At 62.0% G+C, this 51804-nt stretch carries 55 protein-coding genes, 3 tRNA genes and 1 pseudogene; 32 read left to right on the forward strand and 27 right to left on the reverse strand.

Going from position 1 to position 51804, the window contains the following annotated elements; genetic code table 11:
* Positions 1–151, reverse strand: a 151-nt coding sequence (locus tag NKI39_RS28015; RefSeq protein ID WP_352643320.1) for a GTP-binding protein, incomplete at its 3' end; no start/stop codon positions are given.
* A 271-nt stretch (positions 152–422) separates the two neighbouring features.
* Here NKI39_RS28015 and NKI39_RS28020 point away from each other — a divergent pair.
* The 3 genes from NKI39_RS28020 (at position 423) to NKI39_RS28030 (ending at position 2558) form a co-directional block, all read left to right on the forward strand.
* A complete protein-coding gene (locus NKI39_RS28020) occupies positions 423–1310 on the forward strand; it encodes a DMT family transporter (RefSeq protein WP_352835895.1) in 888 nt (295 codons plus the stop codon).
* Positions 1311–1343: 33 nt separating this feature from the next.
* Positions 1344–1793 (forward strand): GFA family protein, encoded by a 450-nt coding sequence (locus NKI39_RS28025; protein ID WP_352835897.1) that lies wholly within the window; start codon positions 1344–1346, stop codon positions 1791–1793.
* 105 nt (positions 1794–1898) lie between these two features.
* On the forward strand, positions 1899–2558 hold the full coding sequence (locus tag NKI39_RS28030; RefSeq protein WP_352509813.1) for a peptidoglycan recognition protein family protein: 660 nt from the start codon (positions 1899–1901) through the stop codon (positions 2556–2558).
* Between the two features lie 45 nt (positions 2559–2603).
* Here NKI39_RS28030 and NKI39_RS28035 read toward each other — a convergent pair whose 3' ends face one another.
* A complete protein-coding gene (locus tag NKI39_RS28035) occupies positions 2604–2861 on the reverse strand; it encodes a GlsB/YeaQ/YmgE family stress response membrane protein (protein ID WP_023717513.1) in 258 nt (85 codons plus the stop codon).
* Positions 2862–3020: 159 nt separating this feature from the next.
* On the opposite strand from NKI39_RS28035, the gene NKI39_RS28040 reads away from it, so the two are divergent.
* Positions 3021–3488, forward strand: a complete 468-nt coding sequence (locus NKI39_RS28040; protein WP_352746804.1) for a YidB family protein — start codon at positions 3021–3023, stop codon at positions 3486–3488.
* A 163-nt stretch (positions 3489–3651) separates the two neighbouring features.
* Here the strand turns inward: NKI39_RS28040 and NKI39_RS28045 are convergent.
* Both NKI39_RS28045 and NKI39_RS28050 read right to left on the reverse strand, forming a co-directional pair.
* Positions 3652–3725, reverse strand: a tRNA-Gly gene (locus NKI39_RS28045).
* Between the two features lie 67 nt (positions 3726–3792).
* Positions 3793–3877: transfer RNA gene (locus tag NKI39_RS28050), tRNA-Tyr, on the reverse strand.
* Between the two features lie 202 nt (positions 3878–4079).
* Here NKI39_RS28050 and NKI39_RS28055 point away from each other — a divergent pair.
* Positions 4080–4931 carry a TrmH family RNA methyltransferase gene (locus tag NKI39_RS28055; protein ID WP_352835901.1) on the forward strand — a complete coding sequence of 284 codons (852 nt, stop codon included), beginning with the start codon at positions 4080–4082 and terminating at the stop codon, positions 4929–4931.
* 151 nt (positions 4932–5082) lie between these two features.
* Here NKI39_RS28055 and NKI39_RS28060 read toward each other — a convergent pair whose 3' ends face one another.
* From NKI39_RS28060 to gcl, 3 genes are all read right to left on the reverse strand, one after another.
* Positions 5083–5970: a 2-hydroxy-3-oxopropionate reductase gene (locus NKI39_RS28060; protein WP_352835904.1), complete on the reverse strand. Its 888-nt coding sequence runs from the start codon at positions 5968–5970 to the stop codon at positions 5083–5085.
* A gap of 243 nt (positions 5971–6213) precedes the next feature.
* Positions 6214–7011, reverse strand: a complete 798-nt coding sequence (hyi, locus tag NKI39_RS28065; protein WP_352835907.1) for a hydroxypyruvate isomerase — start codon at positions 7009–7011, stop codon at positions 6214–6216.
* Between the two features lie 23 nt (positions 7012–7034).
* Positions 7035–8816 carry a glyoxylate carboligase gene (gcl, locus tag NKI39_RS28070; RefSeq protein WP_352702328.1) on the reverse strand — a complete coding sequence of 594 codons (1782 nt, stop codon included), beginning with the start codon at positions 8814–8816 and terminating at the stop codon, positions 7035–7037.
* A gap of 203 nt (positions 8817–9019) precedes the next feature.
* On the opposite strand from gcl, the gene bhcR reads away from it, so the two are divergent.
* Positions 9020–9868, forward strand: coding sequence for an HTH-type transcriptional regulator BhcR (bhcR, locus tag NKI39_RS28075; RefSeq protein WP_352702330.1), 849 nt, complete (start codon positions 9020–9022; stop codon positions 9866–9868).
* Between the two features lie 49 nt (positions 9869–9917).
* Here the strand turns inward: bhcR and NKI39_RS28080 are convergent, their stop codons facing one another.
* Together NKI39_RS28080 and NKI39_RS28085 are read right to left on the reverse strand one after the other, a co-directional pair.
* A complete protein-coding gene (locus NKI39_RS28080; protein ID WP_352451067.1) occupies positions 9918–10274 on the reverse strand; it encodes a hypothetical protein in 357 nt (118 codons plus the stop codon).
* A 422-nt stretch (positions 10275–10696) separates the two neighbouring features.
* Positions 10697–11074 (reverse strand): BA14K family protein, encoded by a 378-nt coding sequence (locus NKI39_RS28085; RefSeq protein WP_352835910.1) that lies wholly within the window; start codon positions 11072–11074, stop codon positions 10697–10699.
* Between the two features lie 232 nt (positions 11075–11306).
* Here NKI39_RS28085 and NKI39_RS28090 point away from each other — a divergent pair.
* A pseudogene (locus tag NKI39_RS28090) lies at positions 11307–11669 on the forward strand (IS66 family transposase); the annotation flags it as partial.
* A 49-nt stretch (positions 11670–11718) separates the two neighbouring features.
* Here NKI39_RS28090 and NKI39_RS28095 read toward each other — a convergent pair.
* The gene (locus NKI39_RS28095; RefSeq protein WP_352684810.1) at positions 11719–12162 is read right to left on the reverse strand and encodes a hypothetical protein; all 444 of its coding nucleotides are present in this window, start codon (positions 12160–12162) and stop codon (positions 11719–11721) included.
* A gap of 388 nt (positions 12163–12550) precedes the next feature.
* Positions 12551–12718, reverse strand: coding sequence for a hypothetical protein (locus tag NKI39_RS28100; protein ID WP_352451069.1), 168 nt, complete (start codon positions 12716–12718; stop codon positions 12551–12553).
* Between the two features lie 158 nt (positions 12719–12876).
* Between NKI39_RS28100 and NKI39_RS28105 the strand changes: the two genes are divergently transcribed.
* The 4 genes from NKI39_RS28105 to NKI39_RS28120 all read left to right on the forward strand — a co-directional run bounded on the left by NKI39_RS28105 (position 12877) and on the right by NKI39_RS28120 (position 14571).
* A tRNA-Thr gene (locus NKI39_RS28105) sits at positions 12877–12952 on the forward strand.
* Between the two features lie 141 nt (positions 12953–13093).
* Positions 13094–13333, forward strand: coding sequence for a hypothetical protein (locus NKI39_RS28110; protein WP_352541361.1), 240 nt, complete (start codon positions 13094–13096; stop codon positions 13331–13333).
* Positions 13334–13599: 266 nt separating this feature from the next.
* Entirely contained in the window at positions 13600–13797 is a 198-nt protein-coding gene (locus tag NKI39_RS28115) for a hypothetical protein (RefSeq protein ID WP_352541362.1), read from the forward strand.
* Positions 13798–13932: 135 nt separating this feature from the next.
* The gene (locus tag NKI39_RS28120; RefSeq protein WP_352835913.1) at positions 13933–14571 is read left to right on the forward strand and encodes a cupin domain-containing protein; all 639 of its coding nucleotides are present in this window, start codon (positions 13933–13935) and stop codon (positions 14569–14571) included.
* Positions 14572–14635: 64 nt separating this feature from the next.
* Here NKI39_RS28120 and NKI39_RS28125 read toward each other — a convergent pair whose 3' ends face one another.
* Positions 14636–15202 (reverse strand): DUF2569 family protein, encoded by a 567-nt coding sequence (locus NKI39_RS28125; RefSeq protein ID WP_352835916.1) that lies wholly within the window; start codon positions 15200–15202, stop codon positions 14636–14638.
* Positions 15203–15342: 140 nt separating this feature from the next.
* On the opposite strand from NKI39_RS28125, the gene NKI39_RS28130 reads away from it, so the two are divergent.
* Positions 15343–15543 carry a DUF2905 domain-containing protein gene (locus NKI39_RS28130; RefSeq protein ID WP_352835919.1) on the forward strand — a complete coding sequence of 67 codons (201 nt, stop codon included), beginning with the start codon at positions 15343–15345 and terminating at the stop codon, positions 15541–15543.
* Positions 15544–15598: 55 nt separating this feature from the next.
* Here the strand turns inward: NKI39_RS28130 and NKI39_RS28135 are convergent, their stop codons facing one another.
* Complete coding sequence (locus tag NKI39_RS28135) at positions 15599–16213, reverse strand: TetR/AcrR family transcriptional regulator (RefSeq protein WP_352472778.1); 615 nt, start codon at positions 16211–16213, stop codon at positions 15599–15601.
* Between the two features lie 91 nt (positions 16214–16304).
* Here NKI39_RS28135 and NKI39_RS28140 point away from each other — a divergent pair, with 91 nt between their 5' ends.
* Genes NKI39_RS28140 through NKI39_RS28160 form a run of 5 tightly spaced genes read left to right on the forward strand, consistent with a single transcriptional unit; the run spans position 16305 to position 20877 of the window.
* Complete coding sequence (locus NKI39_RS28140; RefSeq protein ID WP_352835922.1) at positions 16305–17411, forward strand: polyamine ABC transporter substrate-binding protein; 1107 nt, start codon at positions 16305–16307, stop codon at positions 17409–17411.
* Between the two features lie 13 nt (positions 17412–17424).
* A complete protein-coding gene (locus NKI39_RS28145; RefSeq protein ID WP_352835925.1) occupies positions 17425–18267 on the forward strand; it encodes an ABC transporter permease in 843 nt (280 codons plus the stop codon).
* A 2-nt stretch (positions 18268–18269) separates the two neighbouring features.
* Positions 18270–19052, forward strand: a complete 783-nt coding sequence (locus tag NKI39_RS28150; protein WP_352835927.1) for an ABC transporter permease — start codon at positions 18270–18272, stop codon at positions 19050–19052.
* Positions 19049–20119 (forward strand): ABC transporter ATP-binding protein, encoded by a 1071-nt coding sequence (locus NKI39_RS28155; RefSeq protein WP_352835930.1) that lies wholly within the window; start codon positions 19049–19051, stop codon positions 20117–20119. Before NKI39_RS28150 ends, NKI39_RS28155 begins: the two co-directional genes overlap by 4 nt.
* Positions 20116–20877: an MBL fold metallo-hydrolase gene (locus NKI39_RS28160; protein ID WP_352835932.1), complete on the forward strand. Its 762-nt coding sequence runs from the start codon at positions 20116–20118 to the stop codon at positions 20875–20877. Before NKI39_RS28155 ends, NKI39_RS28160 begins: the two co-directional genes overlap by 4 nt.
* A 17-nt stretch (positions 20878–20894) precedes the next feature.
* On the opposite strand, the gene NKI39_RS28165 is transcribed toward NKI39_RS28160, so the two are convergent.
* Positions 20895–21059, reverse strand: a complete 165-nt coding sequence (locus NKI39_RS28165; protein ID WP_352835934.1) for a hypothetical protein — start codon at positions 21057–21059, stop codon at positions 20895–20897.
* Positions 21060–21339: 280 nt separating this feature from the next.
* On the opposite strand from NKI39_RS28165, the gene NKI39_RS28170 reads away from it, so the two are divergent.
* Together NKI39_RS28170 and NKI39_RS28175 are read left to right on the forward strand one after the other, a co-directional pair.
* Positions 21340–22113 (forward strand): NAD kinase, encoded by a 774-nt coding sequence (locus NKI39_RS28170; protein ID WP_023679915.1) that lies wholly within the window; start codon positions 21340–21342, stop codon positions 22111–22113.
* A gap of 190 nt (positions 22114–22303) precedes the next feature.
* A complete protein-coding gene (locus NKI39_RS28175; RefSeq protein WP_352766704.1) occupies positions 22304–23899 on the forward strand; it encodes a DEAD/DEAH box helicase in 1596 nt (531 codons plus the stop codon).
* Positions 23900–24039: 140 nt separating this feature from the next.
* Here the strand turns inward: NKI39_RS28175 and NKI39_RS28180 are convergent, their stop codons facing one another.
* Complete coding sequence (locus tag NKI39_RS28180; protein ID WP_352472770.1) at positions 24040–24933, reverse strand: LysR family transcriptional regulator; 894 nt, start codon at positions 24931–24933, stop codon at positions 24040–24042.
* 127 nt (positions 24934–25060) lie between these two features.
* Between NKI39_RS28180 and NKI39_RS28185 the strand changes: the two genes are divergently transcribed.
* Positions 25061–25945 carry an NmrA/HSCARG family protein gene (locus NKI39_RS28185; protein WP_352835937.1) on the forward strand — a complete coding sequence of 295 codons (885 nt, stop codon included), beginning with the start codon at positions 25061–25063 and terminating at the stop codon, positions 25943–25945.
* A gap of 50 nt (positions 25946–25995) precedes the next feature.
* On the forward strand, positions 25996–26268 hold the full coding sequence (locus NKI39_RS28190) for a DUF2798 domain-containing protein (protein WP_352835940.1): 273 nt from the start codon (positions 25996–25998) through the stop codon (positions 26266–26268).
* Positions 26269–26358: 90 nt separating this feature from the next.
* Here the strand turns inward: NKI39_RS28190 and NKI39_RS28195 are convergent, their stop codons facing one another.
* From NKI39_RS28195 to NKI39_RS28225, 7 genes are all read right to left on the reverse strand, one after another.
* A complete protein-coding gene (locus NKI39_RS28195; protein WP_352835943.1) occupies positions 26359–27006 on the reverse strand; it encodes a YiaD family glycine zipper/OmpA-like lipoprotein in 648 nt (215 codons plus the stop codon).
* Positions 27007–27180: 174 nt separating this feature from the next.
* Positions 27181–27549, reverse strand: a complete 369-nt coding sequence (locus NKI39_RS28200) for a GFA family protein (protein WP_023679923.1) — start codon at positions 27547–27549, stop codon at positions 27181–27183.
* 177 nt (positions 27550–27726) lie between these two features.
* The gene (locus tag NKI39_RS28205) at positions 27727–28113 is read right to left on the reverse strand and encodes a hypothetical protein (protein WP_031212810.1); all 387 of its coding nucleotides are present in this window, start codon (positions 28111–28113) and stop codon (positions 27727–27729) included.
* A 473-nt stretch (positions 28114–28586) separates the two neighbouring features.
* A protein-coding gene (gene prfB / locus NKI39_RS28210) for a peptide chain release factor 2 (protein ID WP_352451084.1) occupies positions 28587–29718 on the reverse strand; the annotation gives its coding sequence in 2 pieces (ribosomal slippage) (positions 28587–29651 and positions 29653–29718; 1131 coding nt in all).
* A gap of 167 nt (positions 29719–29885) precedes the next feature.
* Entirely contained in the window at positions 29886–32342 is a 2457-nt protein-coding gene (locus tag NKI39_RS28215; RefSeq protein WP_352835946.1) for a penicillin-binding protein 1A, read from the reverse strand.
* Between the two features lie 30 nt (positions 32343–32372).
* Positions 32373–32555 carry a hypothetical protein gene (locus tag NKI39_RS28220; RefSeq protein ID WP_352457449.1) on the reverse strand — a complete coding sequence of 61 codons (183 nt, stop codon included), beginning with the start codon at positions 32553–32555 and terminating at the stop codon, positions 32373–32375.
* Position 32556: 1 nt separating this feature from the next.
* Positions 32557–33819: an N-acetylmuramoyl-L-alanine amidase gene (locus NKI39_RS28225; RefSeq protein WP_352835949.1), complete on the reverse strand. Its 1263-nt coding sequence runs from the start codon at positions 33817–33819 to the stop codon at positions 32557–32559.
* 666 nt (positions 33820–34485) lie between these two features.
* On the opposite strand from NKI39_RS28225, the gene NKI39_RS28230 reads away from it, so the two are divergent.
* A complete protein-coding gene (locus tag NKI39_RS28230; RefSeq protein ID WP_352835951.1) occupies positions 34486–37485 on the forward strand; it encodes an Rne/Rng family ribonuclease in 3000 nt (999 codons plus the stop codon).
* Positions 37486–37577: 92 nt separating this feature from the next.
* Here the strand turns inward: NKI39_RS28230 and NKI39_RS28235 are convergent, their stop codons facing one another.
* Both NKI39_RS28235 and NKI39_RS28240 read right to left on the reverse strand, forming a co-directional pair.
* Positions 37578–38525 carry a glutaminase gene (locus NKI39_RS28235; RefSeq protein WP_352835954.1) on the reverse strand — a complete coding sequence of 316 codons (948 nt, stop codon included), beginning with the start codon at positions 38523–38525 and terminating at the stop codon, positions 37578–37580.
* An 11-nt stretch (positions 38526–38536) separates the two neighbouring features.
* The gene (locus NKI39_RS28240) at positions 38537–39685 is read right to left on the reverse strand and encodes a pyridoxal phosphate-dependent aminotransferase (RefSeq protein WP_352835957.1); all 1149 of its coding nucleotides are present in this window, start codon (positions 39683–39685) and stop codon (positions 38537–38539) included.
* A 145-nt stretch (positions 39686–39830) separates the two neighbouring features.
* Here NKI39_RS28240 and NKI39_RS28245 point away from each other — a divergent pair, with 145 nt between their 5' ends.
* The 6 genes from NKI39_RS28245 (at position 39831) to aat (ending at position 45178) form a co-directional block, all read left to right on the forward strand.
* A complete protein-coding gene (locus tag NKI39_RS28245; protein ID WP_352835959.1) occupies positions 39831–41225 on the forward strand; it encodes a M48 family metalloprotease in 1395 nt (464 codons plus the stop codon).
* A 70-nt stretch (positions 41226–41295) separates the two neighbouring features.
* Positions 41296–42099: a DsbA family protein gene (locus tag NKI39_RS28250; protein WP_352835962.1), complete on the forward strand. Its 804-nt coding sequence runs from the start codon at positions 41296–41298 to the stop codon at positions 42097–42099.
* Between the two features lie 163 nt (positions 42100–42262).
* Positions 42263–42697 carry a type II 3-dehydroquinate dehydratase gene (gene aroQ, locus NKI39_RS28255; RefSeq protein ID WP_352835964.1) on the forward strand — a complete coding sequence of 145 codons (435 nt, stop codon included), beginning with the start codon at positions 42263–42265 and terminating at the stop codon, positions 42695–42697.
* Positions 42698–42723: 26 nt separating this feature from the next.
* Positions 42724–43182, forward strand: coding sequence for an acetyl-CoA carboxylase biotin carboxyl carrier protein (gene accB / locus NKI39_RS28260; protein ID WP_292662508.1), 459 nt, complete (start codon positions 42724–42726; stop codon positions 43180–43182).
* A gap of 19 nt (positions 43183–43201) precedes the next feature.
* Positions 43202–44545 carry an acetyl-CoA carboxylase biotin carboxylase subunit gene (gene accC, locus NKI39_RS28265; RefSeq protein ID WP_023674822.1) on the forward strand — a complete coding sequence of 448 codons (1344 nt, stop codon included), beginning with the start codon at positions 43202–43204 and terminating at the stop codon, positions 44543–44545.
* Positions 44546–44560: 15 nt separating this feature from the next.
* On the forward strand, positions 44561–45178 hold the full coding sequence (gene aat, locus NKI39_RS28270; RefSeq protein ID WP_352835967.1) for a leucyl/phenylalanyl-tRNA--protein transferase: 618 nt from the start codon (positions 44561–44563) through the stop codon (positions 45176–45178).
* 82 nt (positions 45179–45260) lie between these two features.
* On the opposite strand, the gene NKI39_RS28275 is transcribed toward aat, so the two are convergent.
* The 3 genes from NKI39_RS28275 to NKI39_RS28285 form a co-directional block, all read right to left on the reverse strand.
* Positions 45261–45629 carry a hypothetical protein gene (locus NKI39_RS28275; RefSeq protein WP_352472795.1) on the reverse strand — a complete coding sequence of 123 codons (369 nt, stop codon included), beginning with the start codon at positions 45627–45629 and terminating at the stop codon, positions 45261–45263.
* An 88-nt stretch (positions 45630–45717) separates the two neighbouring features.
* Entirely contained in the window at positions 45718–46200 is a 483-nt protein-coding gene (locus NKI39_RS28280) for a DUF2155 domain-containing protein (RefSeq protein ID WP_023674819.1), read from the reverse strand.
* A gap of 157 nt (positions 46201–46357) precedes the next feature.
* Positions 46358–46756, reverse strand: a complete 399-nt coding sequence (locus NKI39_RS28285) for an NADH:ubiquinone oxidoreductase subunit NDUFA12 (protein ID WP_023674818.1) — start codon at positions 46754–46756, stop codon at positions 46358–46360.
* A gap of 255 nt (positions 46757–47011) precedes the next feature.
* Here NKI39_RS28285 and NKI39_RS28290 point away from each other — a divergent pair, with 255 nt between their 5' ends.
* From NKI39_RS28290 to NKI39_RS28305, 4 genes are all read left to right on the forward strand, one after another.
* A complete protein-coding gene (locus NKI39_RS28290; RefSeq protein WP_352835970.1) occupies positions 47012–48172 on the forward strand; it encodes a helix-turn-helix transcriptional regulator in 1161 nt (386 codons plus the stop codon).
* A 208-nt stretch (positions 48173–48380) separates the two neighbouring features.
* Positions 48381–49781, forward strand: coding sequence for an ArnT family glycosyltransferase (locus tag NKI39_RS28295; protein WP_352835973.1), 1401 nt, complete (start codon positions 48381–48383; stop codon positions 49779–49781).
* Between the two features lie 94 nt (positions 49782–49875).
* Positions 49876–50175: a hypothetical protein gene (locus tag NKI39_RS28300; RefSeq protein ID WP_352472757.1), complete on the forward strand. Its 300-nt coding sequence runs from the start codon at positions 49876–49878 to the stop codon at positions 50173–50175.
* Between the two features lie 150 nt (positions 50176–50325).
* A complete protein-coding gene (locus NKI39_RS28305; RefSeq protein ID WP_352835976.1) occupies positions 50326–51534 on the forward strand; it encodes a hypothetical protein in 1209 nt (402 codons plus the stop codon).
* Positions 51535–51804: the final 270 nt, after the last annotated feature.

Below are 51804 nucleotides of genomic sequence, written 5' to 3' on the forward strand. Positions count from 1 at the left end.
CTTCCGGCGCCGCATCGATCTGGTCGTAGCGCTTGTATTCGCCAAAATACTTGGTGATCGCCGCCGTCAGCGACGTCTTGCCATGATCGACGTGACCAATCGTGCCAATGTTCACATGAGGCTTAGTGCGCTCGAATTTACCTTTTGCCATAGTCTCTTTCCTTGGACGGCCTGGGGACGGCCTGGACCTTCAGTTCAGTCGAATGCGGGGCGATTAGCGACTAAGGCCGAAAAACACAAGTGCCTTGTCGCCGAGCGCGCTCGCCCGCCCGAACGCGTGATCCGGTTTCGGAGAATGTGGCGCGGATATAGGAACGAACAAGGGCAAATGGAATGGTTGCGGCTGCGGCTGACGGCTTTGACGGATTTACAGCCGGATCTGGCCCATTGCCGCCCTGGCGCCGGTCTGATTTCGTAGGCCGATGCATTTCATCCCGACTGCCATACGAGGCCCGCTGTTCATGGTCGTTTCGACCGGGTCCTACATCGTCAACGACACGATGATGAAACTCGCAACCGCGGGACTGCCGCCCTATGAGGTGCTGTTCCTGCGCGGCGCTGCGGCAACATTGTGGGGCTTTCCGCTGCTGTTCATGCTGGGCTATGGCAAGCAGATCCCGCTGATCCTCGACGCCAAGGTTTTGCGCAGGAACATGCTCGAACTGGGTGCGATCCTTTGCTACGTGGTGGCGCTCGCCAACATGCAGATCGCCGATTCGACCGCGCTCGGACAGATCACGCCCTTGCTGATGCTGGTCGGCTCCTCGATGCTGTTTGGCGAACGGATCGGCGGGGTGCGCCTGGCGCTGATCGGGCTCGGCTTTATCGGCGCGGTGATGGTTGCACAACCGACGATGCAGGGGATTTCGGTCTACGCGCTGCTGGCGCTAGGCAACGCAGCTCTGTCCGCCGCGCGCGATCTGGCCGGACGCAAGGTCGCCGCCGACGTGCCGGGGATGATCGTCGCTATTTCCGCGGTGGTTGTGGTGCTCGCTGGCGCCGGCGTTGCGCATCTGGTTTCCGAGCAGTGGGTGGTGCCTGAAATCCGTCACCTGCTGCTGATGGGCGGCGCCGGACTGTTCCTGATCTTCGGCCACTTCTTTATCTTCATGGCCTATCGCGTCGGGCCGACCAGCGTGGTGGCGCCGTTCTACTATTGCTTTACCGTCTGGGCGGTGATTTCAGGCTTGGTGGTTTTCCGGCAGCTCCCGAATGCGCTGGCCATCGGCGGCATCCTGCTGGTGGTGGCCAGCGGGTTGACCATCGTCTCGCTCGACGAGCGCAAGCGCCGGTTGACCGTCGTCGCTTGAAACTGAAATCAGCCTGCATAATGGGAGGAGCGCGTGGCAAGCCCGGATGACAACCAGAATTCACGCAACCGCAGGCTTATCGGAAAGTGCCTGTGCGGCGCCGTTCAGTACGCGGTGGCGGACGCGTTCGTCTATGCCGCGAACTGCCACTGCTCGAACTGCCGGCGCACCACCGGCTCGGCCTTCAAGCCATTCGCCGGCATCGAGCGCGACAGGCTGAGCCTGACCAAGGGCGAGGATAATCTCATGATCTTCGGCGACGAAACCGGCCATGACGCGCACTGCCGGACTTGCGGCTCGTTGCTCTATTCGGTGGTCCGCGACGGTGCCTTCGTGCATGTCGCCATGGGAAGCCTCGTCGACGAGCCGACCATCCGCCCGACGCAGCACATTTTCGTCGGCTCGAAGGCGAAGTGGTTCACGATCACCGACGATCTGCCGCAATACAGAGAACACGCGGTCGCCGGAGATGCCGGCGAATAGCTGACCGTTAGAAAACGCTCAACCAAATTATCGTTTCGTTTTCGCGTCCGCCGCCAAGGAAACTATACTGTGCTCCGTCACTGAACTTATGTCGCGGGGATTTCTGTGGCATTGCCGCCCGACTGGTTGCCCAATGTTGCGATGAAGCGCGTCATTTGCCACTGGACGGCCGGCTCGCATTCGGCCGGCGATACCGACAGGGATGCGTATCACATACTGGTCGAGGGGAATGGCCGCCTGGTCAGGGGCCGGCCTTCGATCGCGCTCAATTCAGGCCGGGTAAAACCGGGATATGCCGCGCACACGCTCAACTGCAACGGCGGCTCGATCGGGGTTTCGCTCTGCTGCATGGCCGGGGCGGAGGAAAGGCCGTTCGATGCCGGCGGCTATCCGATGACCAGGGCGCAGTGGGACGCGATGACCGCCGTTGTCGCCGAACTCTGCAAATACTACCGCATCAAGGTCACGCCCAAAACGGTGCTGTCGCATGCCGAAGTCGAGAGCAATCTCGGCATCGAGCAGCGCGGAAAATGGGATTTCACCCGGCTGCCCTTCGATCCGACGATCAGCGGCGCAAGCGCCTGTGGCGAGCGGCTGCGCCGCGACGTGACGGCGGCAATGGGCGCGATGCCAAATCTGCCGGTGAGGATTGGGCGCGATGCCGCATGGCAGCGACTGCTCGAGGAATTATGGCCGATCATGGTGAGAGGGCTGGAAGCCGGCCTCAACACGCTGATCCGCGAAATCCTCAAAAGGATCAGATAGGCGGTCGGCATTCGGGTGAATGCCGACGCAACTGCCGGACGACTTCTAGAGTGCCCTCTTGCCGCTGAACTGATGATAGGCCCACAGGACCACCACGGCACCGACCACGGCGACGATCAGGCTATAGATGTTGAGCCCGGTAACGCCCGACGCGCCAAAGGCGCTGAAGATGAGCCCGCCGACGATGGCACCGACAATCCCGAGCACGATGTCGAGCACAAGGCCTTGCCCGCTTTTATTGACGATCTTGCTGCCTATGAAGCCGGCGATGACGCCGAGAATAATCCAGCTTAATATTGACATTTTTCCTCTCCGTTCCCCGCACCCGATTACTTCCACATTATTAAGCAAAGCTCAAGCCAACTTGAAAATCATGATTACGGAAAGCTCAAACCGGCTTGAAATTCGCCATGGATGCGTCATTGTTGGAAACGGACGGGCAATTTGACATGGAGATCCACAATGGGACTGTTTGACAATGCCGTTCCCGGCGGCAACGTCGCCAAGCCGCTGATGATCGCGCTCGGCGCACTTTTGGTGGGAAAAATGCTGAGCGGTGGAAGTTCCGCCCAGACGGAGGCAGCGCAAAGCCCTGCCCCCATCCCGCCCGATACAACCACATCCGCCGATGGCGGCCTGCTCGGCGGTCTGGGCGGCCTGCTCGACAAACTGAAGGACGCCGGCCACGGCAACGTTGCCAATTCGTGGGTCGGTACCGGTCAGAACCAGCCGATCAACCCCAGCGATCTGGGCAGTGCTCTCGGGCCACAAATCATCCAGGAGATCGCGCAAAGGACGGGCCTGAACCAGCAGGACCTGCTCAAGCAGCTATCCGCAGCCTTGCCAGGGCTTGTCGACCAGTTGACGCCGAACGGGCAAGTGCCGCAGCAGAACCAGCTCGCGTCCATATTCAGCAAATTCGCGAGCTGACGCCTGTCGCCCAACGCCGCCTGCGGTTCGGGACAACGATAACACAGATTAAGATGCGCGTCCGTCTGGACGCGCAACGAATACTTTGAATTATCGGCAAAGCGCTTCGCTTGGGGCTGCCTTCGGCATCGTGCGCGAGGTGCGCCGCGGCTGGGGGGAAATCTGGAGCGGGTAGCGGGAATCGAACCCGCATATTCAGCTTGGAAGGCTGCTGCTCTACCACTGAGCTATACCCGCGCCTTTCAGTCAAGCATCGGATCCGCTCCGACGCTCGCTCTGCGTTTCAGGGCTTCCGGGCCGGCAGTGGTGGAGAGGGTTGGATTTGAACCAACGTAGGCATAGCCAACGGATTTACAGTCCGTCCCCTTTAACCACTCGGGCACCTCTCCAGTCTGCCGCCGGAGCCATGCAACGAGGCATCGACGCGTCGCGGCTGCCTGAGCAGCCCTTCCGCGAAGCGCCTTATGGCGGCAGCGCCCAAAACTGTCAACCGCAACAGTCCGGCAAAAAGCGCTGAATTTCGCACCTCGCCCGACAAGCAGCTTCTGCGGCTGTATCCATGGCCGGACGACACGGCTATAGAAGCCGGCCATGAGCAACGATAACAAATCGAAGACCCCTAAAGACACCCACTACGCCAAGCTGCGCCGCGCGCATCGCGACGAGAAGAGCGGTGGCGCGCCTGCATTCAGGCCACGCCAGCCGGTGCCGCCCGGCGAGAACCCGGCGGATGGGCTGGTGCGGCTCTACGGGCTGCACACGGTGCGGGCCGCACTCGACAATCCGCGCCGAAAAATCAAGAAGATGCTGGTGACGCGCAACGCTGCCGAGCGGCTGGCAATCGCCGACCTTGGCGCTTTGCCCTTCAAGGCGGAGTTGGTCGAACCCAGGGACATCGACAAGGTCACCGGCTCGGATGCCGTTCACCAGGGCGTGCTGATCGAGGCCGAGCCGCTGAAACCGAAGCGGCTCGATGCGCTTGGCGACGCCAGGCTGGTGCTGGTGCTCGACCAGATCACCGATCCGCACAATGTCGGCGCGATCCTGCGCTCGGCGGCCGCCTTCGGTGCCGGCGCACTGATCACCACGGCGCGCCACAGCCCGCAGGAATCCGGCGTACTGGCGAAGTCGGCCTCCGGCGCGCTCGAACACATCGATCAGATCGAGGTGAAGAACCTCGCCGATGCGCTGGAGCAGTTGCACGAGGCCGGTTTCCAGACGATCGGCCTGGATTCGGACGGGCCGGCGGAACTTGAAACCAGCTTTGCCGGCGACAAGATCGCTCTGGTGCTCGGCGCCGAGGGAAAAGGCCTGCGCCAGAAAACGCGCGAAACGGTGACGACGCTCGCCCGCCTCGACATGCCCGGTGCCATCCGCTCGCTCAACGTGTCGAATGCCGCGGCGGTGGCGCTTTATGCGGCGCGAAAATTTTTGAAAGAGTGAATGGTGAATGGTGAATGGTGAATGGTGAATGGTGAATGGTGAATGGTGAATGGTGAGACTGTGCGTAAGTCGTGACCAATTTACTACCAACTACTCACCTATCTGCAACTGACTACCTATTCACTATTCACTATTCACTATTCACTATTCACTATTCACCCACTTCACATCCCGCCATCCGCTCCAGCGCCCGAACCAGCGCCGAATGATCTTCCTTAGCGCCGCCATTCGCCGCGCAAGAGTTGAACAATTGCTGCGTCGTTGAAGTGTTGGGCAGGGCGACGCCGAGCGCTTTCGCGCCTTCCAGCGCCAGATTGAGATCCTTCTGGTGGAGTTCGATGCGGAAGCCGGGCGCGAAAGTGCGCTTGATCATGCGCTCGCCATGCACTTCCAGGATGCGCGAGTTTGCGAGCCCGCCCATCAGCGCCTGCCGGACCTTGGCCGGGTCGGCGCCGGCTTTTGAAGCAAAAACAAGCGCTTCGGCGACGGCCTCAATGGTCAGCGCGACGACGATCTGGTTGGCGACCTTGGTGGTCTGTCCGACGCCGTTCGGTCCGACCAGAGTGATGTTCTTGCCTATCTTCTCGAAGATAGGCCTGGCGCGTTCGAAGGTTTTTTCCTCACCGCCGACCATGATGGTCAGCGAAGCCGCCTTGGCGCCGACCTCGCCGCCCGACACCGGCGCATCGAGATAGTCGCAGCCGACATCGTTGATCTTTCTTGCGAATTCCTTGGTTTCGATCGGCGAGATCGAGCTCATGTCGATGACCAGCTTGCCTTTAGTGAGGCCTGACGCGACGCCATTCTCAGCGAACAGCACGTCGGCGACCTGCGGCGTATCCGGAACCATGGTGATGACGATGTCGGCGGCACGCGCGACGGCATCATGGCCGGTGACGACCTTCAGGCCCTTGGCGACGAGGTCGGCCGGCGGTTTCGAGCGGTGGTCGCTGGCGACGACCTGATAACCGGCGTCTAGCAGATGCCCCGCCATCGGCGCGCCCATAATGCCGAGGCCGATGAAGCCGATGGTGTCCATGTTTTTCTCCGTTTCTTGTTAAGGGGGCGTTTCCTGCGCGCCCCCTCTGGCCTGCCGGCCATCTCCCCCACGAGTGGGGAGATCGGCAGTTCCCGCGCCGGCCCTTAAACGTTCCCGACCTCGAAAATTGGCGAAAGCGGCGGTGATATCCAATCTCCCTCCTTGTGGGGGAGATGCCAGGTTTTGGCAAAGAGGGCAGGCCAGAGGGGCGCGCGCAGGAACGCGACGTGCGATACGTAGCGTCTACGCCGCCGCGCTCCCCTTCCCGGCCAGGTCCCTGAACCACCCAAGCCCGGTTTCCGTTCCGCCCTTAGGCTTGTACTCCGCACCGACCCAGCCGGAATAGCCGATGCGGTCGATGTGGTTGTACAGGAAGGGAAAATTGATCTCGCCCGTCCCCGGCTCATGACGGCCGGGATTGTCCGCAAGCTGGATATGAGCGATGCGGCTGAGGTTTGCCTCAATGGTACGGGCGAGATCCCCCTCCATGATCTGCATGTGGTAGATGTCGTATTGCAGGAACAGGTTCTTCGAGCCGACGCGGTCGATCAGGGCCAGAGCCTGGTCCGAGTAATTCAGGAAGAAGCCCGGAATGTCGCGGGTGTTGATCGGCTCGATCAGCAGCCTGATGCCGGCCTGCTCCAGCTTTTCGGCCGCGAAAGCCAGATTTTCGGCGAAGACGTCTTCCAGCACGGAGCGATCGACGCCTTGCGGCGCGATGCCGGCGAGGCAGTTGACCTGCTCGCAGGCGAGCGCATGGGCATAGGTGACGACCTTGGCAATGCCCTGCCGGAACTCCGGGATGCGGTCGGGCAGGATCGCGATGCCGCGCTCGCCCTTGGCCCAGTCGCCGGCAGGCAGGTTGAACAGGACCTGCGTCAGCCCGTTCTTCTTCAACCTGGCCGCGACGACATCCGGCGCATGGTCGTAGGGGCCGATATACTCGACGCCCTTGAAGCCGGCGCGGGCGGCGGCATCGAAGCGGTCGAGGAAGTCATGCTCGCCAAAGAGCATCGAAAGATTGGCTGAGAACCGTGGCATGGCAGTAGTTCCTCATATGCGGCTTAATCGAGCATGACGATCGCCGTGGGGGCATCTTCATGGCGTTCGGCAAGCTCCTCGAATTCGGTGATCTTGTCGATTTCGGTACCCATCGAAACGTTGGTGACGCGCTCGAGGATGAATTCGAGCACCACCGGAACCTGGTGCTCGTCCATCAGGCGCTTTGCCTCTTCGAAGGCACCGGCGAATTCCTCCGGCCGGCGCACCCTGACGGCCTTGCAGCCCATCGCCTCGGCAACGGCGACGTGGTCGACGCCGTAGCCCGCCTCTGGATCGCCCTGTCGATTGACGTTCTCGAAGGCGAGGCTGACTTCGAAATCCATCGAAAAGCCGCGCTGCGCCTGGCGGATCAGGCCGAGATAGGCATTGTTCACGACGACATGGATGTAGGGCAATTTGTGCTGTGCGCCGGCCGCCAGTTCCTCGATCATGAACTGGAAATCATAGTCGCCGGACAATGCCACAATTGTGCGGTCCGGATCGGCGGCGCGAACACCGAGGGCTGCCGGCAATGTCCAGCCGAGCGGGCCGGCCTGGCCGCAATTGATCCAGTTGCGTGGCTTGTAGACGTGCAGGAATTGCGCCCCGGCGATCTGGGACAGGCCGATCGTGGTGACATAGGTGGTGTCGCGGCCGAACGCCTTGTTCATCTCCTCGTAGACGCGCTGCGGCTTCAGCGGCACCTGGTCGAAATGGGTCTTGCGCTTCATCGTCTTCTTGCGCTGCCGGCATTCGCCGGCCCAGCCCGACCAGTCGCGCAATTTTCCGGCCGTCCTCCACTCGGTGGCGACGTCGAGCAGCATCTTAAGCGCCGCACCGGCGTCCGAGACGACGCCGAGGTCCGGCGCGAAGACCCGGCCGATCTGCGTCGGCTCGATATCGACGTGGATGAATTTCTTGCCCTTGGTATAGACGTCGATCGAACCGGTGTGGCGGTTGGCCCAGCGGTTGCCGATGCCGAAAACGAAATCGGCTTCGAGCATCGTGGCATTGCCATAGCGGTGCGAGGTCTGCAGCCCGCACATGCCGGCCATCAGGCGGTGGTCGTCGGGGATCGCGCCCCAGCCCATCAGCGTCGGAATGACAGGCACGCCGGCGACCTCGGCGAACTCGATCAGCAGATCGGACGCATCGGCGTTGATGATGCCGCCGCCGGCGACGATGACAGGCTTTTCCGCCGCATTCAGCATCGTCAACGCCTTCTCGGCCTGGGCGCGCGACATTGCCGGCTTGAACGGCACCAGCGGCTCGTAGGCATCGATGTCGAACTCGATCTCGGTCAGTTGCACATCGACAGGCAAATCGATCAGCACCGGCCCCGGCCGCGACGAGCGCATCAGATGGAACGCTTTCTGCAGCGCCATCGGCACCAGATAGGGTTCCATGACGGTGACCGCCCATTTGGCGACGGGTGCAGCGATCGCCGCAATGTCGACGGCCTGAAAATCCTCCTTGTTGAGACGCGCGCGCGGCGCCTGCCCGGTGATGCAGAGGATGGGAATTGAATCGGCAGCGGCCGAATAGAGGCCGGTGATCATGTCGGTGCCGGCAGGACCCGAGGTGCCGATGCACAGACCGATATTGCCCGATCTGGCGCGGGTAAACCCTTCGGCCATATGCGAGGCCGCCTCGACGTGACGCGCAAGGATGTGGCGGATACTGCCCCTCGCCTTCAGTGCCGAATAGAGCGGGTTGATCGCAGCACCCGGCACGCCGAAGGCACAGGAGATGCCTTCCTTTTCGAGAACGAGAACCGCTGCGTCGACTGCGCGCATCCTGGCCATGTCAGCCTCCACGGAATTGTTGATAGCCGATGATGCCAGCGCACCAATGATTTTTCAATTTTTTCAGAATATTTTTCCATTTCTAGAAAACAGCTCTTGTTGGTTGAATTGATTGGCCTTTTTGTTTTCCATGAATTCGCTTCGTAAATCACTGGAAAACTTTTTCATTGCCTGTTTGGGCGAACAGGGCGAAGAATGGCCCGATGGAAACCACCGAAAAACGCCAGCGCGGCCGGCCGCGCGCCTTCAACGGGCCGTCCGAGGCCGCCTCGGTGCAGTCGCTGGACCGGGCGCTGCGGATCCTGGCAATCGTCGCCGATGGCAGTGGCCTGTCGCTGAGCGAGATCGCCGCCAGTTCCGGTCTGCCGGCATCCACCGCCTACCGCATGCTGACGACGCTGGAAAACCACGGCATGGTCGAGTTCGACGGCCCTGACCAACTGTGGTCGATCGGCGTCGAGACCTATCGCATGGGGGCGGCGTTCCTGCGCCGCCGCAAGCTGGTCGACCGCGCCCGTATCGTCATGCAGGAATTGATGGAGAAGACCGGCGAGACCGCCAATCTCGGCGTCGCCGAGGACGATTGCGTCGTCTTCGTCAGTCAGGTCGAGACGCACCAGGCGATCCGCGCCTTTTTCCGGCCGGGCACGCGCAGCTCTTTCCATGCATCGGGCATCGGCAAGGCGGTGCTGGCGTATCTCGAGCCGGAGCGCGTCGCCACCATCCTGCGCCGGGCCGGGCTGGAGCGCTTCACCGAAAACACGCTGTCCGATATCTCGGCTCTCGCCCGCGACCTGGTGACGATCAAGCTGCGCGGCTGGTCGGTTGACGACGAGGAGCGGCATCCGGGCATGCGCTGCGTTGCCGCCGCCATCTTCAATGAATTCGGCGAGCCGATCGGCGGCGTTTCGGTCTCCGGGCCGACAGTACGGGTCACGCCGGAACGGCTGGCCGAGATCGGGCCGCTGGTGCACGATGCGGCGGCGGAGGTGACGAGGATGATCGGCGGACTGCCGACCCCTCCCGGCCTTGGCAGCGAGCCGAGCGCATAGCAGCGCTGACCAGCGCGGAATGGTGCGACATCTGCCAGGATGGCCAGAGCTAGGCCCCGGGCACCGCGCTCTTGGTCGATAGGTCGTAGAAATCAAGCAGCATCGCCAGCCCAACTCCGCAGGCGGTGAAGATGAGGCCGGCAATGAAGATACGATTGGCGCGTTCATAAACGCGCCGTTGTAGAGACGTTATGTCGAGCAGCAACCGCAGCGCTCGTATCTGCAGGGCAATGCCGATCAAAATCGGCACGACGGCGGCCAGGTGATAGATTTCCCATGGTATCGGGTTGGCGGCCCAATGCGTGATGAAGCCCAGCGAGAACGCCAGCAGGATGCCGACTGTGGTGATTGTGCCGTTGCGGAAAACCGTCTCGATCGGCTCTTCGTTCGGATCGTGCTCGCCCAAGCGCCCTCTCCCTGTTTCGCTATCGGTGCAGACTAGGCTGTTGGGAAATCGCTGTATACTGCCGGGTTCCTGGTGAAATCGGAGACAAATGATAGCTAAATTGCTTGGAGACTGAAGCTGGCGCTGCCCCTCATTGCCCTGCCGGGCATTTCTCCCCGTATAGTGACGGGGAGAAAGAAGCTGACCGCGACCTTGGCGCCCTCTGCAGCGCTGGAGACTGCCGAAGTCATCGCCGAGAGCGTCCCTTCTCCCCATCACTATACGGGGAGAAGATGCCGGCAGGCAGATGAGGGGCAGCGCCGACACTGATAGTCAGTCGATTTCGACAGGAAGCCTATCGCCGAACAACAGAAAAAGGGCCAGTGGGGCGCCCTTCCGGTTGCATGAAACGGTCACGTCCTCCCAAGCTGGCATCGTGGCCCTCAAAGCCAGCAGCGATGGCGATAGCCGTCGTAGCCGACATAGGTGTCCGAGTACGGGTCGTAGCTCTGGTAGCGATTGAGGCAGCGCCGGACGTGCCACGAGCCGCCGTCTTCCTCGATATAGACGGTGCGCGGCTGGGCCAGCGCGCTGCCGAGCAGGAAGCCGCCGACACCTCGGCAATGCCGATGCCGAGGTGCTTGTGCTTGTGATGGGCGGCCGACGGCTGAACGGTGCCGACCAGCATGGCGGCGGCGACAGTGGTGGCGACGAGGCCGGAAATGATGGTGCGCTTGAACATGACGATCTCCTTGTTGTGGGAGGCGATCCAACCGCCTCTTGACCATCAGTCGTTGCGGCGGAGAAAAAGGTTCAAACATTTTTCGGGTCTCTTCGGCCGACGGCAACGATCCTGGCTCATGACGCAAAAAGGGCGGCCGAAGCCACCCTTTCGCCAAGTGGATCATCTAATCAAAGGAAGATGATCACCTTCCATGGTGATGATGATGGTGGTGCCACCACCACCAGTGATGCCAATGGTGATGATGATGATGCGTGCCGTGGGCCGACGACGACAGGCGGTGCCGGCTAGGGCGCCAGTGGCGATGGAGACGGTCGCGCGTCGCGGCCAAGTCCCCACTCGGCGAGGCTTTGGCCTACATCGCCAAATACCGGGATGGCCTGAAGCTCTTCCTGATCGCCGGCCGCGTCGAAATCGATAATAACAGCGTCGAGCGAACCATCGGACCGATAGCCCTCAATCGCAAGAACGCACTCTTCGCAGGGCACGACGCTGGGGCCGAGAACTGGGCGACCATCGCCTCGCTCATTGAAACTTGCAAACTCAATACTTTTGATCCGCTGTCCTATCTGACGAGCACACTCACCGCCATCGTCAGCGGCCATAAACAATGCCGGATCGATGAGCTGCTTCCTTGGAAATATCCCGCCTTACAAAGGAATTCCTACCCATGACAGTCGGCCCGAACCAGTCATTGCACAAATGCCTTGCCTCGGATCGGGTTTACTGGCCCATTTGATTTGACGGCCCAAAGTTGCCTCCTCTCCGGTGCTCGCGAAGCGGGTTATGAGGTCGGACGTCGATCCTGCGATCACCGTGGTAAGCCTTGCCGAGATCAGACACGATTTCAACCTCGCAAAGAGCATTCGTCGGACCCACCATGGAAAATCTGATGTAGGCATCCGCAAACCAGCTATGCGGCATCTCATTCGCATCCATAAGCCGCAACACCGCTCCTTGATAGTAGGTAGCCGAGGCGCTGAATTTGGAGCACTCAGACAACGTTGATCCCCTCTGCAGCCGTAGCCGCAACTCCCGTTGACCGGATTCCGTCAGAAAGGTTGCGTATTGCCCCAAAGCCCAGTAGCCATCCAGGTCGTTGTATCTACTGACAAAGCTTTCAAGAATATCGTGGCAAATTCCCTTAAATTGCTTTCTTCTCGGCATTGAAAATCCAACACAGGCGCTGCGCGACAATCTTATGGCTTGAAGGGAAGCATATCGAAATGTTTCGCAGTATCAACGGCCTCAAATCGTCGCCACTGACTGGTAGTGACGCAGGTTGCCATAAGGTTCAGCGGCCAATGGCATCTGACACCGAGCGGCCGAATTATCCGAGCAATGTGTGAGGAGCACATCGCTTACAGTAAAACTGCGCTTGGACATGATGATCTCCTCGATCTTTGAATGAGGCGATCATTCGCCTCTGGAGATCGGTCGCGGCGCGGCAGCGAAAGGTTCGGAGGTTCTGAGAATTCTTAGTGAGCGGTTCTTAGTGATTTCGTTTTGATTGGTGAGTAGTGAGAATTCGCGGTTTCACTACTCACTCTCTCGCTCACCCCATGCCGGTGATATGGCGAAGCCAGAAGGCGAGCGCGATGAAGCCGATGATGGTGGTGACGCCGGTCCAGTCGATATTGGCGTGCTTCAGGTCCTTGATGAGCTTCACCAGGAGAACCCAAGCCACGACGACGAGCGGGAGAATGATGACAAACCTGATCATGCGACTGCCTCGCTGATGCGATTGCACCTTCGATCAATATAGGAAGCGAATTGGCCGTTTTCAGGACGCCCTGGCGGCAGAACCGGCGCGTTCGCCGGGAACCGAAAAACGGAGTTTTGTCTTTACTGGCGCATCAAATATGGTAACCGAAGCGCCGTGCCCTTGTAGCTCAGCCGGTAGAGCAGCGGTTTTGTAAACCGAAGGTCGGCGGTTCGATCCCGTCCGGGGGCACCAGCAAGCAAGGATTGCTTGCGAGGACTTCCCAACGCGCATCGATATCTACTCATCCCCGATTTCCACAGGGTCGGGCCGTCAAGAGCGGTGGCACATCAATTCAAACGCATATAACTGCATCGGAAACCATGGGAGTTTCCGTTGGAGCAGAAACGCACGACCGCCCCCTTCATCAACGGGATGTTTGGCGGCCTTATCGTCTTCGCCTTCGCGTTCGGTTTTCGTTTGCTGACAAGTCCCGACCCCGATCCAACATCAAGAGCAACGACAAGCCTTTCGGTACTGGCCTTCGCCATTTGTTTCGGCGCAGCCTTCCTGCGCGAGCACCGGCGCCAGATTGCCGCCGCCAGAGAATATCTTAGCCGCCCAAGAACGTTTTAGGGCCACGCGTTCCGTCCCCGTCGGGGAACCACAAACGTCGCGTGAACTTGCCGGCTTAATCTGAGGCCAGATTGCGCTTTGGCATCTCATACCAAGAGACGGAGACGCCCATTAGTGCCTGGCCCTTACAGCCATCATTTCGGCCCCTCTCCGGCTCAGGGCCATTTAACAGCATTCGATTAAATTGCCCCTGTGTATATTAGCACTCGCTCAATTAAGCGCGCCGACAATGCCCCGTGTGGCGGGCCAAACCAACGGGTGTTGTCATGCGAAGCGATTTCGCCGCGGCGCGCGAGCTTTTGGAGTGCGCACAAAACCGCCTCTGCGGCGCAGATGAAACGAGCCGACGCGTCAACGAGGTCCTCGACGCGCTGATTGAAGAAATAGCCATCGCGGAATTCCGCAAGGCGCCACTGACGGTCGTGCCGTTTCCGCGTGCGCGGCCGCCCAAGCATGTTCGGTAGAGCGCTGGTCGCCCGCGTTGACGAAGAGCCGGCAACTGGTGTTTCCGCAATCGCCCGTTGGAGCGTCGTTGAACGACCAAGCCTTTGACGATAGAGTTGCCGGGCAGTGGTGCTCTGAAACTCCGGAGCCGATCCATGTCACGCTGTGGAGATGTCTACGAGAACAAGGTGACCGGCGAATATGCGGTCATCCTGCGCGGCACCGAAGACCGCGGCCAGGGACCTGGCATCGCTCATCTGACCGCCCGGCCGGGAGCCGCAGTGGTGGGCGAGCACTTCCACCCGAATCTGACGGAACGGTTTACCGTCCTCCGTGGCCGTCTCGACGCTTGCATCGCCGGGAAGACTTTGGCCCTGGGGCCTGGCCAATCCGCCACGGTCGAAGCAGGCGTCGCACATGATTGGTGGAACAGCAGCAAAACCGAAGAAGCGCATGTCCTGGTCGAAGTCGACCGGGCGCCAGCTGCGGACAATGTCGACCCGAACCGTTTCGAGCTGCTGATCGGCATGCTCTTCGGCCTGGCCAATGCCGGCAAGGTGGACAGAAAAGGTAGACCTTCGCCGCTTCAGGCAGCAGTCATCGCCAGAGAATTTGCCGACGTGATCGTCTTCACGCACCCGCCACCTGCGATTCAGCGAGTGGCGCTGGCGATCCTGGCGCCACTCGGCCATCTGCTCGGCTATCGCGCGATCGACCCGGACTACTGCAAGCCGCACGGGCATGTCATGCCGGCTCCTGAAATCCTCGCTCGAGCAGGCCTAGTAGCCGGATGATCCGGGTCCATATTGGGCGCCCGGCATTTTTGTCGGCAGCCATACGCAGGACTCGCGGCAAGCTCTATGAAGCACTCGCGACCTGACCGGATATGGCGGCCCTGTCGAACGTGTTTCTCACCCTGACCGACTTGTAGACGTAGGCGACCCAGATCCCGGTCAGTACAAAAGAAACTGCGGGCATTACCAGCCCATCCGCTGTAAGCACGAAGCTCACAGGAGCGCTCATAACCGCTGAGATCCACACCGTGTCCAGAATAAATACGGTTGGTATTGCAAACCACTGATACAGGAATAGCTGCTTGAAGCGGTAACTCCGCAGCAGCATCGCAAAGAGCACAACCACCTGGAACACCACAAACGCCAGCAAGAGGGCAATCTCTCCGTAGATCGCCAAAGTGCCATTCGGGAGCGTCATGAGCTGTCGGTAGCCTTCACTCGATGAGCCTAATGAGACGAGCGTGCGTAGCGGGGAGAAAGCCTGAAGGATCGCCAGCAGCATAAGCCAGCCTCCGAAACCTACGAGAGCCGAAGTATCCTGCAATGGCTTTGCGGCTGACCGAATGGCAAAGAAAACAGGCACGCCGATCAGCAGCGGCACTATAGCCCAATGCCAGATGGAAATCTGCATCCAATCCCTCCCCTGATACCCTTTTAGGTTGTATCAGATTTCAACCTCAACTCAAGAGGCAACATCGAAAGGAAGCGCTGCTTGCAAGACCCGTCAACACTATATTTCTGGCACGATGCTATTTCCGGCAGGATGCTGCCATGTCGCGAACTCTGATCGTCGTTGGTCTCAGCATAGTTGCCGTAGGCCTGCTGTGGCCTTGGTTGGCCCGGACCGGCCTTGGCAGGCTGCCCGGCGATATCGTGATCGAGCGTGAGAACTTCAGGCTTTATGTCCCTATCACCACGGGGATACTGGTCAGCATCGTGCTCTCGGCCATTCTATGGCTGATCAGCCGGTAGGCGATGCTCCGGCTGCGGCGATTTGTGTTGCAGGCCCAACTCGCCCTTGATCTTCTTACACTCCGATCGCCGCCACCAATATCCTGTTCTGCCTGCGTATCGCCGTGCGCAGTTCGGCAATCCTCGCCTCCTCGCGCTTCACGAATTCGATGAACATCATGTTCATGTTGTTGAAGATGAGTTCGCCGAGTGCCGGCCCGTCGATGTCGCGACGCACCAGGCCGAGCGCCTGCAGGCGGACGATCAGTGCGCGGATCTGCTCGGTCAGCGCGCGGTCCAGCCCGGTATAGGCCTGGCCGAACGGGCTGTCGGGCAGCTGCGTCGAGATTGCCATCGCCTGCCGCCACATCTCCTTGCTGAGATAATGCAGCGAGTGCTCGATATAGATGCCGAGCAGCGTATCGAGAGCGTCGCCGACGTTGGCCGGCGGGTTGGCGACGACGCCGCGCCCGGCATTGAGCACCTCGTTGACCTCCATCGAGACGATGGCGCCGAGGATATCACCCTTGTTCTGGTAGTAATTGTAGATGGTACCGACCGAGACTTCGGCCTGCGCGGCGATGGTCTCGATCTTGGCGCCTTCATAACCCGCATCGCGGAAAAGCGCCGCCGCCGCCTCGATGATGCGGCGGTGCCGATCCGCCTTCTGCCTTGCCCGCAATCCGCTCATAGCGGCTGTTTGCCACAAAAACAGAATTGACTCAATTTTAGAATTGGTTCAATTTTTTCCTACAAGCCAAAAAGGCATGGGAGAACACTCGATGTCCATCAATCCAAAGACCCCCAATCCAACCGTCAGGAATCCGCTTTCCGTTCTGAAGAGCCATCTCCAAGGCGCCTGTGCCGCGGCAGCACTGCTGCTGGCGGCGGGCAGCCTCGCTCAGGCGCAGGATCTCAACGCGCTGATCTGGTGCGATCACGCCGATCCGGCGCTGCTGCAGCCGTTCGAGGAAGCGAACGGCGTCAAGGTCAATGTCAAGGAGTTTGAAGGCACGGGCGCCGGCCTGGCCATCGTCGAACAATCGCAGCCCGGCGACTGGGACGTGATGGTGATCGACAGCATCGACGTACCGCGCGGCGTCGAAAAAGGCCTGTTCGAGCCGCTGCCGGAAGACAAGCTGCCGCTGGCCGACCTGTTTCCGCAGGTGAAGATCGACAGCTCCACCGTCGTTGACGGCAAGCGTTACGGCATCACCGAAAAGTTCGGCTACAACACGATCGGCTACAACAAGACCAAGGTCGACCCGGCCGACATGCAGTCGCTTGCCGCGCTGACCGGCGACAAATACAAGGGCAAGATCGCCATCTACGATTATTACCTGCCGGTCATCGGCATGGCCGCACTGGCGATCGGCAAGAAGACGGCGGACCTGACCGAAGCCGACCTTCCCGCCATCAAGGAAGAGCTGCTCAAAATGAAGGCCAACGCCAAGCTGGTCGGCGAAGTGACCGCCAGCCAGACGGCGCTGGCGACCGGCGAGGTCGACATTCTGGTCGGCGGCGGCGAATGGGTGACGGCGGGGCTGGCCAAGGAAAACCCTGCCCTGGACTTCTCTATCCCGAACGAAGGCGCCGTGCTGTGGTCGCAGTCGCTGGCAATGTTCAAGGATTCCAAGAACAAGGAGCTGGCGCTTAAATTCATCCAGTACATTATGAGCCCCGAAGGCCAGGCGCGGCTCGCCACCTCGTCCTGCTATTGGGGCATGCCGGCCAACAGCAAGGCGGCGTTGAGCGACGAGCAGAAGAAGATCCTGCGCTTTGACGAGCAGCCGGAATTCCTCGCCCGCGCCCAGTCCTATCCTGCGCCGAACGCCGACCTCGACAAGAAGATGCAGGACGTCTGGACCGAAATGCTGCAGGCGCAATGACCGGCAGCCGGTCGTGAACGCCGTCAACAGCGGGCGTGCCCTGCCCTGGGCGCTGGTCACGCCGGCGCTCGGCTGGACGTTGCTGTTCTTCGTGCTGCCCTTCGTCGCCATGGCGGTATCCAGCCTGACGGCACATGAAGGCGGCGGCTTCACGCTGTCCAACTACAGCCAGTTCTTTGCCAATCCGTCCTACTGGCAGGCGATGGTGAACTCGCTGCAGGTCACAGCGATCGTCACCGTGATCTCCGTGCTGCTCGCCTATCCTTTTGCCTGGATCCTGGCCGAGCAGGTGCCGGAGCGCTGGCAGCGGCTGGCGCTGATGCTGGCAGTGCTGCCGTTCTGGACCTCCTATGTCGTGCGCTCCTATTCGTGGCTGCTGGTGCTGGCGCAGAACGGCGTCGTCAACCATGCGTTGACCGGCTCCGGCCTGTTCAGCGAGCCGCTGCAGCTCGCCAATACGCGGCTGGCCACCGTCATCGGCTTCGTGCATTTCTTCGTCATGCTGTTGACGCTGACGATCTTCGCCAATCTGAAGCAGCTCAGCCCCAGCTATCGCAAGGCCGCCGCCGACCTCGGCGCCGGGCCGGTTCGGACTTTCCTGCATGTCGTTCTGCCGCTGACGCTCCCCGGTATCATGGTCGGCGCCTTCCTCACCTTCGTGCTGTGCATCGGCGACTACATCACGCCGCAGATCCTCGGCGGCAACAACGAGCTGTTGATGCCGCAACTCGTCATGATGCAGATCGGCCGGCGCGGCGACTTTCCGCTCGCCTCGGCGCTGTCGATCATCCTGATGGCGGTGGTCACCGTTGCCTATCTCGCCTGCTCCCGCTGGCTGAAGATCGAGCGGGCCTGACCATGCGCGCGCTCATCCGCCTCGTCTCCGGCCTTTACGCCATCGCAATCTACGGCTTCATCTTTCTACCGGTCATCGTTCTGGTGCTGTTTTCGCTGCAGGCAACCTCGTTTCCGATCCCGCCCTTCACCGGGCCTTCGCTGCGCTGGTACGAGGCCGTGCTCGCCGACACGCGGCTGACTTCGGCTCTGGTCAATTCGCTGCTGGTGGCGGTCGTCTCCTCGGCTGCCGCCGTCACGTTGGGCTTTCTCTCCGCCTGGGGTTTTGCGCGCTTCGCTTTGCCGGGCTCGGGCCTGATGCGCGGGCTGATCACCTTGCCCTTGACCGTCAGCTATCTCATCATCGGCATGGGGCTGCTGGTGCTGTTCAACTGGGCCGGCGTGCCGAAGTCGCTCACTGCCGCCGGCATCGGCCACGTCGTGATCAACCTGCCGCTCTGCTTTGCCATCGTCTACAGCCAGATGGGCGACCACCAGATCAACATCGAGCGCGCCGCGCGCGACCTCGGCGCGCCCGAATGGACGGTGCTGCTGCTGATCACCGTGCCTGTCATGGCACCGGCGATCTTCGCCGGTTTCTTTCTGTCGATGACCTTCTCCTGGGACGAATTCGTCATCTCGTTCCTATTGACGCGCTTCGATACGACGCTGCCGGTCGAGATCTGGAACCTGCTGCGCTCCGGCCTCAATCCCAAGACCAACGCCGTCGGCTCGCTGGTCTTCGCCGTCTCCATCGTGCTGGTGGTATTGTTCGAGCTGATGCTGTTGCGGAGGAAGCCGGCATGAGTGCGCCACTGGTCGATATAAGCTCCGTCTCGCATCGCTTCGGCCAGCATACCGTGCTGAAGAACGTCTCGCTGACGATCGAGCCTGGCAGCTACACGATCCTGCTCGGGCCGTCCGGGTCCGGCAAGACGACGCTTCTGTCCATCCTCGGCGGCTTCGTCACGCCGAGCGAAGGCAAGGTGCTGATCCGCGGCGAGGACTGCACTGCCGTGCCACCAGCGAAGCGGCCGACGACGACCGTGTTCCAGGACTACGCGCTGTTTCCGCATATGAGCGTCGGCAGCAATGTCGGCTTCGGCCTGCGCATGCGGGGTGTCGATGCCGCAACCCGGGCAGCAAGGGCGCGCGAGGCGCTGGCGCTGGTTGGGCTGGCCACTGCCTTCGACAAGAAGCCGCACCAGCTTTCCGGCGGTCAGCGGCAGCGCGTGGCACTGGCGCGCGCCCTGGTGGTCGAGCCGGCGGTGCTGCTGCTCGACGAGCCGCTCGGCGCGCTCGACCTGAAATTGCGCCGGCAGATGCAGGACGAGTTGAAGGCGATCCAGAAACGCGTCGGCACCGCCTTCATCCACGTCACTCACGATCAGGAAGAGGCGATGGCGCTGGCCGATCATTGCGTGGTGATGAATGACGGGCGCATCGAGGACGAAGGACCGCCCGAGCGCGTCTATGCCCGGCCAGCGACGCGCTTTTCCGCGACTTTCATGGGCGAAAGCACGCTGATATCGGGAACGGTGACCGAGGCGAAGAGCGGCAAAATCGCCGTCACCACGAAGCTTGGGTCGCTCTCGCTGCCCGGCACATTGCCGCCCGGCTTGGCCGTTGCGCTGGCCATCCGCCCGGAGCATCTTGTTCTCGGCGCTGCAGGCGGTGCTGTGGCGCTTGGCATGGTCAAGGTCAGCGACGTCGTCTTCCAGGGCAGCTTCAAGCGTGTGCTGGGGACCTCCACGACCGACCCGGCGCTGCACTTCATCGCCAAGGTCGCGGCCGCATCGGCCGTCCAGCCGGGCGACGTTGTCGCGGTATCGTGCGATGCTGGCGACATCATCCTGCTTGCGGACCAAACATGAGCACGCTTCCAATCATCGACGCTCCTGACTGGTACGAAACTATCCGCATGGGCGATGGCGTGACGCTGATCCACGAGCCGTGGATCAAGCCGTTCTTCCGCTGCAACATCTGGCATGTGCGCGGCCGCGACCGCGATCTTCTGTTCGATACCGGCCTCGGCCATTTCAGCCTGCGCCGCCACGTGCCGCTGGTCACGGAGCGCAAGCCCACCTGCGTGGCCAGTCACACCCATTTCGATCATATCGGCTGCCATCACGAATTTCCCGACCGCTGCGTGCACCCGGCCGAGGCCGAAATCCTCGCCGATCCACGCAACGAATGGACGGTTGCCGACCGCTATGCCACCGACGAGATGTTCGACGGCATGCCGCAAGGCTGGGACACGAAGCGCTACCGGATCCTGCCCGCACCAGCCGGCCGGTTGCTCGAGCAAGGCGACATCGTCGATCTCGGCGACCGTGCCTTCGAGGTCATCCACACGCCCGGCCATTCACCCGGCGGCATTGCGCTCTACGAAAACAGGACGGGCATCCTGTTTTCCGGCGACATCATCTATGACGGCCCGCTGATCGACGACGTCTATCACTCCGATATCGACGATTATGTCGAAACGCTGCTGCGCATGCGCGATCTCGATGTCTCGGTCGTGCACGGCGGCCATTTCCCGAGTTTCGGCAAAGTTCGCTATCGCCAGCTTATCGACGAGTATCTGGCGCAAAAGCGCCAGGCTGGCTGCCATCTGTTGCAAGCCCCATAATCACTGGCGCTGTGGCGTCAAAGCGCCCTTTGCGGACAGGGTGTCCCCGCCGCGTCGCCGCAGCGCGAGGCCGTGGGCTCGGGTCTAAAGCTCTTTTCCTCCGCCTGGCGCACCAGTTCCGCGAAAGCCAGGGCAAAACTTGCCAGCATCAGGAAGACAATAATCAAGCGTGCCAGCGGCAATAGATCGGCCTCGACTGGTTAGCCCCCCACGCCGCCCGTCCGCTGCCGGCTAACATGATCGATATGGCTTTACGAGAGTTTAAGGCGAGTCTTAACCATCACATCATTTTGTCCTCCGACATGATGCGCGAGTGCGGCTTGTTTGGTCGCCATCTCCAGGCACCTCCCTCCCTTTGCAGAAATGCCCACCCATGCTAACCCGGCGCTGGCGCGGCCCAGCAACCGGTCGCCGCCAATCGGTCGCCAGACGGTCATCGCCAATCGGTTGTCGTTGAGAGCCATGAGCAAAACCGCCAGCCGTTTCGCCTTCGTCTCATCCGGTACAGCCGACGCCAATGCGGCGCTTGAAAGCCTTTCTGCGCGTTACGGCCAGGCATCCGTCGAAGAAGCCGGGATCGTCGTGGCGCTCGGCGGCGACGGCTTTTTGCTGCAGACCCTGCGTGAGACGATGAGCACGGGAAAGAAGGTCTACGGCATGAACCGTGGCACCATCGGTTTCCTGATGAACGAATACCGCGCCAGCGGCTTGACCGGGCGCATCGCGGCGGCCGTTGCCGAAACGATCCGTCCGCTGGAGATGCAGGCGGTGACGGCCGAAGGCGAGACGATTTCGGCGCTCGCGATCAACGAGGTTGCGCTTTGGCGCCAGTCGTACCAGACGGCCAAGATCCGCATCACCGTGGATGGGCAAGAGCGGCTGGAGGAATTGCACTGCGACGGCGTGATGATTGCGACGCCGGCCGGCTCGACCGCATATAATCTGTCGGCGCACGGGCCGATCCTGCCGCTCGACGCTCCGCTGTTGGCGCTGACCCCGGTCAGCCCGTTTCGTCCGCGCCGCTGGCGCGGCGCGCTGCTCTCCAACAAGGCGATCGTGCGTTTCGACATTCTGGAGCCGGAAAAGCGGCCGGTGAACGCCGCCGCCGACCACACCGAGGTCAAGGCGGTGACGACGGTCACGGTGAGGGAATCGCCGACGGCAACGGCGACGCTGCTGTTCGATCCCAACCATTCGTGGAACGAGCGCATTCTCGCCGAACAGTTCCGCTACTGAGCCGGCGCGGCGGCCGCTGCGCAAATTAAGCATCGCGATTAAGCTTACGGCTTCACAATCGCACCAATGCCGCCCGTTTGTGTTGACAAATCGTGGGCTTGCGCCTACCTGCAATACCAATCTTGCAGGCGCGCGGCGCTTGCCGCGACTGCATATGTTGCGCCCCCGAACCAGCCAAAGACAGCCAAACTTGTCCTCAGACACCCAGATCGCTCAAGAAGCGTTGACCTTCGCAGACCTCGGCCTGTCGCCGAAGGTCCTTTCCGCAGTTACCGATGCCGGCTACACCGAGCCGACGCCGATCCAGGCTGGTGCTATCCCGCACGCCTTGCTCGGCAAGGACGTGCTGGGCATTGCCCAGACCGGCACCGGCAAGACGGCGTCCTTCGTCCTGCCGATGCTTACCCGGCTGGAAAAGGGCCGCGCCCGCGCGCGCATGCCGCGCACGCTGATCCTCGAGCCGACGCGCGAGCTCGCCGCGCAGGTCGAGGAAAACTTCGTCAAATACGGCAAGAACCACAAGCTCAATATCGCACTGCTGATCGGCGGCGTGTCCTTCGACGAGCAGGACAAGAAGCTCGAGCGCGGCGCCGATGTGCTGATCGCGACCCCCGGCCGCCTGCTCGACCATCGCGAGCGCGGCAAGCTCCTGCTCAACGGCGTCGAGATCCTCGTCATCGACGAGGCCGACCGCATGCTCGACATGGGCTTTATCCCCGACATCGAGCGTATCTGCGAGATGATCCCGTTCACCAGGCAGACGCTGTTCTTCTCGGCGACGATGCCGCCGGAAATCACCAAGCTCACCGAGAAATTCCTGCACGCACCGGTGCGCGTCGAAGTGTCGAAGGCAGCATCGGCCGCCACCAACATCACCCAGCGGCTGGTGAAATCCGGCCCGAAACCCTGGGACAAGCGCGAGACGCTGCGCAATCTGATGAAAGCCGAGGATGCCGAGCTGAAGAACGCCATCATCTTCTGCAACCGCAAGATCGAGGTATCGGAGCTGTTCCGCTCGCTGCTGAAATATGATTTCGACGCCGGCGCCCTGCACGGCGACATGGACCAGCGCGCGCGCATGCAGATGCTGGCCAATTTCCGTGACGGCAAGCTGCGCTACCTCGTTGCTTCGGATGTCGCGGCGCGCGGCCTCGACATTCCCGATGTCAGCCATGTCTTCAATTACGACGTGCCGATCCACGCGGAGGATTACGTCCACCGCATCGGCCGTACCGGCCGCGCCGGGCGCTCGGGCAAATCCTTCACCATCGCGACCAAGTCGGACACCAAATACATCGACGCCATCGAGCGGCTGATCGGCACGAAGATCGAGTGGCATGACGGCGATTTGTCGACGGTCGTTGCCAGCGAAGGCGGCGAGGATGAGGCCCCGCGCCGTGGCCGCGGTGCGCCACGCCGTGCCGGCCGCAAGGACGACGCCAAGGACAGGGGCGAGCGCAAACCGCGTGAACGCCACGCCAGGCGCAGCGAAGAAGCAGCGCCGGAAGCAGTTAGCGAGGAACAGCCGGTCGTGGCCGAAGCCACCATCGCCGACATCGACGAGCGGCGTACCCGCAAAGAGGCGATCCGCTCGGAAAACAGCGAGCGCCAGGCTTCACCTGAACGCAAGGCTTCGCCCGATCGCAACGAACGGCGCGCGCCGGAACGGGGCGACACCAGGCCGCAGCGCGAGCGCCCTGCCCGCCAGCGCCAGGAAGACAATGACGCGACCGTCGGCTTCGGCGACGACATGCCGGCCTTCATGCGGATCGTCGCCAAGGTCTGACACGGCTCGCGCGCGGCCCCGCCGACGCGCGAAGCACCCTCTTTTGAGAAGTACTGCTCTCGGTAATCTTGTGGCGTTGCTGCGAGGCGGTCGATTTTGGTGCTGCCGGCGATCCGTATGCCGCTAGGCTCGCTATATAGCTAAAGATCCCTGAGCTCCAGGCGGGATGCCAGCAGGTCCAGAAAAGCGCGAACTTTGGCTGAGGACGACCTGCCTTCCGGCCACACGGCGTGTATCGGCACCGGCACCGGCTCGAATTCGGTTAGAACCAGTTCCAGGCGGCCATCGTCCACCAGGTGCTTTACCTGCCAAAGCGGCGAGTAGCCCAGACCCAATCCGTGAACCGCGGCCGCATAGATCGATATCATCAAATTCGACCGGAAGGTACCCGCGACCTTCACCGGCCGGGGCTTGCCTTCAATCTGAAACATCCATTCGCCTGGGCGGCCGTCGACGGTTCGTACGATGCATTGATGCTCACGCAATTCGAGCGGATGGGCCGGTCGGCCGTGTTGCTGGAAGTAGGCAGGTGCGCCGAACACCACGCGCCGCAGCGCGCCCAGGCGCTTCGCACGTAAATTGGAATCCGGCAAATTGCCGATTCGGACAGCCAAATCGAGGCGCTCGGCATCGAGATCGACAAATTCATCGGAAAGCTGGAGGTCAACCTCGACCCGGGGATATGTCCGCATATAATCGGCGATGACCGGCACGAGGAAGTCCGGGCCGAACAGAACCGGGGCACTGACACGCAGGATGCCCCATGGCTCCGACCGTCGATTGGCCGCCTGAAGCCTGGCTTCGTTAATTTCCTCGACGGCGGGTTTGATGCGCTGGAAAAAGGCCGCTCCGGCTTCGCTCGGCGTCGAGCGGCGTGTCGTCCTGTGCAGAAGCTCGACCCCGATTGATTCCTCCAATGTCGCCAGGGACCGGCTGACCGACTGCAGTGAGCGGTTCAGCCGGCGTGCGGCAGCCGTCAGACTGCCATGCTCGACAATGGCAATGAAGGCTTCGAAATCATCTATCCGGCTCATCGCTCATCGCTCCTTTCTACCGAAAATCGGGAGAACCTATCGCAAAATCGATCAATTGTAACGAAGTTCGCTAGATTTTATCTTCCCTGCACAGGCCGAAAGGCAGACTCAAAGGAAGGAGATCGTCATGCGAACACCCAGTCCAACGGTCCTGGTCGTAGGCGCCGCAGGCCGCGTTGCCGGTTTGGTGGTGCCTGAACTCGTCCGCCGCAATGCCAGGGTTCGAGCGCTTGTTCGTGACGCCGCGAGTGCCGAAAAAGCCCGGAAAGGCGGCGCATCCGAGATCGCGATCGGAGATCTGCGCAACCATCGGAGCCTTGAGCAGGCCGTGAAAGGTGTCGACGGTGTCTTTCACATCGGACCGGCCTTTGCTCCCGACGAAGCCGCCATGGGGGTTGCCATGGTTGAGGCGGCGGCGCGAGCAGGCGTTCGAAAGTTCGTCTTTTCGTCGGTGATCCAGCCGACCAATACGAGGCTGGAAAACCATGCAAGCAAGGTACCCGTTGAAGCTGCCCTCTATTCGACGAACATGGAGTACACCATTCTGCACCCGGCCAATTTCATGCAAAATATCGCGCCGGCCTGGCCGTCCGTCGTCGAGCACGGCGTTTTCGCCGAGCCGTTTCCAAGGACGGCGAAGCTCGCCCGCGTCGACTATCGCGATGTGGCTGAAGTGGCGGCAATCGCACTGACCGAAGCGCGCTTGTCCTATGCGACCCTCGAGCTGTGCGCCGACGGTATGCACAGCCGCGAAGAGGTCGTCGCCATGATGAGCGAAGCGCTTGGCCGGCCGGTTTCGGCGGGCGAGCCGACATTTCAGGACTGGGCGGCGAAGGCCCGCCTTCCCTATACCGACCGGCAGTTGCAGATGCTGGCCAAAGTACACAGCCACTACGCCAAATACGGCCTCGGCGGAAACAGCCTGACGTTGCGTGCCGTGCTTGGCCGCGAGCCGCGTTCGCTGCGAAGCTTCATTCAGGAATTGGCGCTGCAGACGGCATATGCCGCCTGATCGTCCTCACAATAACGCCTACGCAAATTTTTTTGATTAGGAAGATTTCGATGCAAGCATCACCGGACCGAGCCTTCAAATTGAGAAAGCTGCCGCCCTCCTACGGCGCGGTGGTGATGCCGTTGGTTCTTTCGATTCTGATGTCCTCGATTGTCTCGGCGGTTTCGACGGCAATCGGCGCAGGCTGGACGAACGGGTTCATAGCGGCCTGGAGCTATGCATGGGGCGCTTCATGGCTTGTCGCGTTTCCCAGTCTGCTGATTGTGCTTCCGATCGTGCGCCGGATCGTTGCCGCGACTGTCGATCAGCCGGCCCGGTCCTGACATCACGAACGAAGGATGCCGGCGGACGGAGGGCCGACATAGCCATTAGAGCGGCCCCTTGCGGGGCCGCGGCCGGTTCGTGCGCTTGCCTCAGGTAAGCGGCGACAGCTGGATCTCGACGCGGCGGTTCTGAGCCCGGCCGGCAGCGGTCGCGTTGGAGGCGATCGGACGTGTCTTGCCGAAGCCGGTGACGGCGAAGCGGCGGGAATCGACGCCCTGTCCGGACAGATAGTTGGCGACCGCCAAAGCACGGCGCTGCGACAGGTCGAAATTGTGCTCGTCGCTGCCGGTCGAGTCGGTGTGGCCGAACACGTCGACGGTGGTCTGGCGGAACTTTTTCAGCACAAGGGCCACCGAATTCAGCACCGGATAGAAACCGGCCTTCACCGCGTCCTGGTCGACGTTGAAGGTGATGTCGGACGGCATATTGAGGATGATCTGATCGCCGGTGCGGGTGACGCTGACGCCTGTGCCCTGAAGCTGTCGGCGCAGTTCGGCCTCGTTCTGGTCCATGGTGGCACCGATGGCACCGCCGGCAAGCGCGCCGATGCCCGCGCCGATCAGCGCGTTGCGGCGGTCGTTACCGCCGGCAAGCATGCCGAGCCCGGCACCCGCCAAAGCACCGAGACCGGCGCCGGCAGCGGTGTTGGAAACCTTCTGTTCCCCGGTGTAGGGATCGGTGGTGCATGCGCTCACGAGCACAGCCGTCGCCACGACGGCGAGCACAATCTTGTTCATATGGTGGTCCCTCTCCATTCCACGGCCGCGCAACGGCGCACCGCATCAGCCCTTCCAGCGACTTGTAACATGAAATGCGGCGAAAAGCGGACCAGCAAAAGCCGCTGCCGCGGCTTTCCCCGGCTCAATTCCACACGCCTGCAGCGGCTCGCGCGACCACCGCAATTCGACCGGCTACCAGAGATTCTTGCCGTCGATGACCACCACTTCGACCTTGTCGAGATCGAAATCGTCGAACAGCCGCGAGTTCACGCTGATCTTCGGATTGTCGAAATTCGGCTCGCCTGTCGACCAGTCCGGCGTCTCGGTGAAGGTGCCACAGCCGCAGGTGGCGCAAAAGCCGTGTTTTATGGTTTTCGATCCCCACTGGTAGAACGAAACATTCTCCGGCGGGCTGGTGAGCCTGAATTGCGATGGGGTGTAATAGGCCCACAACGAACCGCGTTTCGAACAGAAGGAACAGGTGCATCGCGTCACTGTCTGCGGCGCTTGCGAGACCTCGAACGTCGTCGCCTTGCAGTGGCAGCTTGCCTTGATGGTCATGAATTGGTCCCTCACAATGCCGCCGCCCCGTACGGCAAAGGCAGCATAAAGAAACGCTCCTGACAACTGCCGGTCAGCAGGCTTGTGAGCCTGCGATGCACAGATCGAAGGCCCATCGATCCAAAACCGCTGCACACGCTCGGGTCAGCCCGTGGGCAAGCTTTTGGGCGTCATGCGCTAGTAGGACGATGGCGGCACGAACAGGCAGATGGTCTTTCCGTCATTGGCACCGGCAACGGAGCACCAATGATATTCGCCGTCGGGCGAATTCTTGATCCGCTTGTCGCTATAGGCCACGACTTCCCCGGTTCCTTTGATGACATAGCCCTCGGGACGTTCGCTGATCGATGTCTGAGAGACCTCGCGGCAATCATAGCCCGAGCAGCAGGAGAAGGGATAGCTCCAGCCTTGCGGCATGGCCGCGGTCGGCTTGGCATCATGCGCCAGAGCAGGCGCCGCAAATGGAATGGCGGCAGCTATCAAAACCACTGCCGCGACAAGTGAATTCAGGAGTCGGCGCGCCGTGCGGGCGACTGGGGCCGGTCTGGTTGTGAGAGCAGGCATGAGCGCAGTTCCTATCAACGGTTGTCAAGCATTTCGCTTGCCCGTTCCCGGAACGTGTCTTCCCAGTGGCCGGATCGTCAGGTCGCAGATACGCCGCGTCCGGCCATAAATGCTTTTTTCCTCCCCAGCGCATGAATGCTGGGCTGATTCCTTGGTCGGCGCAAGCAATTGCTGTCGCAACCGAACGCCGACCTCTGCAGCCGGAACCAACCTGCCGTCCTGATTGACGAAACCTGGTCAACCCCGGCAGCGGGATCGCCAATAACGGGATTTGGCTCGCGCTGGTTCCAGGCTTGGCACCGGCGGCCCGCGGCATCCGAGTCAAAAGCGGAAATCGATTTTTGAAAAATCCGATGAAAAACAAAGTTGTAGAACGACAGGTAAGTGCAAATTGAGAGCTCGTCACTCTCGCGCGATGGCCGTAACTCTCGCGTGATGAACCCACATTCCTGCCGGATTGGTGCCCGGCGGCCTCAGTCGATATCGGCCACCGTTTCGCCGGCGCCACCTTCGATCCGCTGCGACAGCGAGGCTTCCATGAAATCGTCGAGGTCGCCGTCGAGCACGCTCGACGGGCTGGTGCTCTCGACACCGGTGCGCAGATCTTTCACCAGCTGATAGGGCTGCAGCACGTAGGACCGTATCTGGTGGCCCCAGCCAATATCGCTCTTCGACGCTTCGGTGGCGTTCGCCACCGCTTCGCGCTTCTTCAGCTCTTCCTCGTAAAGCCGCGAGCGCAGCATTTCCCAGGCCTTGGCCTTGTTCTTGTGCTGGGAGCGCTCGGCCTGGCAGGCAACCGCGATGCCGGTGGCGAGATGGGTTATGCGCACCGCCGAATCGGTGGTGTTGACGTGCTGGCCGCCCGATCCCGACGACCGATAGGTGTCGATACGGACGTCGGATTCGGAAACGTCGATGTCGATCGTATCGTCGATGACGGGATAGACCCAGACGCTGGCGAAGGAGGTGTGGCGGCGCGCATTGCTGTCATAGGGCGAAATCCGCACGAGACGATGCACGCCCGATTCCGTCTTCAGCCAGCCATAGGCGTTGTGGCCCTTGATCAGCAGCGTGGCGGACTTGATGCCGGCTTCTTCGCCGTCATGCACTTCAAGCACCTCGACCTTGAAGCGCCGGCGCTCGGCCCAGCGCGTATACATGCGCAGAAGCATCGAGGCCCAGTCCTGGCTTTCGGTGCCGCCGGCGCCGGCATGGACTTCCAGATAGCTATCGTTGGCGTCAGCCTCGCCCGACAGCAGCGTTTCGATCTGGCGCGCCTTGGCCTCGCCGCGCATCGAGCGGATCGCCGCTTCGGCCTCCGCGATGACGCCCTCGTCGCCCTCTTCCTCGCCAAGTTCGATCAGGCCGATATTGTCTTCCAGGGCCTGGGTGAGGCCTTTGACCGCGGCAATGCCTTCCTCGAGGCCCTGACGCTCGCGCATCAGCTTTTGTGCTTCCAGCGGCTCGTTCCAGAGGCTCGAATCCTCGGCACGGACGTTCAGGTACTCAAGCCGCTTTATGGCTTGGTCCCAGTCAAAGATGCCTCCTCAGCAGGGTGATTGCCTGCCTGATCTCGTCGACAATGTTTTGCGTTTCCGCGCGCATGGCTGGCTGTTCTGTCCTGTTGCTGGATGGCGGTTTGGTGGCGCGATACATAGGGACGGCACGGTCTCCTGTAAAGCGCCGGCCCCTGTAATGTACCGGCCCCTGTAAAGCGGAATGGACCGGCTCGACCATCATCGTCAAGCCGGCCCGACCCGATGTAGCGATTGTCAGTAGAGCCCGCCGCCGCCCGACTGGATGGCCTGGTTGGCCTGCGGCGACAGCGCCCCGCCGGTGGCGTTGGAGCCGTCCGCACCCATGCCGATCACCCAGTAGCTGTCGGCGGGACCGGTACCCGGCTTGAAGGCTTCGATGATGGTTCCGGCGTCACCCGCGTTGGCTCGCATGCCGGTCTTGCGATTGATCGCAATCAGCTTCATGCCGTCCGGAACCTTGAAGTCGACATTGGGCGTGCCGTCCAGTGCCACGCGCATGAAATCCTTGAAGATCGGCGCGGCAAGGCCGCCGCCGGTCGCGCCCTTGCCAAGGCCTTTCGGCTGATCGTAGCCCATATAAAGGCCGACAACGAGGTTCGGCGTATAGCCGATGAACCAGGCATCCTTTTCGTCGTTGGTCGTTCCGGTCTTGCCGGCGATGTGACGGCCGAGCTCGTTGATGGTGGCGCCGGTGCCGCGTTGCACGACGCCCTCCATCATCGATGTGATCTGGTAGGCGGTCATCGGATCGAGCACCTGCTCGGAGTTGTCGACCAGCTCCGGCTCTGGCTGGTTCTGCCACTCGGCGGCGTTGCAGTTCGAGCAGCCGCGTTCGTCCTGCCTGAAGACGGTCTTGCCGTAGCGGTCCTGGATGCGGTCGATCAGCGACGGCTTGATCGACTTGCCGCCATTGGCCATGATCGAATAGGCCGACACCATGCGCATCACCGTCGTCTCGCCGGATCCCAGTGCCATCGGCAGATACGGCGCCAGGTGGTCGTAGACACCGAAACGCTCGGCATATTCCACGACCAGCTTCATGCCCATGTCGTTGGCAAGCCGCACCGTCATCAGGTTGCGCGATTTCTCGATGCCGGACCGCAAGGTCGCCGGGCCGGCCACCGTTCCGTCGTAGTTCTTGGGCGTCCAGGTCGTGTTACCGCTCTGGATGGTGATCGGCCCGTCCATGATCACGGAGGCGGGCGTATAGCCATTGTCGAGGGCGGCCGAATAGACGATCGGCTTGAACGACGACCCCGGCTGGCGCATGGCCTGCGTCGCCCGGTTGAACTCCGACTGCGCGTAGGAGAAACCGCCGACCATGGCCAGGACGCGTCCGGTATGCGGGTCCATGGCGATCAGGCCGCCTTCCACTTCGGGAACCTGGCGCAAGCTGTAGCTGTTGTCCGAGCCGTCGTTCTTCTGCACGAAAATCACGTCGCCCGGCTTCAGCACGTCGGCGGGCGACTTCGCCTTGACGGTCCTGCCGTCGACGACGTGGCGCATGGCGAAGCTCATGTCTTCCTTGCTGACGGTGCCTTCGACGCGGTCCTTGACGATTTCGCCGGAGATCTGGCGCGTCGGCTGCAGGCCGATGGACAGGCCGGTGGCCGAGCTGTCGAGCACGACGGCGAGCGACCATTCCGGCACGTCCTCCAACCGCTTGACGTTGCCCAGCGGCACACCCCAGTCGCCGGCAACGTCGATGCTCGTGACCGGCCCGCGGTAGCCGCGCAGCGTGTCGAACTTCATAAGTCCGTTCTGCATGGCCTTGCGGGCAATCAGCTGCATCTTCGGATCGAGCGTCGTGCGGACGGAAAGGCCGCCTTCGTAGAGCGCATTCTCGCCGTAGCGCGCGATGATCTGGCGACGCACTTCCTCGGTGAAATACTCCCCGGCGAAGAGATAGTTGCCGGTGCGGCGCGGCGTGACGCCGAGCGGCTCGGCCTTGGCCTTCTCGCCTTCTTCATGCGTGACGTAGCCGTTCTCGACCATCTGGTCGATCACCCAGTTGCGGCGCTCCAAGGCGCGATCGGCATGCTTGAAGGGATGGTAGTTGTTCGGCCCCTTCGGCAGGGAGGCGAGATAGGCGGCTTCGGCCACGGTGAGCTCGTTCACCGATTTGTCGAAATAGGTGAGTGCAGCACCGGCGACGCCATAGGCGCCGAAGCCGAAGAAAATCTCGTTGAGATAGAGCTCGAGAATGCGATCCTTCGAGTAGGCCTGCTCGATGCGGAAGGCGAGGATCATCTCCTTGATCTTGCGCTCGTAGGTCTGGTCTGAAGACAACAGGAAGTTCTTCGCCACCTGCTGGGTAATCGTCGAGGCGCCGACCTGGCGCTTTCCCGAACCAACATTCTGCAGGTTGACGACAATGGCCCGGCCAAGGCCGGTCACGTCGATGCCGGGGTGATTGTAAAAATTCTTGTCCTCGGCCGACAGGAAGGCCGCCTTGACACGATCCGGGATCGCCTGAATCGGCAGATAAAGCCGCCGCTCACGCGCATATTCGGCCATCAGCGCGCCATCCGACGCGTGGATGCGGGTCGTCACCGGCGGCTCGTATTTGGCCAGCACCTCGTAATCGGGCAGGTCCTTCGACAAATGGCCGATATAGATCGCCACGCCCGCCGCGACCAAAAGGGCCAGCGTCGTGCCGATGCCGAAGAAATAGCCAATGAGACGAATCATACCCGCTCCAGTCCTTGGTTCGGGAATTTCCTAAACGAAGCCGCCCTTCACGCAAGCTTTCGGGACGATCCCAAACCGTAATCGCAAAATCCATGTCGCGACCATGTGGGCAAAATACGGCAGCGCGGGATTTCGGTTTCGAATGCCGGAAATAAAAGCACAGGGTGTTGTCGCCGTGCAACGCTGCTTCAGGTTGTGGGCGCCGGCGGACATTTCAGCCTCCGGCCCCCGTTCCGCTCTTGGCCGAAGCAAACAGGGCAACGGCGTTGGTTATGCTCTGGGTCGCCTTGTTGCGCCAATCGGCGCTGAGCAACTGCGCTTCGTCCTTGGCGTTCGACAGATAGCCGAGTTCGACCAGCACGGATGGAACGTCCGGCGCCTTCAGCACCTTGAAGCCGGCAGAACGCTGCGGGTTGTTGATCAGACCGACGCTGGTGGAAAGCTGGCCGACGAGAGTATGGGCGAAGCTCATCGAAAAATTATGCGTCTCGCGGCGGATCAGGTCGATCAGGATATCGGTCACTTCCTTGCTGTCGTCCTTGATCTCCATGCCGGCGAACTGGTCGGAAAGATTTTCACGGTCGGCAAGCGCCTGCGCCTCGGGATCGGAAGCCTTGTCGGACACGGTGTAGACGGTTGCGCCGCGAATGCCCTTGAGGCTGATCGTGTCCGCATGGATCGAGATGAGCAGGTCGGCCTCATGCTGTCGGGCAATGCGCACGCGGTCGTCGAGCCGCAGGAACTCGTCCGTTTCGCGCGTCAGGAACACGTCGTATTTGCCGCTGGCGGCGAGCTTGTCGCGCAGTTCCATGGCAAAGGCGAGCGTCACGTTCTTTTCGACCGTACCGTTCAGGCCCTCGGCACCGCCGTCGATGCCGCCATGGCCGGGATCGACGACGACGGTGAAACGATGGCCCGGATTGGAGACCGGCCCGGTACCGACCCTGCCGGCCTTGTCGGCGGAGACCGTCGAACCGGTGGTCAGCGCCTGATTGGCGAGCGCTGCGTCGAATTCCCGCTGCGAGGCCGCCGACATGTCGATGGCGATCCGGTAGCCGTTGCCGTCACCGTTCTTGAGCACGTCGAGATTGTCGACGGCGAACGGTCCCTTGCCGGTGAGAATCAGCCGCGATTTCCCCTCGCCGAGCTCGCCGTAACGCACCGTGCGGACAAGGCCGCGCGGCTTTACATCCCTGGCATTGAGGGCAAATCTGGTGGCCGGCAGATCGATGACCAGGCGATTGGGGCCGCGCAGCAGGAACCATTTGATGTCGGGTTCGCGGTCGAAATTGATGACGATGCGCATCTTGGTGGCATCGCCGGCCATCTTGTAGCTTGTGGCGCCGAGCGGTACGTCGGCAGCACGCGAAAGCGGCGAAAAGACCAGGCAAGCCAGGATCAGCGACAGCAGGCAGGCGGTGCGGAACAACCAGCCTCCATGATGACGGCCCTTGTCTGCGAAGCCTGCCAGTCCCATCTTTCTACCAATCGCTCCCGTTGGCGTCATGCCCGATCGCTTGTCGAAGTGCCCTATTGCTTGTCAAAGTGCTGGCAGGCCGCGAACTCGATTAACGATTGGTATCCAGAGAAGGTTAACCAAGCCTTTTCATGGAAGGCTTGGAACCTGGGCTTCCGCTGCGGAACGGCTTTTTGCCGGCATCGGGAATCGGGGTTGCCTTCCAACCCGCCAAATCATAAAAGCGATGGTGGATCACTGCAATCCTGGAACCGTCCTCCTCCGCAGCTTCCTGCTACAGGTCAGACGCAAGACGGCTCCTTTCGCTTCAGGCGAAGAAGGCATCGGTGATCGCGACGATTTTCGCAGGCGTGCTCCCGTGGCGGGGGAATCGCCTGCGTGAGCAAAACGGCCGGGATTGTCCCGTGCCGGCTCTGTATGAGCAAACAAGCTGGTCCGGTTTTTTCCGGGCTTTGGTTCAAAAGGTTCTGCTGGTGACGATGGCTTCAAGCGCAATCATGGAAAGGTCCGCAACAAACCGCGCCACTACGGCTGCGGGCGGCACCGCCATGGCGCTCAGGCAGCGGCCGGCGGACGTTCAATTGTCCGGCACCCATGTTCCAGGTCCACGGCAGCGGGCATTGCCTCGCAAGCTGCGGCCGACGGCTGCCGGGAGGAAACGAAATAATGCCCAACAAAATGCTGATAGACGCCTCCCACCCGGAGGAAACACGCGTTGTCGTCGTTCGCGGTAACCGTATTGAAGAATTCGACTTTGAATCCCAGGACAAGAAGCAGCTCAAAGGAAACATCTATCTCGCCCGCGTAACGCGCGTCGAACCTTCTCTTCAGGCAGCCTTTGTCGAATATGGCGGCAACCGTCACGGTTTCCTCGCCTTCAGTGAAATACACCCCGACTACTACCAGATTCCGGTCGCCGACCGTCAGGCGCTGCTGCGTGCGGAAGCACAGGAAGCCCAGGACGAAGAGGACGAGGAAGCCGCCGAAGGCGAGGACCGCCAGAGCCGCGACCGTGGCAAGCGCGGACGCCGGCGCGGCGGCAAAAGCCGCGACCGCGGCGAGCACAGGCGCGAGGCAGGCGCGGCTGACGGCGAGAATGGCGAGAACGGCGAAGATGCCGTCGCAGAAAAGCTGGATGCCGTTGACGACAACACCATGTCCGACATTGCCGGACAGAGCGAGGGTGCCGCCGGGCAGAGCGATGAAGCCGCCGATCGCGGTGAGACCGAGCCGTCCGAAGGCGGTTCGAGTTCCATCGCTGCCAACGTCGATGCCGACGTAATCTCGGAAGCCGTCCCACAAGTCGAGGTAAGCGGGCCCGAGACAAGCGGGGCCGAGACAAGCGGCGAAGCAACCTCCGAAGACAATGATCGCGGCATGCTGGAAGAGGTGCAATCCTCGCATCCGGACGATCACGAGGTCGAATCGGTCGGCGCCGAGGACGCGCTGGAAGAAGTGCGCAACCGCCGCAAGCCGGTCCGTCGCCAGTACAAGATCCAGGAGGTGATCAAGCGCCGGCAGATCCTGCTGGTGCAGGTCGTCAAGGAAGAGCGCGGCAACAAGGGTGCAGCGCTGACCACCTACCTGTCGTTGGCCGGCCGCTATTCGGTGCTGATGCCGAACACGGCCCGCGGCGGCGGTATTTCGCGCAAGATCACCAATGCGCAGGACCGCAAGCGGCTGAAGGAAGTGGTCGCCGATCTCGAAGTGCCGCAAGGCATGGGTGTCATCCTGCGTACGGCAGGCGAAAGCCGCACCAAGGCAGAGATCAAGCGCGACTACGAATATTTGATGCGGCTTTGGGAAAACGTCCGCAATCTGACGCTGCAATCCACGGCCCCTGCCCTGGTTTACGAGGAAGGCAGCCTGATCAAGCGCTCGGTGCGCGACCTTTACAACAAGGATATCGACGAGATCCTGGTTTCCGGCGAAGAAGGCTACCGCGAGGCCAAGGACTTCATGCGCATGCTGATGCCGAGCCACGCCAAGGTGGTTCAGCCGTTCCGCGACACGACGCCGATCTTTGTGCGCAACGGCATCGAAGCGCAGCTCGACCGCATGCTGCAGCCGCAGGTGACGCTGAAGAGCGGCGGCTACATCATCATCAACCAGACGGAAGCGCTGGTCGCCATCGACGTCAATTCGGGCCGTTCCACCAAGGAGCACTCGATCGAGGACACCGCACTTCACACCAATCTGGAAGCCGCCGAGGAAGTCGCCCGGCAATTGAGGCTGCGCGATCTCGCCGGCCTCATCGTCATCGACTTCATCGATATGGAGGAGAACCGCAACAACCGCTCCGTCGAGAAGCGGCTGAAGGATCACCTCAAGAACGATCGTGCCCGCATCCAGGTCGGCCGCATCTCGCATTTCGGCCTGATGGAGATGTCGCGCCAGCGCATCCGCGCCAGCGTGCTGGAATCGACCATGAAGCCTTGCCCGCATTGCGGCGGCACCGGCCATGTGCGCTCCGATTCGTCGGTCGCGCTGATGGTGGTGCGGGCAATCGAGGAATTCCTGCTCAAGGATTCGCGCAGCCACATCACGGTGCGGACGCCGGCGGCGACCGCGCTCTATGTGCTCAATCACAAGCGCGGCACGCTGGTGGAATTCGAGCATCGCTTCGGCGTGACCATCACCATCGAAGCCGATGACGCGGTCGGTGCACAACACTATGCCATCTTCCGCGGCGCGCTGGCCGAAAAGCCGGAAGGCTTTGTCGAGGCGCGCACGTTCCCGGCCTATGTCGAGCCGGAAGAACCCGAGGACGAGATCGTCATCGAAGAGGAAGACGAGGAACCGGTGCAGGCCGAGCAGCCACGCCCTGCCCAGCAGCCGCAGCAGCCAAGGTCCGGCGAGGACGGCGAAGGCCGCGATCGCAAGCGCCGCAAGCGCCGCAGACGGCGCGGCGGCAAGGATCGTGAACACGGGGATCGTGAACACGGGGATCGTGAACACGCGGACCGCGAACATGGCGCTGCTGTGGAAGGTGCTTCCGTTTCGGCGCCGACGGACGACGCCTTCGTAGCCGCGGGCGACCAAGGCGCCGAAGCGGAACGTGAAGCGCCGGCCGGTGTTGCCGAAACGGCGGAAGCGGCGGACGACGGTCACGGCAAGAAGCGCCGGCGCGGCAAGCGCGGCGGCAAGCGCAATCGCCGCGAAGAGGGCGAAGGCGAGATCGAAGCCAGCGCCGGCGAGCCGGCCGCCATGACGGAAGGTGCGGTGTCGGAAGCAGAGCCCGTGACCGGCGAGCCGGAAGGCGCGCCGCCGGCCGAAGAGCTTGCGGTGCGTGCTCCGGCGAACGACGACATGCCGAGCGCCGAAAAGCCGAAGAAGCCGCGCCGCGCCGCCAAGCCGAAGAAGGTTGCGGCGGAAGCAGTTGCCGAGATTGCGGGCGCCGAGACATCGGCTGCCGAGGCCGCCTCCGTGGCTTCCGGCGAGACCCCCGCGCCGGTGCCGCAGGAGACCGAAGTGGCGGCTGCCGAGGAAACGCCGAAGGTCCGGCCGTCGCGGCGCAAGCCCGTACCGGTGGATGCTCCGGTCGTGCCGGTCGTCTCCTCGATCGTCCCGGACGAGGCAAAGGCCGACGAGGCAAAGACCGAGGAAGCAAAGACCGAGGACAAGCCGAAGCGTGCCGGCTGGTGGCAACGGAAGGGCTTTTTCTAAGCTTTTCCGCGCATTAGCCAGACTTTCTGAAAAAAAATCCCGCGCTGCCGATCGGCTGCGCGGGATTTTTTGCTCCAATTCAGGCGACGACACTATGGCGCGAAGATCGACCAGTTCATCATCTTCGCCAGTTTTTCCAGCGCGATCGAACCCAGCCTGGAATTGCCGTTGGCGTTGAGGCCTGGCGACCATACGGCAAGCGAGGCGACCCCCGGCACGATCCCCAATATGCCGCCGCCAACGCCGCTCTTGCCGGGAATGCCGACGCGGAAAGCGAAGTCGCCGGAGCCGTCATAGTGGCCGCAGGTCAGCATCATCGCGCCGATGCGGCGGGCGCGCTCGGCCGACACGACGGAATGCCCGGTCGCCGGGTTCTTGCCGGCATTGGCAAGGAAGCGGCCGGCCAGGGCCAGTTGCCGGCAGCTCATGGCGATAGCGCAATGGTGGAAATAGACGCCCAGCGCCAGTTCCGGCGCATGGTGGAGATTGCCGAACGATTTCATGTAATTGGCAAGCGCGAAATTGCGAAAGCCGGTGGCGCGTTCGGACGCCGCGACCTCGCGGTCGATGACGATTGTGTCGTCATCGGCCAGGAACTGGATGAAGCGCAGGATCTCGCCGATCGCCTCGCGCGGCTGATGGCCGGCAAGCAGGATGTCCGAGACGACGATGGCGCCGGCATTGATGAATGGATTGCGCGGAATGCCGTTCTCGTGCTCGAGCTGGACGATCGAGTTGAACGGATTGCCCGAAGGTTCGCGCCCAACCCGCTGCCACAGCGCGTCGCCGACATTGCCGAGCGCCAGCGTCAGCGTGAACACCTTTGAGATGCTCTGGATCGAAAACGCCTCGTCGGCATCGCCCGCGGTCAGCACGCGGCCGTCATTGGTCACCGCGGCAATGCCGAATTTTTTCGAATCGATCTTGCCGAGCTGGGGAATATAGCTGGCGACGTCGCCGCGATCGGTACGCTCCGCCATTTCGGCGGCGACCTCGCGCAACGCCTGTTCAAGTTGAGGCGCCTGTTCGAGCTCCGGCATCGTCGCCCCCGCTACTTCAGCCAGCGTTCGATACGCGCCATCGCCTCGACCATGTCGTCGTGGCTGCCGGCATAGGAAAAGCGCATCGTGCGATGGCCTTGCAGCGGGTCGAAATCGCGGCCCGGCGTCGCCGCCACATGCGCCTCGGCAAGCATCCGGCGCGCAAACGTCATGCTTTCATTGGTGTGCCTGGTGACGTCGCAGAAGGCGTAGAACGCGCCGTCCATAGGCGCGGCCAAAGCAAAGCCGAGCTCCGGCAGGCGTTGCATCAGGAGCTCGCGGTTCCAGGCATAGCGCGCCTTCACCGCTTCCAGCTCTGGCGTCGCCTTGAACGCCTCGATCGCGGCAATCTGGGACAGTTCGGGCGGCGAGATGTAGAGGCTCTGGGCGATGCGCTCGACCGGCCGCACCAGTTCCTGCGGCAGCACCATCCAGCCGATGCGCCAGCCGGTCATGCAATAATATTTCGAGAAGGAATTGATCACCGTCACATCCGCGCCGAAAGCAAGCGCCGTCGTGTCGGGCGCCGCATAGGCCAGCCGGTGATAGATTTCGTCCGAGATGACGGCGATGCCGAGCTCTTGCGCCGTTTTGACCAGCGCCTCGAGATCGCCGGCGGGAATGACCGCGCCGGTCGGGTTGGCCGGGCTGGCGAACAGCACGCCCTTCAGCGGTTTTTCGCGGTGCGCGGCTTGCAGGTGCTCGGCATGCAGATAGGCGGCGCCGTCCAACTCGATCTCGGCGATGTCGATGCCGAGCGCGGCCATGATGTTGCGATAGGCAGGATAGCCGGGCGCAGCGATGGCGACGCGGTCGCCTGGATCGAACATTGCCAGGAAAGCGAGGTTGAAGGCAGCCGACGATCCGGTGGTGACGGCTATCCGCTCGGGCGAAACGTCAAGCCCGTAATGCTCGCCATAATGCGCCGCGATCGCCTTGCGCAGGCCGGCGAGGCCCAGCGCGTCGGTATAGCCGATGCGGCCTGTCTTCAAGGCATTGGCCGCCGCTTCGCGAACCCCGGCCGGCGCCGGATCGGAAGGCTGGCCGACGGCCATAGAAACGACCGGCAGGCCCTTGGCTTTCAGCCGATTCGCCTCGGCCAGGATGTCCATGGCATGGAACGGTTCGACCGCGCCGCGGCGCGAAAGCGAAACAACCATTTTTCAATCCACCACACTTGTCCACACGTGCCGGCCATGCTGGCCGCGCCGCACAAATGCCCGATTGGTGTGGGGATCACAAGTTCGGTAAGTTTAGGCTGCCGACTTTTCATCCTTCGCCCACTCGTCTACCAGTGGACCTGCCATGTTGAGCCGACCCAAATCGACGATCGCCAGGACAGCGCGCGCCCTCGCGATGCTTTCGCTTGCCGTGGTGGTCGCCATAGCCGGCTCGGTCAATGCCTTTGCGCAGAATGTGCCGGTTGTGCGCGATGCCGAGATCGAGGCGCTGGTGCGCGATTACGCGCGGCCGATCTTCAAGGCGGCGGGCTTGTCGGGCGACGCCATCAACATCGTGCTGGTCAACGACCAGAGCTTCAACGCCTTTGTTGCCGGCCGCCGGCTGTTCATCAACACCGGCGCGCTGATGACGGCCGAAACGCCCAACGAGATCATTGGCGTCATTGCCCACGAGGCCGGCCATATCGCCGGCGGACACCAGCAGAAATTGCGAGAACAGCTCGAGCGCGCCAAGACGATGGCGATCCTGGCGACGCTGCTTGGCGCCGGCGCCATGGTGGCCGGCGCCACCAGCAACAGCCGCGGTCTCGCCGGCGCCGGCATGGGCGTGGTGGCCGGCGGCGGCGAGATGGCGCAACGCAGTATCCTCGCTTATCAGCGCACCGAAGAGATGACCGCCGACCGTTCGGCGATCACCTATCTCAATGCAACCGGCCAGTCCGGCATGGGCATGCTGAAGACGTTTGGCCGCTTCCAGAACGCATTGTCGCTCTCGGGCGCGCAAGTCGATCCCTACAGGATCAGCCATCCGATGCCGCAGGAGCGTATCGCCAATCTCGAAGTGCTGGTGAAGCAGAGCCCTTACGTCGACAAGGTCGACCCTCCGGCACTGCAGCAGCGCCACGACATGATGCGCATCAAGATCGCCGCCTACATGCAGGGCCAGGCGGCGGCGTCGCGATTGATGCGCAAGAACCCCGGCAGCCTCGCCTCACGCTATGGCGACGCGCAGATGACCTATCTGTTCGGCAATCTGGCGTCGGCGCTCACCAAGACCAACGCGTTGATCAAGGAACAGCCGAAAAATCCCTATTTCCAGGAATTGCGCGGCGACATCCTGATGAAGGCGAACCGGCCGAAGGATGCGGCGGACGCCTATGCCAAGTCGGTCAGCCTCGATCCGGCGCGATCGGGGCTGCTGCCGGTCTCGTACGGCCAGGCGCTGATGGCGATCGGCACGCAGGATTCGCTGAAGAAGGCGGTGGCGCAGATCAACACCGGCCTCGGACGGGATCGCGAAAACGCCGCCGGATACCGCTATCTGGCACAGGCTTACGGGGAACTCGGCAACATCCCGGCCGCCGAGCTTGCAACCGCCGAAGGGCATTTCTATTCCGGCGACTACAAGAATGCGAAAATCTTCGCCATGCGGGCGCAGCAGAGCATGAAGCGGGGCGAGCCGGGCTGGCTTCGCGCGCAGGACATTATAAACTACGCACCATCAGGTAAGAAGAAGTGAACCTTTCGGACGCAGGCTGCGACACAGCCAAACCGGGCGGACCCGAACACAGGCAAGAGGATCGAGGATCATGACAAAGGCAATTCTGCTGGGCACTACCGGAGTGGCAGCGGCTCTCGCCATGCTGGCGTTCGGCTTCGTCGCCGGCAATCCGCAGACGGCGAAGGCCGGCATGGCACAGCTTGCCCAGACGACGTCCTCAGGTACCAAGCTCGACCGTGCCGAAGTCGAAGGCATCGTCCGCGACTATCTCCTGAAGAACCCGGAAGTGCTTCTGGAGGCCCAGCAGGCACTCGAGGCCAAGCAGAAGGAAGAACAGCGCGTCGCCAGTCTCGGTGTCATCAAAGACGCCAAGGACCAGATCTTCAATTCCTCATTCGACGGTGTTGTCGGCAATCCGAACGGCAAGGTCACCATCGTCGAATTCTATGATTATAATTGCGGCTACTGCAAACGCGCCATCGACGACATGCGCGCGCTGACCAAGGCCGATCCGGACCTGCGCTTCGTGCTCAAGGAGTTCCCCATCCTCGGCCCGGATTCGCAGAAGGCGAGCGTCGTCTCGATGGCCTTCCATTTGATGAAGCCGGAGAAATACGGCGAATTCCACAATGCCCTGCTCGGCGGCCAGGGGCGCGCCACCGAGGCGGCGGCGATCAAGGTGGCGCTGTCGCTCGGCGCCGACGAGGCGGCGCTGCGCGAAAAGATGAAGGACCCGAGCATCACCGAGGCCTTCTCCAAGACCTATGACCTCGCCACCAAGCTCGCCATCACCGGAACGCCGTCCTATGTCGTCGGCAACGAGGTGGTGTTCGGCGCGCTTGGCCAGGAAGTGCTGGCCGAAAAGATCGAGGCGGCGAAGGCCGCGCTCTGATCAGCATTCGGGTTTCGATTAGGCTGCGGGTTTCTGGCACGGGCCGTTTTCCGGCTGTTGTGGACGGCGAAAGAACGCACTTGCGCTCTTTTCGCCAGCGTCTATGCCCATTATAGAGGGTCCGGCGCGCCGGCTTAGCCGCGCCGGGAAAGGTCGGCATTTTTTGAAAACGGTTTTCGTCCTGAACGGCCCCAATCTCAACGCGCTCGGCAAGCGCGAGCCGGGCATCTATGGCGGCAAGACGCTTGCCGCGATCGCCGACGACTGCCAGCAGGCAGGTGCCGCACTTGGGCTGGAGATCGATTTCCGCCAGTCGAACCATGAGGGCGACCTCGTCGACTGGATCCACGAGGCCGCCGACAAGGCCGCCGCAATCGTCATCAATCCGGGCGCCTACGGCCATACCTCGATCGCCATTCACGATGCCATCCGCGCCGTCGCGCCGCTGCCGGTCGCTGAGGTGCATCTCTCCAACATCCACGCGCGGGAACCATTCCGCCACGTCTCCATGGTCGCACCGGTCGCCGTCGGCATGATCTGCGGGTTCGGGCCGCTCGGCTACACGCTGGCGCTGCAGGCGCTGGCTGCACGCCTATGACCGGCCAACAAACAGAAGGCTCGAAAATGTCGATAAAGAAGAACGGTGTTGACCAGCAGCTGATCCGCGATCTGGCGGGCATACTGAACGACACCAACCTGACCGAGATCGAGGTCGAGCTGGGCGATCTGAAGGTGCGCGTCTCGCGGCAGGCCCCGGCCGTCCATGCCGTCGCCGCAGCTCAGCCGGCCTATGCCCCGGCAGCCGCGCAGCCTGCGGCAGCGGCCGCGCCGGCGACGCCCGACGTGTCGAAGAACGCCGTTGCCTCGCCGATGGTCGGCACCGCCTATCTGGCACCGTCGCCCGACGCCAGGCCGTTCATCGAAATCGGCCAGAAGGTCAAGGAAGGCCAGACGCTGCTGATCATCGAAGCAATGAAGACGATGAACCAGATCCCCTCGCCGCGCGCCGGCACGGTGACGGCGATCCTGTTTGAAGATGCGCAGCCGGTCGAATATGGCATGCCGCTCGTCGTGATCGAGTAGAGCCGGGAACAGGCGAAAGATGTTCCAGAAAATCCTCATCGCCAATCGCGGCGAAATCGCCCTCAGGGTGCTGCGCGCCTGCAAGGAGCTCGGCATCCAGACGGTGGTGGTGCATTCGACCGCCGACGCCGACGCCATGCATGTGCGTCTCGCCGACGAGAGCGTCTGCATCGGCCCGCCGCCGTCGCGCGACAGCTATCTCAACATCCACCAGATCGTCGCCGCCTGCGAGATCACCGGCGCCGACGCGGTGCATCCCGGCTACGGTTTTCTGTCGGAGAACGCCAAGTTCGCCGACATCCTCGCCGCGCACAACATCACCTTCATCGGCCCGACCGGCGACCATATCCGCATCATGGGTGACAAGATCGAGGCCAAGCGTACCGCAAAACGCCTCGGCATTCCCGTGGTGCCCGGCTCCGACGGCGCGGTCACCGAGGACAAGGAAGCCAAGCGCATTGCCGCCGCGATCGGCTACCCCGTGATCATCAAGGCATCGGCCGGCGGCGGCGGGCGCGGCATGAAAGTGGCGCGTAGCGAGGCCGATCTCGAGGTGGCGCTGCAGACGGCACGCTCGGAGGCGGGTGCGGCCTTCGGCGACGACGCAGTCTATATCGAGAAATATCTGCAGAAGCCGCGCCATATCGAAGTGCAGGTGTTCGGCGACGGCGCCGGGCGCGGCGTGCATTTCGGCGAGCGCGACTGCTCGCTGCAGCGCCGCCACCAGAAGGTCTGGGAAGAAGCGCCCTCGCCGGCGCTCAATGCCGAGGAGCGCGCGCATATTGGCGGCGTCTGCGCCAGGGCGATCGCCGATCTCGGCTATTCCGGCGCCGGCACCATCGAATTCCTCTATGAGGACGGCGAGTTCTATTTCATCGAGATGAATACGCGCCTGCAGGTCGAACATCCGGTGACCGAGGCGATCACCGGCATCGACCTCGTGCACGAGCAGATCCGCGTCGCCTCGGGCGGCGGGCTTTCGGTGCGCCAGGAGGATATCCGCTTCCACGGCCATGCCATCGAATGCCGCATCAATGCCGAGGATCCGCGCACCTTCACCCCCTCGCCGGGCACCATCACCCATTTCCACACGCCGGGCGGCCTCGGCATCCGCGTCGATTCCGGCGTCTATTCGGGCTACAAGATCCCGCCCTACTACGACAGCCTGATCGGCAAGCTGATCGTGCATGGCCGCAACCGCGTCGAATGCATGATGCGGCTGCGGCGCGCGCTCGACGAATTCGTCGTCGACGGCATCAAGACGACGCTGCCACTGTTTCGCGACCTCGTTGGCAACGCCGACATCGCCAATGGCGACTACGACATCCATTGGCTGGAAAAATACCTGGCCGAAGGCGAGTGATACAGGGGCGAAGCGATGACCCGTCCCTACGCACCCGGTTATCGCATCCCGACCGACCTTTTGCTCAAAGCCTATGCCTCCGGCGTCTTCCCGATGGCCGAAAGCGCCAATGACCCCGAAGTATTCTGGGTGCGGCCGGAGACGCGCGGCATCATTCCGCTCGACGGGTTCCACATACCGAAAAGCCTGAGAAAGACGATCCGCAAGAACCTGTTCGAGTTCCGCATCGATTTCGACTTCGAGGCAACGATCGAGGCCTGCGCTGAAAAGCGCGAGGAACGTCGGTCGACCTGGATCAACGCGCCGATCCGCGAAGCCTATATCGAGCTGCATCGGATGGGCCATTGCCATTCGGTCGAGGCCTGGCACAACGACCGACTGGTCGGGGGGCTCTACGGCGTATCGCTCGGCCGCGTGTTCTTCGGCGAGAGCATGTTCGCCAGGGAGACCGACGCGTCAAAGGCCTGCCTGGTTCACCTCGTCGAACGCCTGAAGGCGCGTGGCTTTGCACTGCTCGATACGCAGTTCACCACCGAGCATCTCAAACGCTTCGGTGCAATCGACGTGCCGCGCGGCAAGTACGAGAAGATGCTGGCCGAGGCGCTGAAGGGCGAGGCCGTGTTTTTTCCATAACCTGGAATGGCTCATCGTTTCACAGGAACGCAATTCCGGACGGAAAGCCGTTCACACTTCCTGGAATTGCTCTTGCGGCCGGTCAGCCTTTTGCTGCCGTCACCAGCGGCGTCTGTGCGTGGAACATCATCTTCCAGCCATTGACGCGGTGGACATAGCCGGTGCTGACCAGCGCCGCATAGGCTTCGCCATCTTGCCGCGTCGCACGCGCCTCGTAGGTCAGCATGACGATGTCGCTGCCCGGCTCGATGATGCCCTTGAGGTCGATGTCGAGATCGCGCCAGCGGTTCGGGTCCGTGGCAGTTGCGGCCAGATCGGTATTGCTCATCACCCGCGCCATCTGCGGGAAGGCCACCAGGCAGTCAGTATCGGCATTGGCTTTGAAATAGTCGGCACCGCCGGTCCAGAATCCCCTTTCGATGTCGAGAAGTTCGTTCTTGTTGGCCATCATCATGGCAACCTCCTCCGTAGAGAGGCACCAACGCTCGGGCAACGCGGCGGTTCCGCAGGGCGCGGTATGCGCCGCGCACTGACAGATCCTAGTTGGTTTTGGGGGCGGCGGGTGCCGGCACGTCGGACTTCTGCTTGCAGCCCTTCAGCCAGATATCATAGACGGCATGCTCGACGGCGTTGATCCCGGGGCTTTCGGCAAACATCCAGCCGGTGAAGATACGGCGTATTTTCCGGTCGAGCGTGATCTCGTCGACCTCGACGAACGAATCCGTCTTCGGCTCTTCGTTTTCGGGCCGCGAATAGCAGATGCGCGGCGTCACCTGCAAAGCGCCGAACTGCACCGTCTCGTCGATGTAGACATCGAAGGTGATGATACGGCCGGTGATCTTGTCGATGCCGGCGAATTCAGCGACTGGATTGGTGATGCGCTCGGATACTGCCGGTGCTGCAGGCGCCACCGACGCGTCCGGCGCAGGCGGCGCCAATTCCTGCGCAGTAGCAAGCGCCACCATAGAAGCGAGAACGACCGCGGTTAATCCGCCCGTCAAAATTCGGCTGAACATGCTCATGCAAGGTCCGGTGGTTTGCGCCCGGGGTGATTCTCTTAACGCCAAGGCTAGTTGCTGCTGTCGGATCAGCAAACAGCTAAACAGCAATTGTGGCGACAAAGGACCGCCCCCGTGGGGACCGCGCCCTTGGGGACCGCGCGCGTGTCGCGGCGATCGATCACGAACCAGGCGTCCAGGCGTCGTAGTCGCCCGTCACCTGCGGACGATGCTGGTTGGTCAGCACCGAGCCTTTCGGGCGATAGGCCGCGGGGCTGCCGGTGAGGTTCGGCACATGCGGCTTTTGCCAGTCGCGTGGCTTGTAGTCTTCGCTTGGCGGCGCAACATCGACACGATGATGGATCCAGCCATGCCAGCCGGGCGGAATCGCCGAGGCTTCCGAATAGTCGCGGTAGATGACCCAGCGACGGGTGCGGCCTTCCGAATCGACGCCGCCCTCATAGTAGACGTTGCCGACCTCGTCCTGCCCGACCTTCTTGCCGTGCCGCCAGGTGTGGAAGCGCGTTCCCAATGTCTGGCTGTTCCACCAGGTGAAAAACTGCAGAAGGAAAGTCTTCATCCAAATCCTCGTGGCAAGTCCTTGAAGCAAGTCCTCGCGGCGGCTGCGGCACCTGTTCCTGCTTATGGCGTCACGGCATTGCGAAGGCAAGGGTCTTGCCGCAACAGGCGAGCAAATGGCTGACGGGAAAGCGATACGTTCATGCTATTTTCGCGGCCGTCCGAAGCAGATGAAATAGGTTGTTGGCAACCTTACGCAGCGTTATTCTAGCAGTTGAAGCTTCGTTGCCTCAAGGACGGCAAATGAGAGGGGCTCATGTCATCGCTGGCGGGCACGGCCGGTCGCGCATTGCCGCAGGTCGTTGAGGCGATCTACGATTCGATTGCCGACGTCGACCGCTGGCAGGCGACACTCGAGGCCATCTGCAATCTGGCGGAAGGCCAGCTTGCCATGCTCGCCGTCATCGACACGATCAGCAGCTCCGCGCGATTTTCGGTGTCCTGCGGCGATCCCGCAGTTCTTGAGCCGTTGAAGCATGACTACGGCTCGCAAGTGCCGTTCTATGCGGCGGTTCCCAAGATGGAGATCGACGTGCCGTTCACCGTCGCTTCGATCTACGCTTTGCAAGGCCCGGATACGCGACAGAGATGGCTCGAAAGCCGCATCGTGCGCGAATGGGTGCAACCCAACCGCCTGGACGATTTCTTCTGGGTGGCGTTGATGAAGCGGCCGACCCGGATCGGCACGTTGATGGTGGTGACCGACAAGGACAGGCGCCAGATTTCCCGCGAGGATCTCGAGCTTGTCAGCCTGCTGGCACCGCATGTGCGGCGCGCGGTGACCATCGGCGACCTGTTCGAAGCCGAGCGGCGCAAGGCCGAAATCTTCCGTTCCATCATCGAAAGCCTCGACCATCCGGTGCTGATCGTGGCCGAAGACATGACCATCATCTTCGCCAACCCGTCAGCCGAAGCGCTGCTCGCCGAAAACATCTCGGTCGCTTGCGTGCGCGGACAGCTTTCCTTCACCTATGCCAACGCCAACGCCGCGATCGGCCGTGCCGTCCAGCTCGGCACGCGCGACGAATTCGCGCTCGGACCTTGCGGCATCAATATTCCCCTGGCCAGGACGGTCGTTCCGGCAGTGGCCCATGTCATGCCGCTGGCGCGGCGTGAAATCTCGGCGCGCATCTCGCAACGCGCCGCCGCAGCGATCTTCATCGCCGCGGCCGGTTCGACACCGACCCCGGCGCTGGACGCCATTGCGGCGCTGTTCGGACTGACCGCGGCAGAAAGGCGAGTCGCCGGTCACGTTGCCGCCGGCCTGACGCGAAAGGAAATTGCCGCGGCCGGCGGCGTCTCGGACGGCACCGTCAAGTCGCAGCTGGCGACGATCTTCGACAAGACCGGTACCGGCGATCAGCGCGAGCTCGAACTGTTGATGCGCGAATTGTCACCGCCGTTGCGCTCCAGTTGATTTTGCTCAGGTTCCCCGGACCGGCAGCGGTCCAAAAGACTCGGCCGGTAAGTTTTTCAAACCTTTGACACCATCGTCCGCAAAATCTGGGAAACGAAACCGGCATCGTTGCAATTCGGCCAAAATCATGGTGCGGTCGTTCGCGGTCCAGAAACGCGGCACTATGCTCGGCTGGAATGAAAATGGTTTCTGGCGCGGATCTCGATCTTTGACACCGACATCTACCGAGCGACTGCTCCCCTACCTCTTTCTGCTTGGGCTGATCGTAATCGCGGTCGCTTTCCGGCCACTGCTGCCCGTCGACGAAACGCGATATCTCAGCGTCACCTGGGAAATGTATCTGAGCGGACAGATCTTCGTCCCGACGATGAATTTCGCGCCCTATCTGCAGAAGCCGCCACTGCTGTTTTGGCTTATCGACCTTGTCTGGAACATTTTCGGCGCCAGCAGGCCGGCGGCGATGCTGGTCATCTTCGCCGCCTCCTCGCTCGTCATCTGGCTGACGACGGCTTTGGCAAAGACCCTGTTTCCGGGCCGCGACGACATCGCTCGGCGCATCCCCTGGCTGGTTGCCGGAAGCAGCGTGTTCGTCATCTATTCGACGCTGATCCTGTTCGACCTGTTGCTGACGGTCTTTGTGCTCGCCGCGCTGTTGTCGTTGATTGCCTTTGCCCGCAGCGGCAACCGCTGGCAGGCCGTTCTGGCCGGGCTGTTCATCGGCATGGGCGTGCTGACGAAAGGCCCAGTGGTGCTGATCCATATCGGCGCGCCCATCCTGTTCTACCCGTTCTGGCGCGACCGGCGGGCGGGACTGACGACACCGAACTTCCTCGCTGGAGTGGGCCTGGCCCTGCTCGCCGCACTAATTCCGGTGGCGATCTGGCTGGTGCCGGCGACCATCCTGACAAAAGGCAATTTCGTTTATGATCTCGTCTGGAACCAGTCGGCGGGGCGCGTCACCGGCAATTTGCGCAATTCGCATGGCCGGCCGTTCTATTTCTATCTGCTGCTGCTGCCCGTCATGTTCATACCGTGGATCTTCATACCCGAGGTGTGGCGGTTGAAGCTGCGCACGCGGATACGCAACCTGATCGACGCGAAGTCGCCGGATCTGCGCGCCTTGCGCCTGCTGTCATTCTCGTTCGTTGCCGTGTTTCTGGTGTTCAGCGCGATATCCGGCAAGCAGCCTCATTATGTCGTGCCGATGTTGCCGTTCGTGGTCATCCTGTTCGGCTATTTCATGGCGGAGATCCCGCTCGCCAGGCTGAAGAGCTCGGCCATCGTCATGCTTGTCATTTTCGGCATTGGCCACGCGGTGGCATCGGCAACCGCGTTCAAACGCTATGATCTGACGCCGCTCGCCAACTTCATCTACGAGCGAAAGGATGCGGACTGGGCCGTGGCTTTCGACTATCAGGGCGAAGTCGGCTTCCTGGCCCGGTTGCAAAAGCCGTTCGAAAGCACCGACAAACCGGAAGAATGGCTTGGCTCGCATCCCAGCGGCTATGTCATCGACAAGGTTTCCAAGGATCCCGGCACTGCAGGGCAAATCGCGTTCCGGCTTCGCGTCGAACGCGGCTATCTCGTCGTGCTGAAGGGACAGCATTGACGATCGTCACCGGTATGCGAGTTCGTCCCCCGCGCGGGAGATGAAGGCGTTGCTGCTTCGTGGTTCCATCGCTCGATAGAACCGGGAGGTATTCATGCGCAAGCTCATCTCGACGACGCTTTTTGCCGTATCGCTCGCTGTGGCCGGCCTTGCCGCCGATCCGGCATGGAGCTTCAAATGTCAGTCCGGAACGATTGGGCAAGGCAGTTGCTCCTGCTCCGGGACCGCCGACTGCACCGATATGCGGCATTCCAAAATGTGCAAGGGCGACCTGAACTGCGGTTCGGGCAAATGCTCCTGCACGGCCGCATTGGTAGTCGACCCCGGCCCGAAAACCCCCAAGCCCAAGGTCGTCGCGCCGATGGCGACAACCAAAGGCGTCGTGAAGCAGTAGATATCCAATCCGAAAGGACGGCGTCTCGACGTCGCTGGGCCGGCCCGATGTTTCGCGGTTCGTCCCCCATGCGGGCGATGAACCGCTGTCGAAGAAATGGTGTTGTCTAGCCGGAGGGTGGTTTCCAACCGAAAGAGCGAGGATACCATGTTGAAAACCTGCACGATGCTGTTCTTCTGCCTGATGGCGGCCGCCGCGGCCGCCCAGCCGCCGCCGTCGGGGCCGCCGGTTCCCAGTGCGGCACTTGCCCCATGCAACGCCACACAATCGAACAGGCCCTGCAAAGCCGAACTCGGCGTGTTCCTGATCACCAACACCGTCCGCAACCTGGCGCAAGCCAAGGTCGACGCCACCAACGCACAGCTGGCCGCCCAGGGACGATCATCACGCGCATCGATCGAATCGCTGAAGCAATGGCGGCCGTCGCGCTTTGCGACGCAGATGCTGAACCAGCCGAACAGCTGGTTTGTCAAAGTTCCTTACATCCTGACCATCAAAGTCTCGATCCCGGTGACCTCCGACCGCCACATCGGCATTCCCATAGACGTCAACGTCTTCTGCAGCGGCTGGCAGACCGATTCCAGCCAGGTCATCATTCGCTCGCAACCCGGCCCGGCGAGCTTCGAGGGCGGCAACATCCTCGAAGACGTTTTCAACGTCGGCAACTACATCGACGCTCAGGTACGCAGCTCGTTTTCGGCACCCCTGCCGGTGACGACGCCGGTTCCAAATTCGAAATGCTCGGCAATAGACGGCTCCGATGCCGGCACGCAGGCCACCGGCGATGATCTCATCTTCTGGACGGTGCCGCGGCGCAACCTGGTGGTGACGGACGCCATAGCCAAGCCGACGGTTGAAGTGACCTTCGACAGCCTCACACGCCTGCCAGCCCGCGACTTCCACAACAATGTCGTCTATGCGGAATCCGAGGCCATAAACCTCAACGTCTATGCCAATGAGGACGGCGTTCAGAAAGCCCTGACGATGCGCGAAGGCGACGTGGCTGCGCTGAACCTTCCCGTACTCAGGCTCGACGCGCGAAAATACGATTCGCTGGTCGTCATCGGCAATGTCGACCAGCCGCCGAACGATCCCAGAGACAGCGCCTTCGCGGTAGCGGCCAAGACTGCGGGATTCGGTGCCGGTTCCAAGATCATGCAGATCCCGAAGTGGTATTCGAGGCCTCCGGACCAGTTCAATCCCAAGCCTACATGGATCAGAGTTCCCGGCTATGAGCTGCACTATACGGTGCGCTATCTCAACAGCGGCGGGCTGGCCGTCGACGGTGGAGCCAGTACGGTCCGGCCTCCAAAAGTCGCCGTTCCGATAAAGACGCTCATCAAGCCGAAAACGCCCTGACGCGGCCGCTCGCGGATGACGGCGGCGGTTCAGACCGCTGCCGCCTTCCCCCGCGCGGCAGATGCGGCAGCGCCGGCATCATGGCCTGATCTTGCCGGAACAAACGCGCCGCTGCGCCACGAGCGAGCGGCGCCATCGATGGAGACAAACGATGCTGCACCTCCCTCACACCATGCCCGCCGTCAGATAGTGTGCTGAAGGTTCTGCAAAAAGTTTTGGATGGAGAACGGCGCCTGCTCTGAGGGCGAGCGGCCATGGCACGGTGGTGAC

Origin of the sequence: Mesorhizobium sp. M0664 (genome assembly GCF_040320565.1) — a bacterium.
GTDB lineage: Bacteria > Pseudomonadota > Alphaproteobacteria > Rhizobiales > Rhizobiaceae > Mesorhizobium.

What these genes read in the sequence shown, in the direction of transcription:
- NKI39_RS28180 (WP_352472770.1), bottom strand. Translation starts at nt 24,933, where the DNA reads ATGAGCCGGATAGATGATTTCGAAGCCTTCATTGCCATTGTCGAGCAT.
- NKI39_RS28135 (WP_352472778.1), bottom strand. Translation starts at nt 16,213, where the DNA reads ATGAGCGGATTGCGGGCAAGGCAGAAGGCGGATCGGCACCGCCGCATC.
- NKI39_RS28170 (WP_023679915.1), top strand. Translation starts at nt 21,340, where the DNA reads ATGAGCAAAACCGCCAGCCGTTTCGCCTTCGTCTCATCCGGTACAGCC.
- accC (WP_023674822.1), top strand. Translation starts at nt 43,202, where the DNA reads ATGTTCCAGAAAATCCTCATCGCCAATCGCGGCGAAATCGCCCTCAGG.
- NKI39_RS28300 (WP_352472757.1), top strand. Translation starts at nt 49,876, where the DNA reads ATGCGCAAGCTCATCTCGACGACGCTTTTTGCCGTATCGCTCGCTGTG.
- NKI39_RS28150 (WP_352835927.1), top strand. Translation starts at nt 18,270, where the DNA reads ATGCGCGCGCTCATCCGCCTCGTCTCCGGCCTTTACGCCATCGCAATC.
- NKI39_RS28055 (WP_352835901.1), top strand. Translation starts at nt 4,080, where the DNA reads ATGAGCAACGATAACAAATCGAAGACCCCTAAAGACACCCACTACGCC.
- NKI39_RS28205 (WP_031212810.1), bottom strand. Translation starts at nt 28,113, where the DNA reads ATGCCTGCTCTCACAACCAGACCGGCCCCAGTCGCCCGCACGGCGCGC.
- NKI39_RS28100 (WP_352451069.1), bottom strand. Translation starts at nt 12,718, where the DNA reads ATGATCAGGTTTGTCATCATTCTCCCGCTCGTCGTCGTGGCTTGGGTT.
- NKI39_RS28235 (WP_352835954.1), bottom strand. Translation starts at nt 38,525, where the DNA reads ATGCCGGAGCTCGAACAGGCGCCTCAACTTGAACAGGCGTTGCGCGAG.
- NKI39_RS28130 (WP_352835919.1), top strand. Translation starts at nt 15,343, where the DNA reads ATGTCGCGAACTCTGATCGTCGTTGGTCTCAGCATAGTTGCCGTAGGC.
- NKI39_RS28250 (WP_352835962.1), top strand. Translation starts at nt 41,296, where the DNA reads ATGACAAAGGCAATTCTGCTGGGCACTACCGGAGTGGCAGCGGCTCTC.
- NKI39_RS28220 (WP_352457449.1), bottom strand. Translation starts at nt 32,555, where the DNA reads ATGTCCGCCGGCGCCCACAACCTGAAGCAGCGTTGCACGGCGACAACA.
- accB (WP_292662508.1), top strand. Translation starts at nt 42,724, where the DNA reads ATGTCGATAAAGAAGAACGGTGTTGACCAGCAGCTGATCCGCGATCTG.
- NKI39_RS28085 (WP_352835910.1), bottom strand. Translation starts at nt 11,074, where the DNA reads ATGTTTGAACCTTTTTCTCCGCCGCAACGACTGATGGTCAAGAGGCGG.
- NKI39_RS28200 (WP_023679923.1), bottom strand. Translation starts at nt 27,549, where the DNA reads ATGACCATCAAGGCAAGCTGCCACTGCAAGGCGACGACGTTCGAGGTC.
- NKI39_RS28195 (WP_352835943.1), bottom strand. Translation starts at nt 27,006, where the DNA reads ATGAACAAGATTGTGCTCGCCGTCGTGGCGACGGCTGTGCTCGTGAGC.
- aat (WP_352835967.1), top strand. Translation starts at nt 44,561, where the DNA reads ATGACCCGTCCCTACGCACCCGGTTATCGCATCCCGACCGACCTTTTG.
- NKI39_RS28185 (WP_352835937.1), top strand. Translation starts at nt 25,061, where the DNA reads ATGCGAACACCCAGTCCAACGGTCCTGGTCGTAGGCGCCGCAGGCCGC.
- NKI39_RS28040 (WP_352746804.1), top strand. Translation starts at nt 3,021, where the DNA reads ATGGGACTGTTTGACAATGCCGTTCCCGGCGGCAACGTCGCCAAGCCG.
- NKI39_RS28245 (WP_352835959.1), top strand. Translation starts at nt 39,831, where the DNA reads ATGTTGAGCCGACCCAAATCGACGATCGCCAGGACAGCGCGCGCCCTC.
- NKI39_RS28140 (WP_352835922.1), top strand. Translation starts at nt 16,305, where the DNA reads ATGTCCATCAATCCAAAGACCCCCAATCCAACCGTCAGGAATCCGCTT.
- bhcR (WP_352702330.1), top strand. Translation starts at nt 9,020, where the DNA reads ATGGAAACCACCGAAAAACGCCAGCGCGGCCGGCCGCGCGCCTTCAAC.
- NKI39_RS28225 (WP_352835949.1), bottom strand. Translation starts at nt 33,819, where the DNA reads ATGGGACTGGCAGGCTTCGCAGACAAGGGCCGTCATCATGGAGGCTGG.
- NKI39_RS28215 (WP_352835946.1), bottom strand. Translation starts at nt 32,342, where the DNA reads ATGATTCGTCTCATTGGCTATTTCTTCGGCATCGGCACGACGCTGGCC.
- NKI39_RS28035 (WP_023717513.1), bottom strand. Translation starts at nt 2,861, where the DNA reads ATGTCAATATTAAGCTGGATTATTCTCGGCGTCATCGCCGGCTTCATA.
- NKI39_RS28285 (WP_023674818.1), bottom strand. Translation starts at nt 46,756, where the DNA reads ATGAAGACTTTCCTTCTGCAGTTTTTCACCTGGTGGAACAGCCAGACA.
- NKI39_RS28240 (WP_352835957.1), bottom strand. Translation starts at nt 39,685, where the DNA reads ATGGTTGTTTCGCTTTCGCGCCGCGGCGCGGTCGAACCGTTCCATGCC.
- NKI39_RS28190 (WP_352835940.1), top strand. Translation starts at nt 25,996, where the DNA reads ATGCAAGCATCACCGGACCGAGCCTTCAAATTGAGAAAGCTGCCGCCC.
- NKI39_RS28275 (WP_352472795.1), bottom strand. Translation starts at nt 45,629, where the DNA reads ATGATGGCCAACAAGAACGAACTTCTCGACATCGAAAGGGGATTCTGG.
- NKI39_RS28125 (WP_352835916.1), bottom strand. Translation starts at nt 15,202, where the DNA reads ATGCAGATTTCCATCTGGCATTGGGCTATAGTGCCGCTGCTGATCGGC.
- gcl (WP_352702328.1), bottom strand. Translation starts at nt 8,816, where the DNA reads ATGGCCAGGATGCGCGCAGTCGACGCAGCGGTTCTCGTTCTCGAAAAG.
- NKI39_RS28060 (WP_352835904.1), bottom strand. Translation starts at nt 5,970, where the DNA reads ATGGACACCATCGGCTTCATCGGCCTCGGCATTATGGGCGCGCCGATG.
- NKI39_RS28160 (WP_352835932.1), top strand. Translation starts at nt 20,116, where the DNA reads ATGAGCACGCTTCCAATCATCGACGCTCCTGACTGGTACGAAACTATC.
- hyi (WP_352835907.1), bottom strand. Translation starts at nt 7,011, where the DNA reads ATGCCACGGTTCTCAGCCAATCTTTCGATGCTCTTTGGCGAGCATGAC.
- NKI39_RS28020 (WP_352835895.1), top strand. Translation starts at nt 423, where the DNA reads ATGCATTTCATCCCGACTGCCATACGAGGCCCGCTGTTCATGGTCGTT.
- NKI39_RS28155 (WP_352835930.1), top strand. Translation starts at nt 19,049, where the DNA reads ATGAGTGCGCCACTGGTCGATATAAGCTCCGTCTCGCATCGCTTCGGC.
- NKI39_RS28115 (WP_352541362.1), top strand. Translation starts at nt 13,600, where the DNA reads ATGCGAAGCGATTTCGCCGCGGCGCGCGAGCTTTTGGAGTGCGCACAA.
- NKI39_RS28120 (WP_352835913.1), top strand. Translation starts at nt 13,933, where the DNA reads ATGTCACGCTGTGGAGATGTCTACGAGAACAAGGTGACCGGCGAATAT.
- NKI39_RS28230 (WP_352835951.1), top strand. Translation starts at nt 34,486, where the DNA reads ATGCCCAACAAAATGCTGATAGACGCCTCCCACCCGGAGGAAACACGC.
- NKI39_RS28280 (WP_023674819.1), bottom strand. Translation starts at nt 46,200, where the DNA reads ATGAGCATGTTCAGCCGAATTTTGACGGGCGGATTAACCGCGGTCGTT.
- NKI39_RS28290 (WP_352835970.1), top strand. Translation starts at nt 47,012, where the DNA reads ATGTCATCGCTGGCGGGCACGGCCGGTCGCGCATTGCCGCAGGTCGTT.
- NKI39_RS28095 (WP_352684810.1), bottom strand. Translation starts at nt 12,162, where the DNA reads ATGCCGAGAAGAAAGCAATTTAAGGGAATTTGCCACGATATTCTTGAA.